At 59.6% G+C, this 57671-nt stretch carries 51 protein-coding genes and 1 pseudogene (1 of these 52 running past the window's edge); 17 read left to right on the top strand and 35 right to left on the bottom strand.

What is annotated here, in order from left to right:
• Window positions 1-153 (bottom strand): annotated as a pseudogene (locus ALP40_RS20680) (pyridoxal-phosphate dependent enzyme); the annotation flags it as partial.
• A 145-nt stretch (window positions 154-298) separates the two neighbouring features.
• On the opposite strand from ALP40_RS20680, the gene rpiA reads away from it, so the two are divergent.
• On the top strand, window positions 299-970 hold the full coding sequence (gene rpiA, locus ALP40_RS20685; RefSeq protein WP_122210046.1) for a ribose-5-phosphate isomerase RpiA: 672 nt from the start codon (window positions 299-301) through the stop codon (window positions 968-970).
• 73 nt (window positions 971-1043) lie between these two features.
• Here rpiA and ALP40_RS20690 read toward each other — a convergent pair whose 3' ends face one another.
• From ALP40_RS20690 to ALP40_RS20705, 4 genes are all read right to left on the bottom strand, one after another.
• Complete coding sequence (locus tag ALP40_RS20690) at window positions 1044-1949, bottom strand: SdiA-regulated domain-containing protein (RefSeq protein ID WP_181115149.1); 906 nt, start codon at window positions 1947-1949, stop codon at window positions 1044-1046.
• Between the two features lie 110 nt (window positions 1950-2059).
• Window positions 2060-2992: an SdiA-regulated domain-containing protein gene (locus ALP40_RS20695; protein ID WP_122210048.1), complete on the bottom strand. Its 933-nt coding sequence runs from the start codon at window positions 2990-2992 to the stop codon at window positions 2060-2062.
• Between the two features lie 183 nt (window positions 2993-3175).
• Entirely contained in the window at window positions 3176-3841 is a 666-nt protein-coding gene (locus ALP40_RS20700; RefSeq protein ID WP_122210049.1) for a fumarylacetoacetate hydrolase family protein, read from the bottom strand.
• 74 nt (window positions 3842-3915) lie between these two features.
• Window positions 3916-5310: an FAD-binding oxidoreductase gene (locus ALP40_RS20705; RefSeq protein ID WP_122210050.1), complete on the bottom strand. Its 1395-nt coding sequence runs from the start codon at window positions 5308-5310 to the stop codon at window positions 3916-3918.
• A 161-nt stretch (window positions 5311-5471) separates the two neighbouring features.
• Here ALP40_RS20705 and serA point away from each other — a divergent pair, with 161 nt between their 5' ends.
• Window positions 5472-6701, top strand: coding sequence for a phosphoglycerate dehydrogenase (serA, locus tag ALP40_RS20710; protein ID WP_122210051.1), 1230 nt, complete (start codon window positions 5472-5474; stop codon window positions 6699-6701).
• A gap of 418 nt (window positions 6702-7119) precedes the next feature.
• On the opposite strand, the gene ALP40_RS20715 is transcribed toward serA, so the two are convergent.
• Both ALP40_RS20715 and ALP40_RS20720 read right to left on the bottom strand, forming a co-directional pair.
• Window positions 7120-7557 (bottom strand): DUF4399 domain-containing protein, encoded by a 438-nt coding sequence (locus ALP40_RS20715; RefSeq protein ID WP_122210052.1) that lies wholly within the window; start codon window positions 7555-7557, stop codon window positions 7120-7122.
• Window positions 7558-7668: 111 nt separating this feature from the next.
• The gene (locus ALP40_RS20720) at window positions 7669-8304 is read right to left on the bottom strand and encodes a 2OG-Fe(II) oxygenase (RefSeq protein ID WP_183136075.1); all 636 of its coding nucleotides are present in this window, start codon (window positions 8302-8304) and stop codon (window positions 7669-7671) included.
• A gap of 141 nt (window positions 8305-8445) precedes the next feature.
• On the opposite strand from ALP40_RS20720, the gene ALP40_RS20725 reads away from it, so the two are divergent.
• Both ALP40_RS20725 and ALP40_RS20730 read left to right on the top strand, forming a co-directional pair.
• On the top strand, window positions 8446-9204 hold the full coding sequence (locus ALP40_RS20725; RefSeq protein WP_122210054.1) for a DUF2059 domain-containing protein: 759 nt from the start codon (window positions 8446-8448) through the stop codon (window positions 9202-9204).
• 29 nt (window positions 9205-9233) lie between these two features.
• Window positions 9234-9425: a hypothetical protein gene (locus tag ALP40_RS20730; RefSeq protein ID WP_122210055.1), complete on the top strand. Its 192-nt coding sequence runs from the start codon at window positions 9234-9236 to the stop codon at window positions 9423-9425.
• On the opposite strand, the gene ALP40_RS20735 is transcribed toward ALP40_RS20730, so the two are convergent.
• Window positions 9422-10363 (bottom strand): alpha/beta hydrolase, encoded by a 942-nt coding sequence (locus tag ALP40_RS20735; protein ID WP_122210056.1) that lies wholly within the window; start codon window positions 10361-10363, stop codon window positions 9422-9424. The genes ALP40_RS20730 and ALP40_RS20735 overlap by 4 nt on opposite strands.
• A 203-nt stretch (window positions 10364-10566) precedes the next feature.
• On the opposite strand from ALP40_RS20735, the gene ALP40_RS20740 reads away from it, so the two are divergent.
• The gene (locus ALP40_RS20740; protein WP_122210057.1) at window positions 10567-12954 is read left to right on the top strand and encodes a penicillin acylase family protein; all 2388 of its coding nucleotides are present in this window, start codon (window positions 10567-10569) and stop codon (window positions 12952-12954) included.
• 419 nt (window positions 12955-13373) lie between these two features.
• On the opposite strand, the gene ALP40_RS20745 is transcribed toward ALP40_RS20740, so the two are convergent.
• The 8 genes from ALP40_RS20745 to ALP40_RS25455 form a co-directional block, all read right to left on the bottom strand.
• A complete protein-coding gene (locus tag ALP40_RS20745) occupies window positions 13374-14255 on the bottom strand; it encodes an ABC transporter permease subunit (protein WP_122210058.1) in 882 nt (293 codons plus the stop codon).
• Window positions 14252-15172, bottom strand: coding sequence for an ABC transporter permease subunit (locus tag ALP40_RS20750; RefSeq protein WP_122210059.1), 921 nt, complete (start codon window positions 15170-15172; stop codon window positions 14252-14254). The genes ALP40_RS20745 and ALP40_RS20750 overlap by 4 nt, the downstream gene beginning before the upstream one ends.
• Window positions 15169-16311, bottom strand: coding sequence for a polyamine ABC transporter ATP-binding protein (gene potA / locus ALP40_RS20755; RefSeq protein WP_122210060.1), 1143 nt, complete (start codon window positions 16309-16311; stop codon window positions 15169-15171). The genes ALP40_RS20750 and potA overlap by 4 nt, the downstream gene beginning before the upstream one ends.
• 56 nt (window positions 16312-16367) lie before the next feature.
• The gene (locus ALP40_RS20760; RefSeq protein WP_122210061.1) at window positions 16368-17462 is read right to left on the bottom strand and encodes a polyamine ABC transporter substrate-binding protein; all 1095 of its coding nucleotides are present in this window, start codon (window positions 17460-17462) and stop codon (window positions 16368-16370) included.
• 172 nt (window positions 17463-17634) lie between these two features.
• Window positions 17635-18732, bottom strand: a complete 1098-nt coding sequence (locus ALP40_RS20765) for a polyamine ABC transporter substrate-binding protein (protein ID WP_122210062.1) — start codon at window positions 18730-18732, stop codon at window positions 17635-17637.
• Between the two features lie 307 nt (window positions 18733-19039).
• Complete coding sequence (locus ALP40_RS20770; RefSeq protein WP_122210063.1) at window positions 19040-20407, bottom strand: aspartate aminotransferase family protein; 1368 nt, start codon at window positions 20405-20407, stop codon at window positions 19040-19042.
• 66 nt (window positions 20408-20473) lie between these two features.
• Window positions 20474-21832, bottom strand: a complete 1359-nt coding sequence (locus ALP40_RS20775) for a glutamine synthetase family protein (protein ID WP_122210064.1) — start codon at window positions 21830-21832, stop codon at window positions 20474-20476.
• 33 nt (window positions 21833-21865) lie between these two features.
• Complete coding sequence (locus ALP40_RS25455) at window positions 21866-22150, bottom strand: hypothetical protein (RefSeq protein ID WP_147478349.1); 285 nt, start codon at window positions 22148-22150, stop codon at window positions 21866-21868.
• A gap of 275 nt (window positions 22151-22425) precedes the next feature.
• Between ALP40_RS25455 and ALP40_RS20780 the strand changes: the two genes are divergently transcribed.
• Window positions 22426-23802, top strand: coding sequence for a glutamine synthetase family protein (locus ALP40_RS20780; RefSeq protein WP_029243588.1), 1377 nt, complete (start codon window positions 22426-22428; stop codon window positions 23800-23802).
• Window positions 23803-23886: 84 nt separating this feature from the next.
• Here ALP40_RS20780 and ALP40_RS20785 read toward each other — a convergent pair whose 3' ends face one another.
• From ALP40_RS20785 to ALP40_RS20835, 11 genes are all read right to left on the bottom strand, one after another.
• The gene (locus ALP40_RS20785) at window positions 23887-25344 is read right to left on the bottom strand and encodes an NAD-dependent succinate-semialdehyde dehydrogenase (protein ID WP_122210065.1); all 1458 of its coding nucleotides are present in this window, start codon (window positions 25342-25344) and stop codon (window positions 23887-23889) included.
• 120 nt (window positions 25345-25464) lie between these two features.
• On the bottom strand, window positions 25465-26622 hold the full coding sequence (gene argE / locus ALP40_RS20790; RefSeq protein WP_122210066.1) for an acetylornithine deacetylase: 1158 nt from the start codon (window positions 26620-26622) through the stop codon (window positions 25465-25467).
• Entirely contained in the window at window positions 26619-27773 is a 1155-nt protein-coding gene (locus tag ALP40_RS20795) for an FAD-binding oxidoreductase (protein WP_122210067.1), read from the bottom strand. The genes argE (ALP40_RS20790) and ALP40_RS20795 overlap by 4 nt, the downstream gene beginning before the upstream one ends.
• Window positions 27770-29179 (bottom strand): NAD(P)/FAD-dependent oxidoreductase, encoded by a 1410-nt coding sequence (locus tag ALP40_RS20800; RefSeq protein ID WP_122210068.1) that lies wholly within the window; start codon window positions 29177-29179, stop codon window positions 27770-27772. Before ALP40_RS20800 ends, ALP40_RS20795 begins: the two co-directional genes overlap by 4 nt.
• The gene (locus tag ALP40_RS20805; protein WP_122210069.1) at window positions 29158-29469 is read right to left on the bottom strand and encodes a (2Fe-2S)-binding protein; all 312 of its coding nucleotides are present in this window, start codon (window positions 29467-29469) and stop codon (window positions 29158-29160) included. The genes ALP40_RS20800 and ALP40_RS20805 overlap by 22 nt, the downstream gene beginning before the upstream one ends.
• Window positions 29466-31307, bottom strand: coding sequence for an ABC transporter ATP-binding protein (locus tag ALP40_RS20810; RefSeq protein ID WP_122210070.1), 1842 nt, complete (start codon window positions 31305-31307; stop codon window positions 29466-29468). The genes ALP40_RS20805 and ALP40_RS20810 overlap by 4 nt, the downstream gene beginning before the upstream one ends.
• Before the next feature lies 1 nt (window position 31308).
• On the bottom strand, window positions 31309-32172 hold the full coding sequence (locus ALP40_RS20815) for an ABC transporter permease (RefSeq protein WP_122210071.1): 864 nt from the start codon (window positions 32170-32172) through the stop codon (window positions 31309-31311).
• Window positions 32169-33125, bottom strand: a complete 957-nt coding sequence (locus ALP40_RS20820) for an ABC transporter permease (RefSeq protein ID WP_122210072.1) — start codon at window positions 33123-33125, stop codon at window positions 32169-32171. Before ALP40_RS20820 ends, ALP40_RS20815 begins: the two co-directional genes overlap by 4 nt.
• Window positions 33126-33156: 31 nt before the next feature.
• On the bottom strand, window positions 33157-34794 hold the full coding sequence (locus ALP40_RS20825; protein WP_122210073.1) for an ABC transporter substrate-binding protein: 1638 nt from the start codon (window positions 34792-34794) through the stop codon (window positions 33157-33159).
• Between the two features lie 94 nt (window positions 34795-34888).
• Window positions 34889-36163 (bottom strand): FAD-binding oxidoreductase, encoded by a 1275-nt coding sequence (locus ALP40_RS20830; protein WP_122210380.1) that lies wholly within the window; start codon window positions 36161-36163, stop codon window positions 34889-34891.
• A gap of 63 nt (window positions 36164-36226) precedes the next feature.
• Window positions 36227-36895, bottom strand: coding sequence for a haloacid dehalogenase type II (locus ALP40_RS20835; protein ID WP_122210074.1), 669 nt, complete (start codon window positions 36893-36895; stop codon window positions 36227-36229).
• 558 nt (window positions 36896-37453) lie between these two features.
• Here ALP40_RS20835 and ALP40_RS20845 point away from each other — a divergent pair.
• The 4 genes from ALP40_RS20845 (at window position 37454) to ALP40_RS20860 (ending at window position 40994) form a co-directional block, all read left to right on the top strand.
• Window positions 37454-38311: a GNAT family N-acetyltransferase gene (locus tag ALP40_RS20845; protein ID WP_122210075.1), complete on the top strand. Its 858-nt coding sequence runs from the start codon at window positions 37454-37456 to the stop codon at window positions 38309-38311.
• Window positions 38312-38622: 311 nt separating this feature from the next.
• Window positions 38623-39336 carry a cupin domain-containing protein gene (locus ALP40_RS20850; RefSeq protein WP_122210076.1) on the top strand — a complete coding sequence of 238 codons (714 nt, stop codon included), beginning with the start codon at window positions 38623-38625 and terminating at the stop codon, window positions 39334-39336.
• Window positions 39337-39700: 364 nt separating this feature from the next.
• Window positions 39701-40150 (top strand): hypothetical protein, encoded by a 450-nt coding sequence (locus ALP40_RS20855; RefSeq protein ID WP_122210077.1) that lies wholly within the window; start codon window positions 39701-39703, stop codon window positions 40148-40150.
• Between the two features lie 124 nt (window positions 40151-40274).
• The gene (locus ALP40_RS20860) at window positions 40275-40994 is read left to right on the top strand and encodes a hypothetical protein (protein ID WP_147478350.1); all 720 of its coding nucleotides are present in this window, start codon (window positions 40275-40277) and stop codon (window positions 40992-40994) included.
• A gap of 377 nt (window positions 40995-41371) precedes the next feature.
• Here ALP40_RS20860 and ALP40_RS20870 read toward each other — a convergent pair whose 3' ends face one another.
• The 4 genes from ALP40_RS20870 to ALP40_RS20885 all read right to left on the bottom strand — a co-directional run bounded on the left by ALP40_RS20870 (window position 41372) and on the right by ALP40_RS20885 (window position 45209).
• Entirely contained in the window at window positions 41372-41872 is a 501-nt protein-coding gene (locus tag ALP40_RS20870; RefSeq protein WP_122210079.1) for a GNAT family N-acetyltransferase, read from the bottom strand.
• 129 nt (window positions 41873-42001) lie between these two features.
• Window positions 42002-43543, bottom strand: a complete 1542-nt coding sequence (locus ALP40_RS20875) for a phosphoenolpyruvate carboxykinase (RefSeq protein WP_122210080.1) — start codon at window positions 43541-43543, stop codon at window positions 42002-42004.
• A gap of 179 nt (window positions 43544-43722) precedes the next feature.
• Window positions 43723-44625 carry an Hsp33 family molecular chaperone HslO gene (hslO, locus tag ALP40_RS20880; protein WP_122210081.1) on the bottom strand — a complete coding sequence of 301 codons (903 nt, stop codon included), beginning with the start codon at window positions 44623-44625 and terminating at the stop codon, window positions 43723-43725.
• Window positions 44626-44801: 176 nt separating this feature from the next.
• Window positions 44802-45209, bottom strand: a complete 408-nt coding sequence (locus ALP40_RS20885; protein ID WP_122210082.1) for an RNA-binding S4 domain-containing protein — start codon at window positions 45207-45209, stop codon at window positions 44802-44804.
• A gap of 179 nt (window positions 45210-45388) precedes the next feature.
• On the opposite strand from ALP40_RS20885, the gene ALP40_RS20890 reads away from it, so the two are divergent.
• Genes ALP40_RS20890 through rimK form a run of 3 tightly spaced genes read left to right on the top strand, consistent with a single transcriptional unit; the run spans window position 45389 to window position 47566 of the window.
• Window positions 45389-46171 carry an EAL domain-containing protein gene (locus tag ALP40_RS20890; protein WP_122210083.1) on the top strand — a complete coding sequence of 261 codons (783 nt, stop codon included), beginning with the start codon at window positions 45389-45391 and terminating at the stop codon, window positions 46169-46171.
• A gap of 49 nt (window positions 46172-46220) precedes the next feature.
• Window positions 46221-46664 carry an ATP-dependent zinc protease gene (locus ALP40_RS20895; protein ID WP_170969019.1) on the top strand — a complete coding sequence of 148 codons (444 nt, stop codon included), beginning with the start codon at window positions 46221-46223 and terminating at the stop codon, window positions 46662-46664.
• A complete protein-coding gene (rimK, locus tag ALP40_RS20900) occupies window positions 46661-47566 on the top strand; it encodes a 30S ribosomal protein S6--L-glutamate ligase (RefSeq protein ID WP_003318100.1) in 906 nt (301 codons plus the stop codon). Before ALP40_RS20895 ends, rimK begins: the two co-directional genes overlap by 4 nt.
• 49 nt (window positions 47567-47615) lie before the next feature.
• Here rimK and ALP40_RS20905 read toward each other — a convergent pair whose 3' ends face one another.
• Both ALP40_RS20905 and ompR read right to left on the bottom strand, forming a co-directional pair.
• Window positions 47616-48926, bottom strand: a complete 1311-nt coding sequence (locus ALP40_RS20905; protein ID WP_122210084.1) for an ATP-binding protein — start codon at window positions 48924-48926, stop codon at window positions 47616-47618.
• 163 nt (window positions 48927-49089) lie between these two features.
• Window positions 49090-49830, bottom strand: coding sequence for a two-component system response regulator OmpR (ompR, locus tag ALP40_RS20910; RefSeq protein WP_122210085.1), 741 nt, complete (start codon window positions 49828-49830; stop codon window positions 49090-49092).
• Between the two features lie 301 nt (window positions 49831-50131).
• Here ompR and ALP40_RS20915 point away from each other — a divergent pair, with 301 nt between their 5' ends.
• The 3 genes from ALP40_RS20915 to gshA all read left to right on the top strand — a co-directional run bounded on the left by ALP40_RS20915 (window position 50132) and on the right by gshA (window position 54671).
• Window positions 50132-52453, top strand: a complete 2322-nt coding sequence (locus tag ALP40_RS20915; RefSeq protein ID WP_122210086.1) for a Tex family protein — start codon at window positions 50132-50134, stop codon at window positions 52451-52453.
• Window positions 52453-52836, top strand: a complete 384-nt coding sequence (locus ALP40_RS20920; protein WP_122210087.1) for a PaaI family thioesterase — start codon at window positions 52453-52455, stop codon at window positions 52834-52836. The genes ALP40_RS20915 and ALP40_RS20920 overlap by 1 nt, the downstream gene beginning before the upstream one ends.
• 245 nt (window positions 52837-53081) lie before the next feature.
• Window positions 53082-54671 (top strand): glutamate--cysteine ligase, encoded by a 1590-nt coding sequence (gene gshA / locus ALP40_RS20925; protein WP_122210088.1) that lies wholly within the window; start codon window positions 53082-53084, stop codon window positions 54669-54671.
• Between the two features lie 175 nt (window positions 54672-54846).
• Here the strand turns inward: gshA and argA are convergent, their stop codons facing one another.
• Both argA and argE (ALP40_RS20940) read right to left on the bottom strand, forming a co-directional pair.
• The gene (argA, locus tag ALP40_RS20935) at window positions 54847-56145 is read right to left on the bottom strand and encodes an amino-acid N-acetyltransferase (RefSeq protein WP_122210090.1); all 1299 of its coding nucleotides are present in this window, start codon (window positions 56143-56145) and stop codon (window positions 54847-54849) included.
• 122 nt (window positions 56146-56267) lie between these two features.
• Window positions 56268-57416, bottom strand: a complete 1149-nt coding sequence (gene argE / locus ALP40_RS20940) for an acetylornithine deacetylase (protein WP_122210091.1) — start codon at window positions 57414-57416, stop codon at window positions 56268-56270.
• Window positions 57417-57578: 162 nt separating this feature from the next.
• Between argE (ALP40_RS20940) and ALP40_RS20945 the strand changes: the two genes are divergently transcribed.
• Window positions 57579-57671, top strand: partial view of an inorganic triphosphatase gene (locus tag ALP40_RS20945; protein ID WP_122210092.1) — the beginning only. 1275 nt of this gene lie beyond the right edge of the window; only the first 93 of its 1368 coding nucleotides appear in the window; the start codon lies at window positions 57579-57581; the stop codon falls past the right edge of the window.

Raw genomic sequence — 57671 nt, forward strand, 5'->3', positions numbered from 1 at the left:
CTTGAACGAGAACACCGGCTGCAAGTCTTCGCGCTTGAGCAAGACCTGATTGCCGAGCCGCTCGGACAGCTGCCGCGCGCCGTGCAGCGGGGTTTCGATGGCGACGTCGTAGACGCGAGAAGTGAGGATTTTCTTGACGTACTGTTCGAGCATCGGGACGACATCACTGGCGGAAAGGGCAAGACCGGCAAGTTTACCCCGCGCTCCGATGCACGACCACACGAATGACGGGGCTTTGCGCCGCAGTCGCCGCTATAATGCGGGCCCTTTTGCATCCCTCTGGCACCGTGGAGCCCGCATGACCCAGGATCAACTCAAACAGGCAGTCGCTCAGGCAGCTGTCGATTTCATCCTTCCAAAGCTCGACGACAAGAGCATTGTGGGCGTTGGCACCGGCTCCACGGCCAACTGCTTCATCGATGCGCTGGCCAAACACAAGGCCGCCTTCGACGGCGCAGTCGCCAGCTCCGAAGCCACCGCTGCACGCCTCAAGGGCCACGGCATTCCGGTGTATCAACTCAATACCGTCAGCGACCTAGAGTTCTACGTCGATGGCGCGGACGAGAGTGACGAGCACCTGAACCTCATCAAGGGCGGCGGCGCAGCCCTGACCCGCGAAAAGATCGTAGCGGCCGTCGCGAAAACCTTCATCTGCATCGCCGATGGCAGCAAGCTGGTGCCGGTGCTCGGCGCTTTCCCGCTGCCGGTTGAAGTCATTCCGATGGCGCGCAGCCATGTGGCTCGCCAACTGGTGAAGCTGGGCGGCGACCCGGTCTACCGCGAAGGCGTGCTGACCGATAACGGCAACATCATTATCGATGTGCATAACATGAGCATCACCAACCCGGCGGAGCTGGAAGTACAGATCAATGCCATCGTCGGCGTGGTCACCAACGGCCTGTTCGCTGCACGTCCGGCAGATCTGCTGTTGCTGGGTACGGCCGACGGCGTAAAAACACTGACCCGCTAAGCGTTATGGCGTGAAAAAATGCCCACTTTGCGTGGGCATTTTCATTTCAGGGAAGCGGCTGTTTTGTAACGCGCTACGGTTTGCGAAACACATAGAACAGATTCGGCTCGCTCACCAGATACAGCACCTCGTCGTCGTCCATCGCGACACCTTCGGCCTGCGGCACGCTCTTGCTCAAGCCCATCTGGCCTTTTTTCAGCGAACTGCTGCCAATCGGGCGGCCGTCGACATCCAGCTCGACGATCTGCTTGGACTCATCGGACAGCGCCAGCAGATGACCGCTGTTCTGATCGAATTGCAGACTAGAAAGATCACGCACGAACAGGCCGGCATCGCGTTTGCTGTCGGCAATCACCTGCAGATTGCTCGGGCCCTCGGCGCTGCTCTTGGGAAAACCCCGGACTTCGATGATCTGCACCGGATCTCGCTCGCGAGCGACGAACAGGCGTTTGTTATGACGGTCGTAGGCCAGGCCTTCATAGCCTTTGTTGCCACCGGCGTTGAGTCCGAGTGTCAGTTGCTCGGCGTTGGCGGCATCCAGCGACTGCGTTGTGTCGTCGATGCGCACCTTGATCAAGCGCTGCTGACGTTCGTCGCTGATCACGTAGACGCCGGGGCTTATGTATTCAACCGCCTCTGCGTCACCGAAGCCGATCAACTTGATGCGCCGCAGGACATGACCGTCCAGACTCAGCTCGACCATTTCGGCGTTCTGGTTGGTGACGGTGAACAGGCTTTTACGATCCGGATCGAAACTCAGTCCAGAAACGTCGTCGGTCAGCCCATCAATGACCATGCCTTCGATAACGGCACGGTATTGGTCAAGGCCGATGGCTTCCTGAGAATCGGTTTGCCAGTACATTTGCCAGTCGAACTGGGCGCGCTCTACAAAACGGTATCGCTGGTTGGCAACCACCAACAGCATAATCAATGGCACAAGGAGCAGAAGCAGAAGCAAAGAGCGGGTAGAGCGACGCATTGGGGTGACTCGGAAAGGTTGAGCGGACGGCATTGATAGCACGCCATTCTGAAAGCAAGCTTAATGGCGTAGTGCTATTTTTTACCGGTTATGTAACCAGCCGTCCTGGCTCAATGTTTGCGAAACGAGTAGAACAGGTTCGGTTCGCTCACCATGTACAACGTTCCTGCTTCATCCAGCGCAACGCCTTCAGCACGCGGAATGGTTTCTTTAAGGCCATTCATCCCGCCCAGCAAGGCCATGAAACTGACCTGCTCACCCTGCTCGTCCACTTCCAGCAACAGGTGCGAGTCCGCCGACAGCGCCAGCATGTGGCCGGTACGCGGATCGATGCTCAATGACGACAGGTTGCGCATGTCCAGCGAACGGCTGGGCAGCTTCTGCTTTTCGCCCTTGAGTACATCACTGCCATCGCTGCCCCAGGTAAACAGCGCTGCAGGCCGTTCTTCGCCAAGAATCAGCTGCTGACGACGCGGGTCCCAGGCGATGCCTTCGAACCCCTTGTTCTGGTTTTCGGATTTGCCCAGGTCGTATTTCGGGAAATCGGCGAGGTTGAGTGTGGTCGTTTCAGGCGTCACTTTGACGATGGTCAGTTGGTGCTGACGCTCGTCGGTGATCGCGATCAGCCCATCATTCATCACCGCCACGCCCTCGGGATTGCTCCAGCCGACCAGCGGGATCTTGCGCAGTACATCGCCGGTGAGCGTCAGCTCGACCAGAAACGCGTTCTTGCCCATGACGGCGAACAGGGTCTTGGTCACCGGGTTATAAGAAAGGTCCGACGCCTCGTCTTTTTCCATGCCTGGCAACGCTTTGGCATCGATATCCACATGGTAGTCCGGCAACCAGATGCTTGCGCTGCGGCCCGCCTTGTTTTCGAAGCTTTCCTGCAACCAGAGCACGGCACGGTCATCCCAGTGCATGGCAAACGCCAGACCGTACCCCATGACCGCCACCAGCAACAGCCACGAGTACCAGCGCAGACTTCGGATGAAAGCAAAGCGTTTCTTGGAGGCAGGCAGCGTTTGGGCAGGAAGGGGCATTCAAGGTGTTCCCGAGCAGAAATAACGTCGATGTGGCGTATTGCCCCAAACGGGGCGGGCAGGATTATCCAGAACAGGTGTGAAAAAAACGCAAATCCGTCGGAACTATTACCCACCGGACAGACAAAAGCCACCCGGGCGTTGATCCGGGTGGCTTTGGGAGGTGAAACGTAGTCAATCCAATTAGCGAACGACGCTCTCGAAAGGCGTCTGGCCACCCAGCTCGAGGACGATCTGGTCACCGGCTTCGAACGGACCGACGCCCGCTGGCGTACCCGTCATAATGATGTCGCCAGCCTGTAACGAGAAGTTGGCGGCCATGTGCTGGATCATCGGCACGATCGGGTTGAGCATCAGGCTGCTGTTACCATCCTGGACGACCTTGCCGTTGATGGTCAGGCGAATGCCGATGTCGGTCAGGTCGGGGAACGTTTCAGCCGGTACAAAGGGGGCGATCACCGCTGCGCCATCGAAGCACTTGGCCAACTCCCAAGGCAGACCTTTTTCACGCAGACGCGACTGCACGTCACGTAGCGTCAAATCCAGACCCGGAGCGAAACCGCTGATGGCATCCAGCACTTCTTCGCGGGACGGGTTCTTGGTCAGCGGCTTGCCGATCAGTACCACGATCTCAGCTTCGTAATGCACCGAGCCACGGTCGGACGGAATGGTAAAACCGCCTTCCAGCGCAACCACCGCGCTGCCCGGCTTCATGAAGATCAGCGGCTCGGTAGGAACAGGGTTGCCCAGCTCCTTGGCGTGCTCAGCGTAATTGCGACCGATACACACCACTTTGCCAAGAGGGAAGTGAATATTCGTTCCATCGACATATTTGTGCTGGTAGCTCATGACGTCTCCTGAGTCTGAAAAGATGCGGCTTTTATGAGGTTTTTATAAGGCTTTGGGTATCGCTACGGCAGTGATCAAACAGCGAATATTTTACCGGGGTTCATGATCCCGTTCGGGTCGAAGATCGCCTTCAGGGCTTTCATGTACTCGATTTCCACCGGCGAGCGGCTGTAGGTCAAGTAATCGCGCTTGGTCATCCCGACGCCGTGCTCGGCGGAAATCGAGCCGTTGTATTTCTCGACCGTCTCGAACACCCATTTGTTGACACGGGCACATTTGACGAAGAACTCATCCTTGTCGAGGCTTTCCGGCTTGAGAATGTTCAGGTGCAGGTTGCCGTCGCCGATGTGGCCGTACCAGAGCACATCGAAATCGGGATAGTGCTCACCGACGATGGCGTCAATTTCTGCCAAAAATTCAGGCACTTTCGAGACAGTCACCGAGATGTCGTTCTTGTAGGGCGTGAAGTGCGAGATGGTTTCAGAGATGTACTCGCGCAGCTTCCACAGATTGCGCAGCTGCTGCTCACTCTGGCTCATCACGCCGTCCAGCACCCAGCCCTGCTCCACACAATGCTCGAAGGTCGCCAGCGCCTGATCGGCCAGGTCCTCGGTGGTGGCTTCAAATTCCAGCAGCACATAGAACGGACAAGGCGTATCGAACGGCGACGGCACGTCACCCCGCGCCATGACCCGGGCGAAGGACTTGTCGGAGAAAAATTCGAAAGCGGTGAGGTCGAGCTTGCCGTGAAACGCATGCAGTACCGGCATGATCGAATTGAAGTCGGTGGTGCCCAGCACCATCGCGGTCAGGTTGCGCGGGGCACGGTCCAGGCGCATGGTCGCTTCGACCACGAACCCCAGCGTGCCCTCGGCGCCGATGAACAGCTGGCGCAGATCGTAACCGGTGGCGTTCTTGATCAGGTCTTTATTCAGTTCCAGCAGATCGCCCTTGCCAGTCACGACCTTAAGGCCCGCGACCCAGTTGCGGGTCATGCCGTAGCGAATCACCTTGATCCCGCCCGCATTGGTGCCGATGTTGCCGCCAATCTGGCTGGATCCGGATGAAGCGAAATCGACCGGGTAATACAGGCCGTTTTCTTCCGCCATCGCCTGCAACTGGCGGGTGATGACACCCGGCTGGCAGACGGCAGTGCGGTCGGTCAGATTGAGGTCCAGAATCTGGTTCATGTAGTCGAACGAAACCACCACCTCCCCATTGGCTGCAACCGCGGCTGCGGAGAGGCCCGTTCTGCCACCCGATGGCACCAGCGCGACCAGGCGCTCGTTGGCCCAACGCACGATGGCCTGAACCTGCTCGGTGGTTTTGGGGAATACGATGGCCAGCGGAGCCGGGGTGAATTGTTTGGTCCAGTCCTTGCCGTAAGTCTGCAGGGAATCCTCGTCGATCAGCACTTTGCCGGGGTCGACCAGGGTCTTGAGCTCATCAATCAAAGCGGGATGGGTCATGGACTCAACTCTCGAACAATTCATGGGCATCCTGAGAACGGTTCACGTTCAAGAATGGGGTTTCGCGGGGGGCTTATGCTAGCATACGCCCCCCGTGAACAGCGCCTGACGCCGTTTCGGCCACCCCCTGCCAATTTTCTTCGGGACACAGGTTTACGCAGATGAGCAAGACTTCCCTCGACAAGAGCAAGATCAAGTTCCTTCTTCTCGAAGGCGTCCACCAATCCGCCGTCGACGTCCTCAAGGCAGCTGGCTATACCAGCATCGAGTACCACACCAAGTCTCTGCCGGAAGCCGAACTGAAGGAAAAGATCGCCGACGCTCATTTCATCGGTATCCGCTCCCGCACCCAACTGACCGAAGAGATGTTCGATTGCGCCAAGAAACTGGTCGCGGTCGGCTGCTTCTGCATCGGCACCAACCAGGTCGATCTGGGCGCTGCACGTGAACGCGGTATCGCGGTGTTCAACGCGCCGTACTCCAACACACGCTCCGTTGCCGAACTGGTGCTGGCCGAGGCCATCCTGCTGCTGCGCGGCATCCCTGAGAAGAACGCATCCTGCCACCGTGGCGGCTGGATCAAGAGCGCAGCCAACTCGTTCGAAATCCGGGGCAAGAAGCTGGGCATCATCGGCTACGGCTCGATCGGCACACAGCTGTCGGTTCTGGCTGAAGGTCTGGGCATGCAGGTCTTCTTCTTCGACCCGCTGACCAAGCTGCCACTGGGTAACGCGACCCAGGTCACCAGCCTGAACGAGCTGCTGGGGATGGCCGACATCGTTTCGCTGCACGTGCCTGAGCTGCCGTCCACCCAGTGGATGATCGGCGAGAAGGAAATCCGTGCCATGAAGAAAGGCGCGATCCTGATCAACGCAGCGCGCGGCACCGTGGTCGAGCTGGAAGCCCTGGCGGCAGCGATCAAGGACAAGCACCTGATCGGCGCGGCCATCGACGTGTTTCCGGTCGAGCCTCGCTCCAACGACGACATTTTCGAAAGCCCGCTGCGTGGCCTGGACAATGTGATCCTGACCCCGCACATTGGCGGTTCCACTGCCGAAGCGCAGGCCAACATCGGTCTGGAAGTGGCAGAGAAGCTGGTCAAGTACAGCGACAACGGTACGTCGGTGTCCTCGGTCAACTTCCCGGAAGTGGCCTTGCCCGCTCACCCTGGCAAGCACCGCCTGCTGCACATCCACGAAAACATCCCGGGCGTACTCAGCGAGATCAACAAGGTCTTCGCCGAGAACGGCATCAACATCTCCGGTCAGTTCCTGCAGACCAACGAGAAAGTCGGTTACGTGGTGATCGACGTCGACGCCGAATACTCGGACCTGGCGCAAGAGAAACTGCAGCACATCAAAGGCACCATCCGCAGCCGCGTTCTGTTCTGATCGCCGCACTGCCATAAAAAAGGAGACCTTCGGGTCTCCTTTTTTGTGGTTCGCGGGTCAGCCTCTTATCGAATACCTTGCTGCTGAAGAAGCACTGAAATCTGCTTCTGCCCAGAGGGAGTGGGCGCTCTCGGAGATTACGACGGCAGCGATGAGCTGCGCAGCGGCCCCGGATTGCAGCTGATACACCGCATGCGCAGGCTTTGCTGCCGGTGCGGACAAACGGAACGCCGCCCGATCCGCTCCCACGGTCGGGTGTTTGCTGCGCGACAGCGCTACATCGAAACGTGGCGGGACCTCCCACAGTCCGCTGGCCGCGTGCATGACGATTAGCGCTTCGCATGGGAATGCGTTTGTAGACGCTCCACTTCCCGACAGTGACGCCGGACTGTGTGTCCGCCCTAAAGGAGGCTGACGGTCACTTCACATTAATCGTGATCTTCTTCGACTCGACGCTCGGGTTCAGCGGGATGTGGCTCTTGTCGCCCACCAGCAGTTGCAGGGTGTGCTGACCTGGCGGCAGATTCACTTCGGTTTCAGTCTGGCCTTTGCCGAAATGCCGGATATTGTCAGTCATGGGCAGCGGTGCATCCATCGCAGGCTGGTCCTTCACGTCGATCAGCAAATGGTGGTGACCGGTTTCCGGAACATCCACACCGGCCGGTGCAACGCCCATGCCCTTGAGCCCGAACTGCACCTTGAAGGGCGAGGTGACGGTTTCACCGTCCTTGGGCGAAATGATGTAAACCTCGGCACCCGCCGCCGAGGCGGTGCGCGGGATATCGGCAGCGCTGACCAGCATGGAAGCACTCAACAGAACGCTCGCAACGACAGCTCCAGAAAATAACGACTTCATGATCTCTCCAGACACGGTTGACGGAATGACGAAGGCTGCCACGATAGCCCGGCCGGCGCTTCAAGGTCCGGACGTGTTCATGAAACAGTTTTCATGAAGCGCAGGTATCGATCAGGGGAACAGCTCGTTGCCACGACGCCGGAACCAGCCCGTCAACGAGAGCCGGTCGCGGGTCGCGGGCAGCACCTCATGGGGGATCTCGCCGGAAAGAAACACCACCAGGCAGCCGCCGGTAGGCTGCACGTCGTACGCCACCTCACCCTTGAGGTACATGCGCAACTGACCGCCGTGTTCCGGCAGCCAGGCATTGTTGAGGTACAGCACCGCCGACACCATGCGCTTGTCGTCGTCGCGAAAGCGGTCCACATGACGCAAGTAGAACGCGCCGGGTGGATACTGGGCAAAATGGCTTTCGTAATCCTCAAGCCCTAAAAACAGACCGCGATTCAACGCCTGACGCAGGCTGTCCATAAGCGCCAGATAACTGTCGCAGCAACTCGCCTGCCCAGTCTCCAGCCACTGGATTCGGTCACCGCGAATACCCTCTCGCACCTCCTGCGCAGGACCTCGACCCACACCGGCAGGCTCAAGCTCACCTTCGGCAGCACGCTTGCGGCACTCTTGTTCCAGTTCCAGGGTCAAACTTTCGGGCAGGAAAATATTCTGCTGCGACCAGCCGTTTGCGGCCAGGTCGTCGACGATTCGTAGCAGCAGTGGGTGATCGGAGGGTATGCGCATGCGGCGCATCATATCCATAAGCCCTGAAATCCGACAGAGGCGCGTTTACGTAGTGTCATATGCCGCAGATTTCGCTTCGCAAGGGCAGTGATAACTCGACAAGCCCCCGGTAACACCCGGAGAATAGCGACCTGCCGACAGGAGTCCCTAATGCGCCGTTTGTTTGTTGTGTTGTTGATGTTATGTACTGCGCCTGCCTGGGCAGACAGCTATGACCAGTTGTACAAGGCCGCCGGCTGGCCGGAACAGCGCGCGCACTTCAACGATGCCTTGAAAGCCGCGCAACAGCGCTATCAGAACAACCTGCCGCCTGCGGTTTTCCAGGCGCTGGTCAATAACAGCAATCAGCGTTTCGCACCGCAGGCTATGGATCAGCGCGCCGCGCGCCGCCTGCGCGAAAGCCTCAAAGACCCTGCGCCCTCCCTGCAGTTCTTCCAGTCGCCATTGGGCCGCAAGATCGTCAACGCCGAACTCACCGCCACACGCGCAGATCAGTTGGCCAAACATGCCGACGGACTGCCGCACATCGAAGCCGACGCGACCCGCCAGTTGCTGATCGGCCACCTGGCTCAAGCGCTGCCAGCCAAACAGGCGGGTGCCGAAGTCAGCCTGGCCATTGCCGGGGTTGCAGCAGACAGCTTGAGCCAGATGATTCCCGGCCTGCTGGGCGGTGGCCAGGCGCAGGGCATGCTCGAAGGCCAGCGCGAGCGGTTGATGGCGCAGATCAGCGCAGACCTGAACAACACACTGCTGTACGTGTACCGCGACCTGTCGGATCCTGAACTGGAAGAATTCTCGACCTTCGCCGAATCCCCTGAAGGCAAGGCGTATTATCAGGCCGCACTGGCCGCGATTCGCGCAGGACTGGCCGTCGGCCAAAGCACTTCAAGCCTCACCCCTGCGCAGTAGAACCGTCAGCCAAGTCCAGGAAGGACCCTATGAAAGACTCAATCGCGCTCATTGCCACCGCAATCGTGATGGCAATTCTGGCTTGGCTGTTCTGGTCGAAACTGGGTCAGGACGCCTTTGGCGTACTGGGTCTGGTCATGACCGCTGCAATGGCTGCCGACAACTTCCGCCTGCGCCGTCAGGTCAAGGCGTTGTCCGCCGGTACAACCCGCAGGCCTTAACGCAATCGCGCTGCCAGAAAGTCAAAGTACCGCGTCCGCAGTTCGGGCAGCTCGTTGGCCAAATGGTGACGGGCGGGGCCGAGCATCAGGATCTGCGGCTCGCTGAACTTGGCCTTCAGGACGTTCAGGTTGTGCGCCCAATCGACGGTCATGTCCGCCTCGCCTTGAATGATCAGCGGGCTGCGCGTACTGCGTGGCGCACTCTCGATCCGCACGATCCACTTCGCCAAGGCTCCTACCCAGGCGGTGGGCAGCCGATTGGGCTGTAGCGGGTCCGCGAGCAGAAACGGCAGAAAGGCCGGGGCGTTCGAGTTTTCGGTGAAGCGCCGGGCGATTCCGGTCACGAAGGGCTTGATCAGGTGATAGCTGAGCCGCGACCAACCCCACGCGCGGGGTCGCACCAGCGGCGCCAGCAGGATGACCTGCCCCTGCGCCGGGCTGTCGGCCCCCTGATTAAGCAGATGATCGATCACGATGGCACCGCCAGTGCTCTGCCCGCACAGATGCCAGGGTTGCGGCAGCCCGAGGGTTTGCGCTTCCAGCAACAGTTGCTGGAGCACGGTCTGATACTCCGCAAAATCGTTGATGCTCGCACGACTGCCGCTGGAAAGCCCATGCCCCGGCAGGTCACAGGAGATCACCGCAAAGCCCTGCCCCAATGCCCATTCGATGACGTGCCGGTAAAGCCCCATGTGGTCGTAGAAGCCGTGGAACAGAAACAGGGTCGCCACGGCGTTTTCGGGTATCCAGACCTGGCCGACGATTTCGTATCCCGCAACATCCAGACGCCCCAGCCAACTGCGAATGACGTTCTCACCGCCCAATCCGCAAAGCCCGTAGAAACGCTGATACGCCAACCCATCCAGGGAGAGCGGATCGATGACACTCAATGGCAACAGGCTGGCGCGCAGATTATCGGGGTCGAACGTGACGGACATGGGCTTTCCAGTTTCGGGCGAGCGTCGCAAGAAATGATGCTGGGATATTCATCTGTCTGCCCCGTCATGGCAAGCCGGACGGGCACAGTCAGCGCGTTTTCAAAGAACTCGGCCAGTGTATCTGCCTGGTATCTTCACTACCCAGCACCGAGTCAAAACGGTAGCCTTCATCCCCGCAATACGCCACACATTCGAGGAAACGGATGAAACGCAGCCTGATCGTTCTTGCCATCGTCATCGCCGCCGTTGCCAGCGGTGCAGGCTGGTACGTCTACAGCAAGCAGCCGGTGCGTGATGGCGAGGTTGCCATGAATCACCTGCAGGCACCGGTCAGCGTGAGTTATGACGAGCGCGGCGTGCCTCACATCCGCGCCAAGAACGAGGCAGACCTGTATCGCACCCTGGGTTATGTGCAGGCCCAGGACCGACTGTTCCAGATGGAAATGATACGGCGCCTGTCGCGTGGCGAGCTGGCCGAAATCCTGGGGCCAAAGCTGATCGAGACCGACAAACTGTTCCGCAGCCTGCGCATCCGAGATCACGCAGCGGCCTATGTGGCGCGTCAGGACAAGAACACGCCGATGTGGAAGGCCCTTGAAGCGTATCTCGATGGCATCAACCAGTATCAGGACACCCACGCAAGTCCGATGGAGTTCGACGCACTGGGCATCCCCAAGCGGCCTTTCAGCGCTGAAGACACGCTCAGCATCGGCGGCTATCTGGCCTACAGCTTTGCGTCGGCATTGCGTACCGAGCCATTGCTAACCTATGTGCGCGACCGGTTGGGGCCGCAGTACCTCAAGGTATTCGATCTGGACTGGCACCCTACCGGCATGCTGGACCAGAAACCCGCGCTGGCCAATCTGGACTGGAAAGGCCTGGGTGCGCTCGCTAAATTGAGCAATGAAGCGTTCGAACAGGCAGGCCTTCCGCAATTCGAAGGCAGCAATGCCTGGGCGGTTTCCGGCAGTCGCACGCAAAGCGGCAAACCCATTCTGGCGGGCGACCCGCACATTCGCTTCTCGGTACCGGCGGCCTGGTACGAAGCGCAGCTGTCAGCGCCGGGCTTCGAACTGTATGGGCACTTTCAGCCGCTGAACCCGTTCGCGTTTCTGGGCCACAACATGGACTTCGGCTGGAGCCTGACCATGTTCCAGAACGACGACATGGACCTGATCGCCGAGAAGACCAATCCCGAAAACCCGAACCAAGTCTGGTATCACGGCCAATGGGTCGAGATGACCCGTACCGAACAGCAGATTGCGGTCAAGGGCGAAGCGCCAGTTAGCCTGAGCCTGCTGGAGTCGCCGCACGGGCCTATCGTCAATGATGCGATGGGCAAGAACGCGGGTCAGACGCCCGTCGCCCTGTGGTGGTCGTTTCTGGTGTCGGAGAACCCTGTGCTGGACGGTTTCTATGAGGCCAACCGCGCCGACACGCGAGAGAAGATGCGCAGCGCGGCCGAGAAGATCCAAGCGCCCGGCCTGAACATCGTATGGGCCAACGCCAAGGGTGACATTGGCTGGTGGGCTACAGCGCAATTGCCGATCCGGCCGGAAGGCGTCAACCCGGCTTATATCCTCGATGGCAGTACGGCGCAGGCCGATAAGCTGGGTTTCTATCCCTTCAGCGCCAACCCGCAGGAAGAAAACCCGGCACGCGGCTACATCGTATCTGCCAACTTCCAGCCGCTCTCGCCCACCGGCATGGAGATTCCGGGCTACTACAACCCACCGGAACGCGGCCAACAGCTTGATCGCCAACTGAGCGATGCGTCAGTGAAATGGGACCTGGAGGCCAGCAAGAAGCTGCAACTGGGCACCCGCACCGATTACGCCCCGAGCATCCTGAGGCCTTTGATTCCGGTCTTGCGCAGTGTCGTCACCGACCCTGAAGAACTGGCGCTGGTCGAGCGGCTGGCGAGCTGGAACGGTGAGTACTCGGTGGGTTCGGTCGGCGCGACGCTGTTCAATCAGTTCCTGTTCGACCTCACCGAAGAAACTTTCCATGACGAACTGGGCGATGACCTGTTCCACACGCTGCTCACGACGCGCTCGCTCGACATGGCCCTGCCGCGTCTGGCCGCCGATGCCGATTCGCCCTGGTGGAACAACCGCAACTCACCTCACGAGGAAAGCCGCGCCAATACCGTCAAGGTTGCGTGGCGCGCCAGCGTTTCTCACCTGAAATCCCTGTACGGCAACAACCCGGACGAATGGGTCTGGGGCAAAGCCCACACGCTGACTCAGGGGCATCCGCTAGGCTCGCAAAAGCCACTGGATAAAATCCTGAATGTTGGCCCTTACCCCGCACCGGGCACCCATGAGGTGCCGAACAACTTGTCTTCCAGCATTCGTCCTGCGCCGTGGCCCGTGAACTATGGTCCCTCGACGCGCCGCATCATCGACTTCGCCGACCCGGCCAACAGCTTGGGCATCAACCCCGTCGGCCAAAGCGGCGTGCCGTTCGACAAGCATTACTCGGATCAGGCCAAGGCCTACATCAACGGCGAGTACATGAAGCAGCACTTCAGCGAGCAGGACGTCGCCGAGCATACCGAAGGCGTGCTTAGGTTCGTGCCGGGGCAATGACAGAAGACCCTGACCGCGGGCATGACGCCGAGCGTCTCAAGAGGCGTTTTCAGGCTGAAGCGTGGAGCAGATCGTGGCCAACAACATGTACTGACTGACTAGATGCCATTCGTGGGAGGCCCCACCACGTCTTCGACGTAGCGCTGTCGCGCGGCAAACTCAGTGGGAGAGGACCTGTCCGCGAATGCAGATTTTCAGCCGCTGCATCTGCGTCAGTTGTACCGGCCTTTTCGCGGACAAGCCCGCTCTCACCCAATCGCGTTTCTTCAGTGGCTTATAGGTTGTTTGATAAGAGGCGGCTCGCCGGCGATTCGGTCCCCCAGGCACAGCACCTGTGACTGAACGGACCCCATCGCCGGCAAGCCTCCCCCCACGAGGCCCTTATTGCCGCGAGACAGGCCAGACAGCAGCCTTGACCATCACGCAGCCGGAGCGCGGCGTGGGTCGGGTTGCTTCCAGGATTCGGCAGCGCTTTCCTCAATGGCTTGCTGGATCGCGCGCTTGCGGTTGTTTTCCGCACGGCGGGTGAAGAACCAGACCAGGAAAGTGGCCAGCGACACGGCCAGCAAAATCAGACTCGCCACGGCGTTGATCTCAGGCTTCACGCCCAGGCGCACCGCCGAGAACACTTCCATCGGCAAGGTGGTCGAGCCAGGCCCGGACACGAAGCTGGCCAGCACCAGGTCATCCAGCGACAGCGCGAACGACATCATGCCGCCCGCCGCCAGAGAGGGCGCGATCATCGGGATGGTGATCAGGAAGAACACTTTCCACGGACGCGCCCCCAGGTCCATCGCCGCCTCTTCAATCGACAGGTCCAGCTCACGCAAGCGCGCCGACACCACGACCGCCACGTAAGCCGAACAGAACGTGGTGTGCGCGATCCAGATGGTCACGATGCCGCGTTCCTGTGGCCAGCCAATCAGCTGCGCCATCGCCACGAACAGCAGCAACAGCGACAAGCCAGTGATCACTTCCGGCATCACCAGCGGTGCCGTGACCAGCCCGCCGAAGAACGTCCTGCCCTTGAAACGCGTGATACGGGTCAGCACGAACGCCGCCATTGTCCCCAGCGCCACGGCCGCAATGGCCGTGTAGCAGGCGATTTCCAGCGAGCGCATCACCGAGCCCATCAATTGCGAGTTGTCCAGCAGGCCCGCGTACCACTTCACCGACCAGCCGCCCCAGACCGTCACCAGTTGCGAGGCGTTGAACGAGTAAATGACCAGAATGACCATCGGCGCATAGATGAACAGCAGGCCGAGGATCAGCATCAGGTTCGAGAATCGAAAGCTCTTCATGCCTTGCCCTCCAGTTCTTTGGCCTGACTGCGGTTGAACAGGATGATCGGCACGATGAGCACCAGCAGCATGATGACCGCCAGCGCCGAAGCCACGGGCCAGTCACGGTTATTGAAGAATTCCTGCCACAGCACGCGGCCGATCATCAGGGTTTCCGGGCCGCCCAGCAGCTCGGGAATCACGAACTCGCCCACCACCGGGATGAACACCAGCATGCAACCCGCGATCACGCCGTTCTTGGACAGCGGCACGGTGATTTTCCAGAAGCTGTTGAAGGTGCTTGAGCCCAGATCGGATGCGGCCTCCAGCAGGCTGGTGTCGTGCTTCACGAGGTTGGCATACAGTGGCAGGATCATGAACGGCAGGTAGGAATAGACCACGCCGATGTACACCGCCAGGTTCGTATTGAGGATCTGCAACGGTTCGTCGATCAGGCCCAGCCACATCAGGAAGGCATTGAGCAGGCCGTTGTTGCTGAGAATGCCCATCCAGGCGTAGACCCGGATCAGGATCGCGGTCCAGGTCGGCATCATGATCAGCAGCAACAGAACGGTCTGGATATCCTTGCGTGCATTGGCGATGGCGTAGGCCATCGGGTAGCCGATCAGCAGGCACAGCAGCGTACTGATGAACGCCATTTTCAGCGAGCCCAGGTACGCCGAGACGTACAGATCATCGCCGGTCAGCAAGGTGTAGTTGGCGAAGTTGAACACCACCTGCAGCTTTTCTTCGGCGTAGCTGAAGATTTCCGTGTACGGCGGGATCGCGACGTCAGCCTCGGCGAAGCTGATCTTGATAACGATCAGGAACGGCAGCGCAAAGAACAGGAACAGCCAGAGGAACGGCACGCCGATGACGATCTGCCGCCCGTTGGGCTTGATGCGCTCGAAGGCGCGCTTGATCTTGCGGATTTTCATGAGCGCAGTACCACGCCGCTGTCGTCTTCCCACCACACATACACTTCATCGCCCCAGGTCGGCCGGGCACCCTGGCGCTCGGCGTTGGCGACGAAGGACTGCACCAGCTTGCCGCCCGGCAGTTCGACGTAGAACACCGAATGGCCGCCCAGATACGCGATGTCGTGGACCTTGCCGCGTGACCAGTTGTATTCGAAGCCCGGCTGCTCGGTGGTGATCAACAGTTTTTCCGGCCGCAGCGCGTAGGTGATGCTCTTGTCTTCTACGGAGGTACTCACGCCGTGGCCGACATAGATGTTGCGTTCAAGCTCAAGGCTGCGGATCAGCGCATGGGCTTCCATGTCCTCGATCACTTCGCCTTCGAACAGGTTGACGCTGCCAATGAATTCACACACCAGGCGGCTGGTCGGGGTTTCGTAGATGTCGATCGGGCTGCCGATCTGGGCGATCCAGCCCAGGTGCATGATCGCGATGCGTTCGGCCATCGTCATGGCCTCTTCCTGATCGTGGGTCACCATCACGCAGGTCACGCCCACGCGCTCGATGATTTCCACCAGCTCCAGTTGCATCTGCGAACGCAGCTTCTTGTCCAGCGCCCCCATCGGCTCGTCGAGCAGCAGCAGCTTGGGTTTTTTGGCCAGCGAGCGGGCCAGGGCCACGCGCTGACGCTGACCGCCAGAGAGCTGATGCGGCTTGCGCTTGGCGTACTGGGTCATCTGCACCAGTTTGAGCATTTCGGCCACGCGGGCGTCGATTTCCGACTTGGCCAGCTTGTCTTGCTTGAGGCCGAAGGCAATGTTGTCGGCCACGGTCATGTGCGGGAACAGCGCATACGACTGGAACATCATGTTGATCGGGCGTTCGTACGGCGGCATGTCGGTGATGTCGACGCCATCGAGGTAAATGCGACCCTCGGTCGGGCGCTCAAAGCCTGCCAGCATGCGCAGCAGTGTGGACTTGCCGGAGCCCGATCCGCCGAGCAGGGCGAAAATCTCACCCTTGTTGATTTGCAGGGACACGTCGTCCACAGCAATCGTCTCGTCGAATTTTTTCGTGACGCGATCGATCTTGACCAGCACCTGTTTGGGTTGCTGACCGCCTTCGAGGGCTTTCTTGTAGGCGCCGGAGGCAACTGCCATGGGTGAAACTCCCAACATGATAGGCAGCCCGGCCAAAACGGCCGGGCGCTGGATTGTTATTTGCCCGACTTGACCTTGGTCCAGCTGCGGGTCATCAGACGTTGCACCTTGGGTGGCAACTCGCTGTTCACGAACAACCGGTCCAGCACTTCCTGCGGCGGATAGACCGCTGCGTCGGTGCGGATCGTCTGGTCCATGAACTCACCCGAGGCCGGGTTGGGGTTGGCATAACCGACTTCATCGCTGACCTTGGCGATCACTTTGGGATCGAGCAGGTAGTTGATGAATGCGCTGGCGGCTTTGACGTTTTTCGAATCAGCCGGAATCGCCAGCATGTCGAACCACAGGTTGGCGCCCTCTTTCGGAATGCTGTACGCAAGCTTCACACCCTTACCGGCTTCTTCGGCGCGGGCCTTGGCCTGGAACACATCGCCCGAGAAACCGGCTGCCACACAGATGTCGCCGTTGGCCAGGTCAGTGATGTATTTGGAGGAGTGGAAGTAGGTCACGTAAGGACGAATCGCCATGAGCTTGGCTTCGGCCTTCTTGTAGTCGGCTTCCTTGGTGCTGTTGGGGTCGAGCCCAAGGTAGTTGAGCATGGCTGGCAGCATTTCGTCAGCGGAGTCGAGGAACGCCACGCCGCAGCTGGACAGCTTTTTGATGTTCTCAGGCTCGAACAGCACAGACCAGGAGTCGATCTTGTCGACACCCAGCGCCGCCTTGACCTTCTCGACGTTGTAACCGATGCCGTTGGTGCCCCATAGGTAAGGCACGGCGTACTGGTTGCCGGGGTCGTTCTTCTCCAGACGCTTGAGCAGCGCCGGGTCGAGGTTTTTGTAATTGGGCAGCAGCGACTTGTCGAGCTTCTGGAACGCGCCCGCCTTGATCTGCTTGCCCAGGAAATGATTGGACGGCACCACCACGTCATAACCGGTGCGGCCAGCCAACAGTTTGGCTTCCAGGGTTTCGTTGGAGTCGAACACGTCGTACATCGGCTTGACGCCGGTCGCGGCTTCGAAGTCCGCCAGCGTGGTCTTGCCGATGTAATCGGACCAGTTATAAATATGCACGGTGGATTCGGCCTGAACACTGGCTGCCAGTGTCAGCCCGGCCGTCACCAGCAAGGCTTTGGAAAAATTAGAAATAGACACCACATGAATCCTTTTAACAGAGAGGCCTGAACGCCGGATGGCATCCGGACGACAAAACCGGCGCGCAACTTACCGTCTATGAGTCCAACCAGCAAAGTTTTCGGCAATTTTCCTGTCTGTTGGAAGCTGCGCGCCCTCAGGCCACGCAGCTTCCACAGGTTTCATGACAGGCTTATTTACCTGATTTGATCTTGGTCCAGCTGCGGGTCATGATCCGCTGAGTCGCGGCAGGCAGATCTGCAATGGCATACAGTTTGGCCTGAACGTCAGCAGGCGGGTAGACGCCCGGATCGCTGGTGATTGCCTTGTCGACCAGAGGCGTAGCCGCCGCGTTGCCGTTCGGGAAGCGCACCGCGTTGGTGATCTCGGCCATGATTTCCGGCTTCATCAGGAAGGTCATGAACTTGTAAGCGCCTTCGACGTTTTCGGCATCCTTGGGAATGGCGACCATGTCGTAGAAGCTGCCAGCACCTTCTTTCGGAATGTTGTAGCTGACCTTGACCTTGCCGCCCGCTTCTTCAGCACGGGATTTGGCCTGGTAGATATCACCCGAGTAACCGACGGCTACGCAGATGTTGCCATTGGCCAGGTCCGAGATGTACTTGGACGAGTGGAAGTAGCCGATCGAAGGACGGATCTTCATGAACAGCGCTTCGGCTTCGGCCAGTTGCTTCTTGTCCTGCGAGTCGGTCGGGTAGCCCAGGTAATGCAGGGCGATCGGCAGCATCTCGGTCGGCGAATCGAGGAAGCTGATGCCGCACGACTTCAGCTTGGCAGCGTTCTCAGGCTTGAACAGCAGGTCCCAGGAGTTGACGGGCGCATCGGCACCCAAGGCAGCCTTGACCTTTTCCGGGTTGATGCCGATACCGATCGAGCCCCACATGTACGGGAAGGCGTGCTTGTTGTCCGGGTCGCTGACCGACACGGCCTTGAGCAGCGATGGGTTCAGGTTTTTCCAGTCAGGCAGCTTGGACTTGTCCAGCTCCTGATAGACGCCCGCCTTGATCTGTTTGGCGAGGAAGTTGTTGGACGGCACCACGATGTCATAGCCGGACTTGCCGGCCAGCAATTTGGCTTCGAGCGTCTCGTTGCTGTCGAAAACGTCGTAGACCACCTTGATGCCCGATTCTTTCTCGAATTTGGCAACGGTATCCGGCGCGATGTAATCGGACCAGTTATAGACGTGCAGCACTTTGTCATCGGCCTGCGCAGCGGTCGCCACGACACCCATCATGGACAGGGCGAGAAGGGTCTTGCCAAATTTTTTCATGCGTAGCTCCAATGTTTTTTTATCACTGACCGATTAGATTAGCGGCTTGTAGCCATTAGTCTGGCAAGTTCAAGGGCAGGCTTTCAAGCCGACACCTGTCGAACAGCCCTTATCCCGCTGAAGAAACGCTTTTTTCTGTGGATAACTGCCTTTCATCAAACAAAACGCAAGCCACTGAGACGCAGCAAATCTGGTGGGAGCGGACTTGTCCGCGAATGCTGCGTTTCAGTCGCTGAACATTTATCGGCTGTACCAACCCTTCGCGGACAAGTCCGCTCCCACAATCAGGTGTGCTTTACACCTGTTCCTACCCTTCCAACGCAGCCAGGGTCAGATCCAGACACGTGCGGGCCTTCTCGACCAACTCATCAATCTGCTCGAACGTGATCACCAGCGGCGGCGCGATGATCATGGTGTCACCTACCGCCCGCATGATCAGGCCATTATCAAAGCAGAAGGTTCGACAGATCATGCCTGCGCCTCTGTCGGTGTAACGCTCCCGCGTCGCCTTGTTCCTGACCAACTCGATGGCGCCCAGCAGGCCGACGCCACGGACTTCGCCCACCAGCGGATGATCGTTCAGCTCACGCAAACGCTTTTGCAAATATGGTGCCGTTTCAGACTTGACCCGTTCGACGATCTTTTCTTCGCGCAGGATACGAATGTTCTCCAGCGCAACGGCGGCGGCCACCGGATGGCCCGAGTAAGTGAAACCGTGGTTGAAATCGCCGCCCTCGTTAAGCACCGCGACGATTTCGTTGCGCACCACCAGCCCGCCCATCGGCACGTAGCCGGAAGTCAGGCCTTTGGCGATGGTCATCATGTCCGGTTTCAGGCCGTAAAAATCGCTACCGAACCACTCACTGGTGCGTCCGAAACCACAAATCACTTCATCGGCCACGAACAGGATGTCGTAACGCGACAGGATCTCTTTGATCTTCGGCCAATAGCTATCTGGCGGCACGATCACGCCACCCGCTCCCTGAATCGGCTCGGCGATGAACGCCCCGACGTTGTCAACGCCCAGCTCAAGAATCTTCTTCTCCAACTGCTCCGCCGCCCAGACACCGAACTCATCCGGCGTCATGTCACCGCCCTCGCCAAACCAGTACGGCTGCGGGATGTGAGCGATACCCGGAATCGGCAGGTCGCCCTGCTCATGCATGTACGTCATGCCGCCCAGACTAGCGCCCGCGACCGTGGAGCCGTGGTAGCCGTTGACGCGGCTGATAATGGTCTTCTTGTTCGGCTGCCCTTTGAGCGCCCAGTAATGGCGAACCATGCGCAGCATGGTGTCATTGCCTTCGGAGCCGGAACCGGTGAAGAACACGTGGTTCATGCCTTCCGGCGCGATGTCGGAAATCGCCTTGGCCAGTTCAAGCACAGGTGGATGCGCGGTCTGGAAGAACAGGTTGTAGTAAGGCAGCTCACGCATCTGCTTGCTGGCGGCATCGGCCAGCTCTTCGCGACCGTAGCCGATGGCCACGCACCACAGGCCGGACATGCCGTCGAGAATGCGATTGCCTTCGCTGTCCCACAGATAAACGCCGTCGGCGCGGATAATGATGCGCGGGCCTTTCTCTTTCAGTTGTTTGTAGTCGCTGAACGGTGCCAAGTGATGCTCGCTGCTCAGGGCTTGCCATTCGAGGGTTTGCGGGTTGTGGTTGGCACTCATGCAGCACGTCCTTTTCAATCTAGTCAGTGAATCGAGCGCCGCATTGAGCAGCGGCGCTCTGCCGGGTCAGACGGCGAACAGCAGGAACTCGCGCTCCCAAGAGCTGATCACCCGCTTGAAATTCTCATGCTCGGCGCGCTTGACCGCGACGTAACCGATGATGAATTTCTTGCCCAGGTACTTCTCGATGGTTTTGCTGTTTTCCATACGCTCCAGCGCATCCTCGATGGTCAGCGGCAGGCGCAGGTTGCGGCGCTCGTAACCGCGACCCACCACCGGCGCGCTCGGGTTGATCCCTTCGACCATGCCGATGAAGCCGCACAACAGGCTGGCGGCAATGGCCAGGTACGGGTTGGCGTCAGCGCCCGGCAGGCGGTTTTCCACCCGGCGATTCTGTGGCCCGGCATCCGGCACACGCAGACCGACAGTGCGATTCTCCTCGCCCCACTCCACGTTCACCGGCGCAGAGGTGTCCGGCAGAAAGCGACGGAACGAGTTCACGTTGGGCGCGAACAGCGGCAGCAGCTCGGGGATGAATTTCTGCAGGCCGCCGACGTGGTTGAGGAACAGCTCGCTCATCGTCCCGTCTTCGTTGGAGAAGATGTTCTGGCCGGTTTCGATGTCGATGATGCTCTGGTGCAGGTGCATGGCGCTGCCGGGCTCGCCGGTCATGGGCTTGGCCATGAAAGTGGCCGCCACGTTGTGCTTGAGCGCGGCTTCACGCATGGTCCGCTTGAATACCAGAATCTGGTCGGCCAGCGACAGGGCGTCGCCATGACGGAAATTGATTTCCATCTGCGCGGTGCCGTCTTCGTGAATCAGCGTATCCAGGTCCAGGTTCTGCAGCTCGCACCAATCGTAGACGTCCTCGAACAGCGGATCGAACTCGTTGGCCGCTTCGATGGAGAACGACTGACGACCGGTTTCCGGACGGCCCGAGCGGCCGACCGGAGGCTGCAGCGGGTAGTCCGGGTCGTCGCTACGCTTGGTCAGGTAAAACTCCATCTCCGGCGCCACGATAGGCTGCCAGCCTTGGTCGGCATAGAGTTTGAGGACCTTCTTGAGTACGTTGCGCGGCGACAGCTCGATGGGGTTGCCTTGCTTGTCGTAGGTATCATGAATGACCTGCGCGGTTGGCTCGATGGCCCAAGGCACCAGGTACACCGCGTTCTGGTCGGGGCGGCAGATCATGTCGATGTCGGCAGGGTCCAGCAGCTCGTAGTAGATCTCGTCTTCTACGTAGTCGCCGGTCACCGTCTGCAACAACACGCTTTCAGGCAGACGCATGCCTTTTTCAGCGATGAATTTGTTGGTCGGGGAGATTTTGCCGCGGGTGATCCCGGTGAGGTCGGACATCATGCATTCGACTTCGGTGATCTTGTGTTCTTTCAACCAATCGGTGAGCTGGTCGAGGTTGGTACTCATAAATACCTCAGGGTTTTGGTGTCCTGATCGCGATCAGGCGTTTTTTAGACGCGTCGGCGTCATGGTGTACAACTCGTTTAAGAAGGCAATAAGGGGTAAGGTGACACTTGCAGTGACACAATTCCAGGCAGCCGCCGTCACACTGGCGAGGTCGCTATAGTGATAGTGTCCAGTATTGAGAATGTAACGGGTAAGGCGCAATGGCAGTTCGAAAGCCTTGGCGATCAGCGATAGCGCATCCTGAGCACGGGTATCACAGGCATGATGGCTGCTCTGCGGATTGGGCATGCGTGTGCCGGTCAAGGGAAGGCGCAGCATTGAACCCCCGGTTTTATTGCTTTATGGGTTGCAATCGAGCTTAGCCGTGTTCATTTTTTTATACAACAACCCGTTAAAAATAAAAGACAGGCTGCTTTTACTGCTATTTAGAAGTGATTTCAGCCCGATTAAAACGCCCCAAAGTGCAGCAAAAAAGACTGTTTTGCGCAGTTTGAGGGCACATTAAAGCGCTATTGACTTCATCATGGCTTTCGGATTGACTGAGACCCGTAATCATTGATGATTGATATTTTTAACAACAAAGGTGTTGCATCATGTCGGTACCCCCGCGTGCCGTTCAGCTTAATGAAGCGAACGCGTTCCTTAAGGAACATCCTGAGGTTCTGTACGTTGACCTTCTGATTGCAGATATGAATGGTGTGGTGCGTGGCAAACGCATCGAACGCACCAGCCTCCATAAGGTTTACGAGAAGGGCATCAACCTGCCTGCCTCTTTATTTGCTCTGGATATCAATGGCTCCACGGTGGAAAGCACCGGCCTGGGCCTGGACATCGGTGATGCTGACCGAATCTGCTATCCAATCCCCGACACCCTGTGCAATGAGCCTTGGCAAAAGCGCCCTACTGCGCAATTGCTGATGACCATGCACGAACTCGAAGGCGACCCGTTTTTCGCCGACCCGCGCGAAGTGCTGCGCCAGGTCGTCGCCAAGTTCGATGAAATGGGCCTGACCATCTGCGCCGCGTTCGAACTGGAGTTCTACCTGATCGATCAGGAGAACGTGAACGGCCGTCCACAACCTCCGCGTTCGCCGATCTCCGGCAAACGCCCGCATTCGACTCAGGTCTACCTGATCGACGACCTCGACGAATACGTCGACTGCCTCCAGGACATTCTGGAAGGTGCGAAAGAGCAAGGCATTCCGGCTGACGCCATCGTCAAGGAAAGCGCCCCGGCACAATTCGAAGTGAACCTGCACCACGTGGCCGACGCCATCAAGGCATGCGACTACGCCGTACTGCTCAAGCGTCTGATCAAGAACATCGCCTACGACCACGAAATGGACACGACCTTCATGGCCAAGCCCTATCCGGGTCAGGCAGGTAATGGTCTGCACGTCCACATCTCGATCCTGGATCGCGATGGCAAGAATATCTTCACCAGCGAGGATCCCGAGCAGAACGCCGCATTACGTCATGCGATCGGCGGTGTGCTCGAGACCCTGCCGGCGCAGATGGCGTTCCTGTGCCCGAACGTCAACTCGTACCGCCGGTTCGGTGCCCAGTTCTACGTGCCCAACTCGCCGACCTGGGGCCTGGACAACCGTACGGTTGCCATCCGGGTTCCAACAGGCACGGCAGACGCCGTACGTATCGAACACCGCGTCGCCGGTGCCGATGCCAACCCGTACCTGCTCATGGCCTCCGTGCTGGCAGGCGTACACCACGGCCTCGTCAACAAGATCGAGCCAGGCGCGCCGGTGGAAGGCAACTCCTACGAGCAGCATGAACAAAGCCTGCCGAACAACCTGCGCGATGCCTTGCGCGAGCTGGACGACAGCGCGGTCATGGCCAAGTACATCGACCCGAAATACATCGATATCTTCGTGGCCTGTAAAGAGAGCGAGCTGGAGGAGTTCGAACACTCCATCTCCGACCTCGAGTACAACTGGTACTTGCACACCGTCTGATTCAGGCTGAGCAACGAAAAACGCCGCAAGCTCTTTGAGCGCTGCGGCGTTTTTCGTGGTGCCCGAAGGTTTTTCAGATACGCCTTACAGCCCGCCGACGTGAAACGCCTTCACTTCCAGGTACTCGTCCAGACCGTAGCTGGAGCCTTCACGGCCAAGACCCGACTGTTTGACGCCGCCGAACGGCGCAACTTCCATCGAGATGATGCCGGTGTTGAGCCCGACCATGCCGAACTCCAACGCCTCGCCAAAACGCCATGAACGACGCAGGTCCTGGGTGAAGTAATACGCACCCAAACCATAGGGCGTGGCGTTGGCCAGCGCCAGCGCCTGGGCTTCGTCGGTAAAGCGCATCAGCGGTGCGACCGGGCCGAAGGTCTCTTCGTTGGCCAGCAGCATGCCTGCGTGGGTATCACCGAGCACGGTTGGCTGGACGAACTGGTTGTCGCCTTCAGGCATACCGCCATACAACAGCTTAGCGCCCTGACTCAGGGCATCGTCGATGTGCCGGGAAACCTTGCTGACCGCTGCCGGGTTGATCAGCGGGCCAATCGTAACGCCCTCTTCCAGGCCGTTGCCGACCTTGAGCTTGGCGACTTCTTCCACCAGCCGTGCAGCGAAGCGGTCGTAGATGCCGTCCTGCACCAGAATGCGGTTGGCGCACACGCAGGTCTGTCCAGCATTACGAAACTTGCTGAGCATGATGCCTGTAACGGCCTGCTCAAGGTCAGCGTCGTCGAACACGATGAAGGGGGCATTACCGCCCAGCTCAAGGCTCAGGCGCTTGATGTGTTCGGCGCTCTGGCGCATCAGTAAACGGCCCACAGCGGTCGAGCCGGTGAAGGAAATCTTGCGCACCACCGGGTTGCCGGTCAGTTCTTCGCCGATCCCGACTGGCATGCCGGTGATGACGTTGAACACGCCTGCCGGAATGCCCACACGCTCGGCCAGCACTGCCAACGCCAGTGCCGAAAGGGGCGTGAGGTCCGAAGGCTTGACGATGATCGGGCAGCCCGCTGCCAGCGCGGGTGCGCATTTGCGGGTGATCATCGCATTCGGGAAGTTCCAGGGCGTGATGGCCGCGCAGACGCCGACCGGCTGCTTGAGCGTCATCAGGCGACGGTCCACGCTCGGCGCAGGAATGGTTTCGCCGTAAGAGCGACGCGCTTCTTCCGCGAACCATTTGACGAAACTGGCGCCGTAGCGGATTTCACCCCGCGACTCGTTCAGCGGCTTGCCTTGCTCGAGGGTCATGATCAGCGCCAGGTCTTCGACGTTTTCCAGCATCGCCTGGTGCCAGCGCTCCAGCAAACCTGCCCGCTCGGCAGCGGGGCGAGCGCGCCAGGCAGGCCAGGCGCGATCGGCGGCTTCGATGGCGCGACGGGTTTCAGCGCCTTGCAGGGCCGGAACCTGAGCGATGACCTCGCCGGTTGCCGGGTCGGTAATGTCCAGTGTCGCGCCGTCGTCGGCAACGATCCACTGCCCATCCACATAAGCACGGTCTACCAGCAGGCTGGGGTCTTTCAAATGGTTCTTGAGCATGGTCGGTCGAGTCCTGTTCCGGGATGACTGCCAGTCTAAGCAGCCATCACAGTCCAGGATGCTGAAAGCAAAGTGTACGAGCTGCGTACGCTGCTGAATTTCGCGCCCGCACGGCAGCCTCTACTGCTTCAGCGAGCCCAGCAAACTTTGCAGAAAGCGCTCGCCAGCATTCATCTGGCTTTCTTCGATGAACTCGTCAGGCTTGTGCGCCTGCTCGATGGACCCAGGCCCGCACACCACCACCGGCACGTTGAGACGCCCGGCGAACAGACCGCCTTCGGTGCCATACGACACCTTGATGTGCTGCGTGCCGGGCTCGGCAAACGCGTGCAGCATGCGCACCGCTTCGACGCTGGGATGCGTTTCAAGCGCGGGGTATTCGTTCATGATTTCGATGTCGATGGCTGCCACGCCGGACAGCTGTCGGGCTTCACGCACCAGCACTTCGGCGCGCTCGCGCAATTGCGCCAGCAACAGGTCCGGATCATCGCCCGGCAGGTTGCGGTATTCGAACTCCAGCGTGCAAAGGTTCGGCACGATGTTCAGCGCCTTGCCGCCATCGATACGACCGATGTGTACGGTGCTGTAAGGGATGTCGTAGCCTTCGTCACGCACGCCCTGCTGCTCGACCTGCTTCTGACTCTTGCGCAGTTCGGCAATGAAGTCGCTGGCCAGATGAATCGCGTTGACCGCACGCGGCGCCAGTGAGGAATGCGCTTCCTGACCCCGGCAATAGGTGCGGTACGAACTCTTGCCTTTGTGACCGACCGCGAACTGCATCAGCGTCGGCTCTCCCACCACGCACAGAAACGGACGCACCGGTGCCAGGTGCAACACGTCCAACAAACGCCGCACGCCCACGCAGCCGATTTCTTCGTCGTGGGACAAGGCCAGTTGCAGCGGTCGCGTCAGGGTCATGTCTGCGGCGTCGAGCATGGCGTCGATGGCCAGCGCGATGAAGCCTTTCATGTCGCAGGTGCCGCGCCCGTAGATACGCCCGTCACGCACCGTCGCCTGAAACGGCGGCACGGTCCACGCCTGTCCTGCAGCAGGCACCACGTCGGTATGCCCGGAGAGCAGAACACCGGGTTGCCCTTGCGGACCGGTACTGGCGAACAGGTTGGCCTTTTTGCCCGTCTCGTCCTTGACGATCAGCGACTCGATGCCCTTGGTCGCCAGCAAGTCGCGAACGTAGTCGATCAGCGCCATGTTCGGCTCCGACGATACGGTTTCGAAAGCAATCAGGCGTTTGAAGATGTCCAGCGCACGCGGTGTCATGAGGCTTTACTCGCAAGTTCTGAGAAGGCGGCAAAACGGCGGATATCGAACGGACTGATCAGCGTTTGGGTACTGCCAGTGCTGATCAGCTCGGCCATGACATCGCCCACACCAGGGCCGAGCTGGAAGCCGTGACCGCAGAAGCCGAACGCGTAATACAGGCCGTCGACCTTGCCGCTGGGGCCCATGATCGGCAATGAGTCCGGCGTGTAGCTTTCGATGCCGCTCCACACGCGAATGATGTTCAGGTTGCCGACGCCCGGCAGCAGACGGCGCATCTGCTGCATGTGATTGATGAGGCTGTTGGGGTCGAAATACGCACGACGGTTGACCATGTCCGGCTTGGTACGCACGCCACCGCCAATGACGATGTTGCCGCGTGCGATCTGGCGGAAATACACCACTTCGTGCGGGATTTTGGTAAACACGCCGATCACCGTCGGCAGTGCATAAGGCACCGGCTCAGTGACAGACATCTGCGGGCCGAAGGTATCCAGTGGCACCGGCTCGCCGAACTGCGCCGAAAGCTTTTCGCCCCAGGCGCCGGCGGTGACCAATAATTGATCAGCGGTGAAGATTCGGCCATCGGTGGTCGTGACCTGAAATTCCCCACCGACCTTTTCGACGTGCAGGACTTCGGTGCGCTCTTCGATTCGAGCGCCAGCGCGAATCGCAGCGCGGGCCCAGGCAGGCGCGGCCAGACGCGGGTTGGCATGGCCGTCGTGGGGCGCATAGGAACCGCCCTTCACGTCCGGCCCGAGAAACGGAAAGCGCTCGTGCAGCTCTTTGCCCCGGAAGACCTTCAGGTCCAGTTCACGCGCTTGGGGCGCAGCCGCGTAGGCGTCGAACTCTTCGATTTCGTCTTCGCGGTAGCACACACGCATGTGGCCGCTGGGCAGAAACTCCAGGTCTTCGCCGATCAGTTGCGGTAGACGCTTCCACAGCGCAAAGGAGCGGTTGGCCAGATCCAGTTGGTCCAGGTGACGCCCTTGCCGGCGCACGTTGCCGAAGTTCACGCCACTGGCGTACTGGCCGACCACGTCGCGCTCCAAAAGTGTTACCGACTTGCCGCGCTGACGCAGGAAAAACGAAGACGCTGCGCCCATCACACCGCCACCGACAATCAGGACATCGACCTTGGGCTGCTTCATGACACCACCTCGTCTGTCATCATCGACAACGGTTTGACCGGGGCCTGCCCACGCTGGCGGCCGACCTGTTCGACCGGTACGCCGGATTCGGCAGCGATCACTTCGGCTCCGGCCTGGGAACAGTAGCGCCCCTGGCAGCGCCCCATGCCAACCCGGCTGAAGGCCTTGGCGCGGTTGACTTCGCAGGCGCCCTTCTCGCGCACGACACCTCGCAGTTCGCCTGCACTGATCATTTCGCAACGGCAGACGATGGCGTCATCGGGCAGCGCCTTGGCCTGCGCGGACGGCCACGGAAACGCCTCCATCAGGCCGACGCGGAAGCGATCCATGACCTCCAGATTCTGCCGCAGGTTATCCACACGCTGGTTATCCACAGGCTTGCCGAGGTCGGCCAGCAACGTCAGCGCGGCCAAGCGCCCCGCCTGCTCGGCCGCATCGGCACCGCGAATTTTCGCGCCATCGCCAGCGGCATAGACGCCCGCGACCGACGTGCGTCCATCGTCATCGACGGCCAGCACCCATTGCCCGGAGGCGTCGTCAAACCTCAGGCCGCAACCGGCCAGATCAGCCAGTTGGGTTTCCGGCCGCAGGTGGTAACCCAGCGCCAGCGCATCGCAATCGACCGTCAGCGCGTTGCCGTTGGCGAGTCGCACCCGCACGCCGCTGACGCCGTTTTTCTCATCACCGAGAATTTCTTCAGGCTTGATCCCCAGATGCACCGGGACTTTGGCGCTGTACAACTGAGCCAGCAGCTTCATGCCATTGAACAGCAGGCCCGGACGTGACAACAGCTTGGGCATCGCGCCAATGCGCTTGCTGAAGGGCGAGGTGTCGAGCACCGCTGCCACATCGGCACCGGCTTTGACGTACTGACTGGCGACCAGATACAGCAATGGGCCGCTGCCCATGAACACCACGCGGCTGCCAATCGACACGGACTGCGACTTGAGCGCAATCTGCGAGCCGCCCAGGCTGTAAGTGCCTGCCAGTTGCCAGCCCTTTATCGGCATCAAACGGTCGGTCGCGCCCGCGCACAGGATCAGCGCGTCGTATTCCACGACGGTGTGCAGGCCCTTGCTGACGCAGCACAACTGACCCGGTGTAAGGTTCCAGGCCAGGGTATCGGGGCGGTAATCGATCTGGCTGCGCAGGCGGTCGAAGCTTTCGTGCAGGTCGCGGGCTTTGGCCGCTTCGGTGCCGTACAGCGCCGAGTAATCGCGCTTGAAGCCTTCCGGCTGGCGACGGTAGATCTGTCCGCCGTCGCGACGGTTCTCGTCAATCAGGATCGGTTTGATCCCCGCCGCCAAAAGGGTTTCGGCGCAGCGAGTGCCTGCGGGGCCAGCGCCGACGATGACCACGCGAGGGCTGCCGGTGTGGCTGACGTTCAGCCGTGGAGAAGTGGCCATTTCGCCTCCGGTTGGGTGGTGACGATATCGAGTCCTTCACGGACTTCGTTGGAGCAGGCGCGCAGCCGCTCGCCGCTGCGGGTCCAGACCCAGCAGTCCTGGCAGGCCCCCATCAGACAAAAACCCGCTCGACGCCCCGAATCGAATTCGGACTGGCGCAAGGCCGTGCCGCCGGTCAGCAGCGCGACCATCAGGGTGTCGCCCTGCAAGGCTTCGACAGGCGCACCGTCGACGATCAGGCTGACGACGGGACGATCACGCTCCCCCAGTCTTACGAAACGGCCGCTCATGCGTAGGCTCCTGCGTGTTCCGGGTTAAGCGTGTTCCGACCGTCCTGCAGCTCGCCGCTGTCACGGTGGCAGAGAATTTCGCTGCCGCCCTCAATGTAGCGACGACTGGGTGCGGTCTTGTTGCACAGCCCCTCGATACGGACCGGGCAGCGGTTGAGAAAGGTGCACAGTTCGGGGGTGTTTGACGGCGCGCTGATCGGCGGCAGCTTGCCGTGGGTCACGCCACAGCTTTCCAGCCAGCCCTGTCGCAGCTCCGGCACCGAGCTGACCAGCAGGTCGGTGTAAGGATGGAACGGCGCCTGATTGAACGACTCCCGGCTGCCTTCCTCCACCTTGTGGCCGCTGTACATCACCACGATGTCATCGCACAGCGCGCGTACCGTGGAGATGTCGTGGCTGATGAACAGGTAGGAAACACCCAGCTTGCGGCGCAGATCGCCAAGCAGTTCGAGAATGCAGGCACCGACCACGGTATCCAGCGCCGAGGTGACTTCGTCGCACAGGATCAGGTCCGGCTTGGCTGCCAGGGCGCGGGCCAGATTGACGCGTTGCTTCTGGCCACCCGACAGTTCGTTGGGACGACGGTCGGCCAGTTCGCGCGGCAGACGCACCAAGTCCATCAATTCGTGAATGCGATCACGCAGTGCCTTGCCCTTGAGGTTGAAATACATCTTCAGCGGACGGGCCAGAATCGCGCTGACGTTGTGCATCGGGTTGAGTGCGGTGTCGGCATTCTGGAACACCATCTGGATGCGCCGGAACTGGTCTTCGGTACGCCCGGCCAGATCGCCGGACAACGGCGCGCCATCAAACGTCAGGCTGCCCTGTGCAGGGTCAAGCAGACCGGCGACCACACGGGCCAGCGTGGATTTCCCCGACCCGGACTCGCCAATCACGCCGATGGCCTGGCCACGGCGGATCGTCAGGTCGATGTTTTCCAGCACCCGGATCATCGGCATGCCTTGCAGATCTTTTTTGCCATAGCCTGCGGTCAGGCCCTTGATGGTCAGCAGCGTGCTGTCCTTGACCATGTCGCTGGCTGGCGACAGTTTTGCGTCGGGTCGGGCGGCGGCGAGCAGGCTGCGGGTGTATTCGTCTTCCGGCCCCTTGAGCAACGCCTCCGTGCTGCCCTGCTCGATGACCTTGCCGCCGTTGAGCACGACGATCTGGTCGGCCATCTGCGCCACGACCGCCAGATCGTGGGAAACATAGACCGCCGTCGCACCACGGTCCCGCACCACGTGCTTGAACGCACGCAACACGTCGATCTGGGTGGTCACGTCCAGCGCAGTGGTTGGCTCATCGAGGATCACCAGCAACGGGTCACTGATCAGTGCCATCGCCGCCATGACCCGCTGCAACTGCCCGCCCGACACCTGGTGCGGATACCGCTGACCGATGGTTTCGGGATTGGGCAACGCCAGGTCGCGGAACAGGTCGACGGCTTTTCGCTGCAGTTCCGAGCGACTGCCCAGGCCATGAATCAGCGCGCCTTCGATCACTTGGTCGATCAGCTTTTTCGCCGGATTGAACGCCGCCGCCGCGCTTTGCGCAATGTACGAAACCCGATTGCCGCGCAGGCCTTGCAGCTGGCTCTCCGGCAGACTGAGCATGTCGTGCTCGCCGACCTGCACCACGCCACCGGCAAGCTTGCAGCCACGCCGGGCATAACCCAGCAACGCCAGAGCGATCGTGGTCTTTCCGGAACCGGACTCGCCAATCAGCGCCAGCACTTCGCCTTTCTCCAGTGCGAAGCTGACGCCTTTGACGATTTCCAGCTCACCCTTGTCGGTGTCAGCCACGACGCGCAGGTCTTGCACCCGAATCAATTGACTCATATCAGTGCCCTCCCGAGCGTCGGCTGCGCCGTGATGACAGGCGGTCGATGAACAGATTCACGCCAATGGTCAGCGAGCCGATCGCCAGCGCAGGAATCACGATGGCTGGCGCGCCCTGATTGAGGCCGCCGATGTTTTCACGCACCAGCGAGCCGAGGTCGGCATCGGGCGGTTGCACGCCCAGCCCCAGAAAGCTCATGCCGCTGAGCAGCAGTACGATGAAGCCGAAGCGCAGGCCAAGATCGGTCAATACCGGGTTGAGCATGTTCGGCAGGATTTCGCGGCAAGCGATGTACAGGCGGCCTTCGCCACGGGTGCGCGCCACCTGCACGTACTCCAGCGCCTCGATGTTCACCGCCATGCTGCGAGCGATACGGAACGCGCCCGGCGTGTAGCTCAGCACCGCCGTACACACCAGCAGCACTTCGGAGGAGCCGAACGCCGACACCATGATCAGCGCGAGCATCTTGCTGGGAATCGAAATGAATGCGTCCATCAGGCGGCTGATGATTTCATCCAGCCACTTGGGCGCGACCACCGAGAGCAGTGCGCACATCGTGCCGATGCCGCTGGCCAGTACGGCGGAGATCAACGCCAGACCGACCGTGAAGCGCGCGCCGATCAGCACACGGCTGAGCATGTCGCGGCCCAGGTAGTCCGTACCGAACGGAAAGGCCGCACTCATGTTCTCGAACACGTTATCGGACACCACCTCACCCACCGGATGCGGTGCGAGCCACGGACCGAACAGCGCGATCATCAGCCAGAAAAAGCAGACCGCCGCGCCCACCAGGCCCAGCCAGGCGATCTTGCGAGGTGCGCGCACCGGAGTCGCGGGCGTAGACGTCTCAATGATTGGGTTCATTGGTTTCTCAGCCTCGGGTTGGAAAGAATGGCACACAGGTCGGCCAGCAGCACCAACCCAAGGTAAGCAGCACAGAACAGCATGGTGCACGCCTGAACCAGCGCCATGTCGCGATTGGTCACGGCATCGACCATCAGGCTGGCAATGCCTGGGTAGTTGAAGATGGTTTCAACGATCACCACCCCGCCCAGCAGGTACGACAGGCTCAAGGCAACCGCGTTGACAATAGGACCGATGGCGTTGGGCAGGGCGTGTTGCAACACGATACGCACGGGGCTCACACCCTTGAGTCGGGCCATCTCGACGTAGGGGCTGTCGAGTTGATCGATGACAGCGGCACGGGTCATGCGTGCCATCTGGGCGACGATCACGCAGCACAGGGTCATGACCGGCAACGCATAGGTGCGCATGAATTGCAGCGGCGTACTGGCGTCACCACCATAGGACAGCGCTGACAGCCAGCCCAGTTTGACGGCGAAGATCAGCACCGCCAGCGTAGCGACCAGAAATTCGGGCACCGCCACCAGTGACAGGGTGACGAAGTTCAGCGCACTGTCGATACGCCCGCCCCGGCCCATTGCCGCCCCGATGCCCAGCATCAAGGCGACTGGAACCGACACCAGCGCGGTGGTCGCCGCCAGCATCAGGGTGTTGGGAAAGCGCCCGGCAATCAGATCGGAAACCGGCATCGCGTTGGATACCGACTCGCCGAAGTTGCCGCCCAGCAGGTTCATCAACCACGTGAGATAACGCACCACACCCGGTTGATCCAGGCCCAGCTTCGTACGCAAGGCCGCAACCTGTTCAGGTGTCGCGAACTGTCCAAGTGCCTGCTGCGCCGCATCTCCCGGCAGTACCGCCGTAATGGCGAAGACCACCATTGAAACGATCAGCAGGGTCACGATCGCAGCACCGAAGCGCTGCAGGATCAACCCGAGTGTGTTGCTGTTCATCTGTACCCTCCCGCTCGGATTACAGCCGTTTTCACGCGTCCAGCCAGACTTGCTCGCTGAACATGTAGCCCATGAAACCGCCCAGCGGATTGCTGGAGTAGCCTTGAACACGCTTGTCCACACCGTCGATGTTGCTGATGAACACCGGGATGCCGATGCCGCAGTTCTGGCTGACCAGGGTCTGCATGTCGCCATACATCTTGGCGCGCTTGTCATCGTCGGTTTCGCCACGTGCCAGCATCAGCAACTGGTCGAACTGATCGTTTTTCCAGCCTGATTCATTCCACGGCGCAGAGGACTGGAAGAACTGCGAAAAAATCACGTCGGCGTTAGGGCGCGGGTTGATGTTGCCGAAGCTCAGCGGGTGCTTCATCCAGTGATTTGACCAGTAGCCATCGCTCGGCAGGCGGTTGACGTTGAGCGTCAGCCCGGCCTGTTTGGCCGATTGCTGCAACAGTACGGCAATATCGACCGAACCTGTGGCCGCAGGCGACGCTGCAACGGCCATCGTGATCTTTTCCATACCGGCTTTCTTGAGCAGAAATTTTGCCTTCTCGGGATCGTAAGGACGCTGCGGCAGGTCGGCATTGAAGTAACGCGAACCCGGCGCGATCGGGTGGTCATTGCCGACGCGGGCGTAGCCACGGAACACCGCCGACTTGACCTGCTCACGGTCCAGCAGGTACTTCATGGCCTCGGTGAAGTCCGGGCTTTTGCCGGGCATCTGGTCCTGACGAATGATCAGATCGGTGTAGTTGCCCGATGGCGCATCGACCACGCGGTGCTTGTCACTGGCCGCGATACGGCTGGTGGAGCGCGGATTGACCTCGTTGATCATGTGTACGTCGCCCGACAACAACGCGTTGACCCGCGAAGGCTCGTCGGCAATGGCGATGAATTCGATCTCGTCCAGGTACGGCAGGCCCGGTTTCCAGTAGTTGGGGTTACGCACACCGACCGAACGCACGCCAGGGTTGAACTCCTTGACCTTGAACGGACCGGTGCCGTTGCCCTTGCTGAAATCGGTGGTGCCCTCGGGCACGATCAGCAGGTGCGAGACGGCGAGGATCGATGGCAGCTCGGCGTTCGGCGAGCTGAGGGTGATCTGCACTTCCAATGGGCCGGTGGCCTTGATCTCGGAAAACTGCGCCATCAGCGGCATCACTTTCGAGCCGGTGGCCGGGTCTTTATGGCGCGACAGGGAGAACACGACGTCGCCTGCGGTCAGCGACTTGCCGTCGTGGAACGTCACGTCCTTGCGCAGGGTAATCGTCCAGACAGTGGCGTCCTTGTTCTCGATCTTCTCGGCCAGCTCCATGTGCGGGACCAGGTGGCTGTCGAAGCGAGTCAGGCCGTTGTAGAACATGTAGTGACGCACGTAGTCGGTGGACAGTGCGCCTTTCGCAGGGTCGAGTGTGTCGGCTGTAGAGCTGGACATGCCCGCCACACGAATGCGACCGCCGGGCTTGCCTTTCACAGGCGCCGCGTCGTCATCGGCGAACACTTTGCCGGCAGCGCCGAACAGGCTGGTGGAGCCTGCCGCAACCACACCGGCGACGCCCAGCATACGAAGTGCATCACGACGCGAAAGGCCGCGGTTGAGACCCTCGAAAACACGCAGGCTGTCTTCGCCTGTGATCAGCGGGGAATCGTTTTTCTTATCAGCCATATCAGTTCTACCTGTCGAAAAAGGGAAATTCCGAGTTGCTCACGGTTGACCGGAGCGTCCTTCAAACACACACGACGACGGTGAAACACAGCACTCAGTGACGACTGTCCTGATAGCGGTAGTAAGCGCCCACCAGCGGCAGGAACCAAGGTTTGCCGAAGTGCCCGGGAATGGCCGGCCAGTTCAGGTCCTTCCAGGGATTGGCCTGCGCCTTGCCTTCCATGACGTCTGCCATGACCTGCCCCATGTGCACCGACATCTGCACGCCGTGACCGCTGTAGCCCATCGAGTAGAAGACGCCGTCGTGCTCGCCTGCACGCGGCAAACGATCGGACGTCATGTCCACCAGACCGCCCCAGCAGTAATCGACCTTTACCTGCGCCAGTTGCGGAAACATCTGGATCATGGCCGCCTGCAGCACCTTGCCGCTTTTGGCGTCGGAGCTGCTGTTGGACATGGCGAAACGTGCGCGCCCGCCGAACAGCAAACGGTTATCGGGGGTGAGGCGGAAATAGTTGCCGATCAACCGACTGGTCACGTACGCACGCTGGTTGGGAAACAACTGGTCGATCAGGCTTTGTGGCAGCACTTCGGTGACGATCACAAAACTGCCGACAGGCACGATACGGCGGCGATACCAGCCCAGCCCACCGTGCTGACAAGCACCTGTTGCGAGAAACACCTGCCTGGCCTGAATGGAACCTTTCGAGGTGTTGACCACAAAGCCGTTGCGGTTGGCTTTCCAGTCCTTGACCGTCGTGTCCTGGTAAACGCGCGCGCCGTGACGCACAGCCGCATCGGCCAGCCCCAGGCCGAAGCGGCCCACATGAATCTGTACGCCATTACGCTGCAGAAGTCCGCCGTGGAACTCGTCCGAGCCGATTTCGGAACGGACGTCCTGCGCCGACAGCAGCTCGACATCGGCATCAACCTCACGACGGATCAGCTCGCAGGTGCGCGCCAGTCCTTCGTAATGACCCGGTTTGGCGGCCAGCTTCAACTTGCCGTTGCGCTTGATGTCGCAGGCAATGCTTTCCTGCTCGATCACGCTGACAACGCTTTGCACCGCACTTTCATACGCTTTGTAAAACTCGCGGGCCTGAGCGGGACCCAATGTGGCGCTCAACGACGCGTAATCCTGCGCCACTCCGGTATTGCACTGTCCACCGTTGCGGCCGGACGCTTCGCCGATTACTCGGCCGGCATCCACCACCACCACGCTGGCACCTTTCAAGGCCAATGCACGCGCTGCCGACAGTCCGGTGAAACCGCCACCGACCACCACCACGTCAGCCTGCCCCTCCACCGCGCCTGCCTGCGCGCCGGTGAAATCTGGAGCCGTATCGAGCCAGTAGGACTCACTGCGCATCTTGTTCCCCTTGTCACTCATGGAAGAGCACCTTGAAAAATGCCGTGTTGCCTGTGGCTCTACTTACAGACCGACCAGACCGGCAAGACCGCCAATGTCTGGAATCTGGTGATACTCGAAAGAACTGTGCGCTGGCTGTTCGTGACCACGGGCAACAAAGGCTTTGTTCTTGATCTTCATGTCGTGGGCCGAGAACAGGTCGTAGCGGAAGCTGGAAGATACGTGCAGCACGTCTTCAGGACCGCAACCGAGGTTATCGAGCATAAACTCGAACGCAGCCAGGCGCGGCTTGTAGACTTTAGCCTGATCCGCCGTGAACACTTTGTAGAACGGTGCGCCGAGCTTTTCGACGTTGGACATGATCTGGCTGTCGCTGGCGTTGGAGAAGATCACCAACGGAATCTTGTCTGCGATTTTCGAAAGGCCGGCTGGCACGTCTGCGTGCGGACCCCAGGTCGGAACGGCGTCGTAGTACAGCTGGCCTTCGCCACGGTATTCGACATTCCAGCGCTTGCAGACCCGCGACAGGGAGACTTTCAGAATCTCGTCGTAAGGCATCCAGTCACCCATGACTTGATCAAGACGATACGCCGAGAAATCCTTCACGAATTGATCCATCTGCTCAGCCGGAACACGGTCGGCGAAAAGCTCGCGCGTCATGGTGCCCATGTGAAAGTTGGTCAACGTGCCGTAGCAGTCGAACGTAATGAATTTTGGTCGAAGAAAGCTCATTGTGTGCGGTCCTGAAAGTTCGTTGGGGTCATGGCATGACGCGCAGTTTCGGCACCCTTGCAAGGGCCTTGATGCACGTTGCAGCACACCCTCATTACAACACCGTGAAATCAGCAGATGGCGTTAAAAGTGATGGCTGCTTGATAGAAAGCACCGTTTTGAGGTGCGCGCTCAGCAGACTTTGCGGGGCGCTCCAGCCTTGGGCAAACCCCGGTTTTCGGTGCCTTTTTGACCCTTTTCAGGGCGCTCAGGCTCAAACACGCGGCTTTGCACCGCAGATACTGCGCCTTTGCATCCCTTGTGGCTCAGCACAATGTACTGCGCCCGGAACCGGCTCATAAGCGCAGCTATATAAGGCAGACCCTGGACCTGAAAAGCTCAAGCATTTGCTGCCGGTCCCTTGGCCGATTTAAGCAGTAACTGTGGTCTGTCGAGTGGCCAATCGCGAAATCTGCCGAATGTTCGCAGCCCTCTTGTCACCCCGTCGCGCAGGTGGGATACAGCAAGCCTGCCGCATCCTTTTCTGTCCCTGTGCATCCTTCTGGAGGGAGACACATCATGCTTGCCCAGCAACGTCTCGACTTTGAATACCGCCCGATGACTGCCGCCGATGTGGTCAACGCCCATGAGCTGTCCATTGCCCTGAAATGGCCGCACCGACTCGAAGACTGGGCCATGCTGCAACGCGTTGCCGAGGGCTTTGTTGCGCTGCACAACGGTCGCCTGATCGGCAGCGCCTTCGCCTGTCATCAGGGCGAGTTTTCCACCATCGGTCTGGTGATTGTCAGCAATGACTATCAAGGCAAGGGGATCGGTCGCAAGCTGATGGAAATGGCAGTGGGCAGCGTTGCGCCCCGGACTGCGGTGCTCAACGCCACCCTTGAGGGCGCGCCGCTATACGCCAAGATGGGCTTCGTCAATTTCGGTGAAGTGCAGCAGCGTCAGGGCCAGGCCCAACTGCCCGCGCCGACCGATCTGAAGGCTGGCGAACGCTGCCGCGCGCTGAACGAGGCTGACCATGCTCGCGCCCTTGAACTGTCCAATGCGGGCACAGGCATGGACCGTACGAAGGTTATGAACGATGTGCTCGACCACCTTGAACACGCGGTGGGCATCGAGCGCGATGGTCAATTGAAAGCGTTCGCACTGATGCGCCCATTCGGTCGTGGCTTGTGCATCGGCCCGGTGGTTGCCGAGGACGTGGAACAGGCCAAACACATGATCGAGCAGTTGCTGGCCAAGGTGCCTTACGCCTTCGTACGCATCGACATCCCCACCGATGGCGGGCTGGTGGATTGGCTAGAGGAGGCCGGTCTCAAACGCGTCGACGCTGTGGCTTGCATGAGCATGGGCGACGTCCCACAGCCCAGCCAGGGCGTGCGCCAGTTTGCGTTGATTACCCAGGCGATTGGTTGAGCGCAGCAGCGCTCATGCCAGCAGCTATCTAACAACGCCAATTGACTGAACACACGCAGTTTGAGGGAGCCCCCACCACATCGTCGCCTAGCACTACTTCGAGTTTTTCAGCGGGTTACAGGTTGTTTGATAAGGCGGCTTACCGGCGATGAGGTTGACGCGGTGTATCAGAAAAACCGCGCCAGACTTCATCGCCGGCAAGCCGCCTCCCACAGCCCGGGGTTTACTGCGCGACAGCGCTACGTCGAAGACGTGGTGGTGCGTCCCACCGCTCTGCGAACAGTCCACATACCATTCTCGAGGACAGAACCATGACCCAACCCACCGTACTCCTGCTGGCTCGCGCCGATCACAGCCCTGTCGATACCGACTTCACACCGGGACCTCTCGACGCCAGCGACCCCTTCGCCAACGAACGCCGCACAGCCTTCATAGACGAGGCAGGCATCGCCGCCGGTGTCGTTCATTCCAGCACTTCAGTCTCGGTCGAGGCTTATCCCTACACCGAAATGCTGGTCGTGCATCGTGGTGCAGTCACCCTGAAGTCAGGTGCTGACAGCACCACGATCAGCACTGGCGAGAGCGCCGTTATCGGCCGAGGCACGCACGTACAGATCAACGCGCAACCCGACAGCCTCTGGGCCTTCTGCGCGGCCACTCAGGCCAGCGGACCGGACAAGCCCGGCGTCACGCCTCTGGACCGCCTCGCGATGCTCACACCATCCTCCCCGCCGGACCCGACCATCATGATCAGCGCACTGCCGCAGTGCCGCAGCAACAACATTTTCGAAGACACCGCCAGCACCCTGCGCATCGGCGTCTGGGATTCGACCCCCTACGAACGCATCTCGCGTCCGCACAGAATCCACGAACTGATGAACCTCATCGAAGGCAGCGTGACGCTGGGCATTGAGGGCGGTGAGGCGGTGGTGGTGAAAACCGGCGATACCGTCTTCGTTGCCCAAGGCGCGCCGTGCAAGTGGACCAGCACAGGGTACGTACGCAAGTTCTATGTAGTGACGTGATTTCCGGGTCGTGCCCTTCAACAATGAAGGGCACGGCTATAACGTTTAAGCCCTCAAGAAAGTTCAACACAGCAACTTCCACCCGCGCAGTTAATAGCCAACCTATACGCAGTACAATAACTATCGTATAAAGTCGATTTTTATTTTAGAACCCCCTCACAATCTGTTGCTTTCGTTGTCGGCGTCTGATTAAAAATCTGGCAGTGGACAACAGCGACTCTGTACATCGCCTGAATCCCAACGCTCAACATTCATTATTAATCGGACGATCCCACTCGGCCTCGGGCAACTGTTGCCGCCGATTGTCTGCCACTGAAACACCGCAAATAACATGACGTTAATCGTTTAACTTAAGGACATACCCATGAAACGCAACTACATCGCGCTCAGCTTTCTTGCCCTGACTACACTGGGCGCAACCGTTACAGCACAGGCCGGGCCGGCCGTGACAATAACGTTTAAAAATCTCGGGACGGAACATGCCGAGTACAAGCCTGTGACTCGTAATGAAAAGTCAACGCAGCTGAATGCCAGGAGTCAGATCAGTTTAATCGTACAACCCGGAGCGTCAGATTCCTACAACGTGCAAAGTACTATCTCACCAGACACCAACTACGCAAGTGTTCGTTACGTGATGGGCTCTAAAGCCTGTACATTCTCTACCACCTTTATAAAAGCACAAGGTGCAGGTGGGGCTAAAGTGCCTAAATGGAACCGAACAGCCAGCCCTGAGGGCGGAGCAGTCTGCACAGCCACTTCTCGGGTCACCAACTTCTCCACCCACGCATGGGCAGCGGAGTTTACAATGAAGTAAAACTGAGGCACGCGCGCCGGTTTCGGCGCGCATGCCTTTACGGAAATTAAAGATGACTCAGTGCAGGCCGATACAGATAACGCACACAGCGCCATGGATTGGCTATTACCGCGAGGACGCGAGCATGATAGAAATCCTTCCTGTCTCAGGCACCGCAGCACATAATACGACCAAGTCAGTCACCAAAGTGGAAACCGTGACGCTTGGGACAACGGCCTTGAAAGAGCCTGTTACGGCTATAAGCGGTTCGGACAAGAGCACACTCTCCACGCTGGCCAGACAACTCAGTGAAAGCGCAGCACGTGCGCAGTCACGCGATCAGACTCTCAGCTTTAAAGAGTTGGGCGCATTGGCTGCAGGGATTATCGACAAGGTGGTCGGTACCGGCTATTACGCTCATCGCGAGCTGCATGATTCAGAGGTGCCAGATACCACAGACAGTGAATTACTTGAGAGAGCCAGACAGGCCACTGAATTCAGCTACGGACGTGCCAAAAACCCTTTCCAGGGGCTGTCGCAAGATCAGTTGAGCTTGATCATCTATGACGAACAAGGTGACTACACGATAAACGAAAGAAATTCAGCATTTTCCGAGGACTACGCTCAGGATCAGGCGTGGAACAGTATCGTTATCAAACGTCTTGAAGATGAAGACAACGAAACTGGCAAGAGTACCAAAACCCTTTTCATGATCCTCGCTCATTACAATGATCTACCGCCTATAAAACAAGCTCGACAAGCTGAAGGCTATAAAGCCATTCATCTAGCGGTCGGGAGCCCAGCCCTGTCCTCATTCAACAGTCCGTCACAGAAGACTCCACCGCTTGGCGATGGTCGCTCGTAACAAAGAAGACAAAACGTCTCCAGACAAGGATCGGCTACCACCGCGAGGACGCTAGCTTGACGAATATCTCACCACTCTTAACTACCACAGTGCACCATGCGGCCAAGTCATCGGCCTCGGCTAACGATGTTATAGCCGTAGAGAGATCCCGCCCAAAATTGGCCTATCCGAATGATGTTGTCTTCTCTGCATTGGCAAGGCAACTGAATGAAAGCGAAGTGCGTGCTAAGACCCGCGACACGGCCCTCAGTTTTAAAGACTTAGGCACGCTGGCTAAAAACATTATCGACAAGATCGCAGGCAGTGGTTTTTACGCCAATCGTGAACTGCACGACGCTGAAGTACCTGATACAGACGACCCTGCGCTGCTCGAAAGGTCAGCCGTTCAGCACCAGTACGTAAAACTTGCTGTCCACCGCCATCACCGGGAAGCTGGCGGGGAGGTTCTCCTTGGCCACTTCGCTGAAACCGTGCTTCTCATAAAAGCGGTGTGCGGCGAGAAATTTGTCGGTGGTGCCGAGAAAGATCTCGTTCAAGCCCTTAACGCTGGCGTCTTCGATTAAACGGGCCAGCAGTTTAGCGGCCACTCCAAACTCGCGTCCGCGAAACGGCGCTGCGACAAACATCTTGCGCAGCGCCGCCTGGCCTCCACCGATGTCCTTGAGCCCGAGGGTGCCGATGACCTGCTCACCGTGCGTAGCGACCCAGAAGTCTCCGGTGCCGCTCTGATAGAAATCGGGAATGGCCTTGAGGTCAGGCTGGTCTTCGGCGGTGATGGCGATGCCGAACTCTTCACGCTGGATAGGCAGGATCATATCGACCACGCCCTGCTGGTGATGCGGCTCGAAACGTTGAATCAGGATATCGGTCGGGGTCAAAACACAGCTCCTTGTCATGATGTGCAACACCAGAGCAGTATCCCGGACAAGCAAACGCCCCGACAAGTCGAGGCGTTTGCTTGAACATTTCCGAACGCCGCGCTGAGGCGCGGCGTCGAGAATGTTTAATTACAACTTCGGACCGGCAGCCTTGATGGCGTCGCTCACGTCGAACTTCTTGAAGTTCTCCACGAACAGGCCGGCCAGGCCTTTGGCCGCTTCGTCGTAGGCAGCCTTGTCAGCCCAGGTGTTGCGTGGGTTGAGCAGGTTAGTGTCTACGCCCGGTACCGATTTCGGCACGTCCAGGTTGATGGTTTCAAGATGCTCGGTTTCAGCACCGATCAACGCGCCGCTCTGGATCGCTGCAATCACGCCACGGGTGGTCGGGATGTTGAAACGCTTGCCGACGCCGTAGCCGCCGCCGGTCCAGCCGGTGTTGACCAGGTAAACCTTGGAGCCAAAGCTGCGGATGCGCTTGATCAGCAGGTCGGCATATACGCCAGCAGGGCGCGGGAAGAACGGTGCGCCGAAGCAGGTCGAGAACGTGGACTTGATGCCCGAACCCGAACCCATTTCAGTCGAACCGACCAGTGCGGTGTAGCCGGACAGGAAGTGGTAGGCAGCCTGTTCTTCGCTAAGGATCGAGACGGGCGGCAGAACGCCGGTCAGGTCGCAGGTCAGGAAGATGACAGCATTTGGCTCGCCACCCAGGTTTTGCGGGGCACGCTTTTCGATCAGCTCACGCGGGTAGGCCGCACGGCTGTTCTGGGTCAGGCTGCTGTCGGCATAGTCGGCTTTCTTGTTGGCGTCGAGGACGACGTTTTCAAGAACAGCGCCGTGCTGGATAGCTTTCCAGATGACAGGCTCGTTCTTCTCGGACAGGTCGATGCACTTGGCATAGCAACCGCCTTCGATGTTGAAAACAACGCCTTCGCCCCAGCCGTGCTCGTCGTCACCGATCAAGTAACGGCTTTCGTCAGCAGACAGCGTGGTCTTACCGGTGCCGGACAGACCGAAGAACAGGGTCACGTCGCCGTCTTCGCCCATGTTCGCTGCGCAGTGCATTGGCAGCACATCGGAAGCTGGCAGCAGGAAGTTCTGCACCGAGAACATGGCTTTCTTCATTTCGCCGGCATAGCGCATGCCTGCGATCAGCACCTTGCGGGCCGCGAAGTTAATGATGACAGTGCCGTCGGAGTTGGTGCCGTCGCGCTCAGGGTCGCAGACGAACCAAGGGGCGTTCTGGATTTCCCACTGGTCCTTGCCAGCCGGGTTGTACTGTTCAGGGTTGATGAACAGACAACGGCCGAACAGGTTGTGCCAGGCCGTCTCGGTGGTCATCTTGACGGGCAGGTAGTGCGCAGGATCGGAACCTACATGAACGTGGGAAACGAAACGCTCGCGCTCGGCCAGGTAAGCACCGACACGGTTCCACAGCGCGTCGAATTTCTCGGCTGGAAACTTGCGGTTGATCGGGCCCCAGGCGATAGCGTCCTGGGTGCTCGGCTCTTCAACGATGAAACGATCGACCGGCGAACGGCCAGTACGATGGCCTGTCTGCACAACCAGTGCGCCAGTGTCGGAAAGTTCGCCTTCGTTACGGGCAAGGGCTTCCTTGACCAGTTCGTCGGTGCTCAGATCGGTGTACACAGCGTTGTTGGTTTGCGTCATGAGGTTCCCCGTCGGCCAGTGGCCGAGTGCTCCAAACGGTTTTGTAGTAAAAAAACAACCACTACTACAGCGTAAAAGTGGGCCGGATTATGCCAGAAAAGCCGAAGAATGGTAGAACCCTCCTGTCAGAACAGCTTTACAGGGGGCCACACCGTTTTCTGAGGCTTTTTCCGGTCCGGTCAATGACGTGTGTCAGATGGCGAATCGACACCGCCGCCAGCAAACAGCTGGACCACGTCAGTGGCGTCGAACAGATAGCGCTCGTTGCAGAACTGGCAGTCGATCTCGATGGTGCCGTTGTGTTCCTGAACCAATTGCTGCGCGTCTTCCAGCCCAAGGCTGATCAGCGCATTGGCCGAACGCTCGCGTGAGCAGCTGCAACGGAAGCAGATAGGCTGCACATCGAACAGACGCACCGGGTCTTCGTGGTACAGGCGATGCAGGATGGTCTGGTTGTCCAGGCCCAGCATTTCTTCGGCGGTGAGGGTGCTGGCCAGCGTGGTGACGTGCTCCCAGCTGGCATCACGCTCTTCAGGGTCCGGGATCTGTGAGATGGGCAATTGTTGCAGCAGCAGTCCACGTGCGCGATGACCGTCCGCTTTCAGCCAGAAACGCGTGCCCAACTGCTCGGACATCACGAAATAGCTGGAGAGGCTTTCAGAAAGGTCCACACCGTCCAGCGCGACGATGCCTTGGTAACGCTTGCCCTGGCGCGGATCGATGGTGAGGGCCAGCGATCCATCCGGCATCAGGTCCTGAAGGCCTGCGCCGGGTGTGATCAGCGCTTCGTCGTAACGGGCGATGCCACGCAGTTCACGCTCGCTGGAGCATTCAACCATCAGCAAAGGAACGGCGCCGCTGGAACGGGCCTGAAGAATGAGCAAGCCATCGAATTTGAGGGTGCCAACCAGCAACGCCGCAGCAGCCATCAACTCGCCCAGCAACTGCGCGACCGGTTCAGGGTACGGGTGCTTGGCGAGGACTTCGGCGTAACTGCGCTCCAGGGCGACCAGCTCACCGCGAACGTCGCTTTCGTCGAAGATGAAGCGCTGGGTGAAATCGGTGTCTGGGGTATCGTTCATAAAAAGAAGGTATCTACTGTGATGACTATTGATGGCAGCCGACGAATGTTGCATCGGTGAGGTTCGGCCAAGCGCTCTGTGCCATGCCGTTTGGCTGACATTTTAGGAGCTATCCGGCGAGGTTCCAAGCCGCACGGTCGTTCAGGTCGACGACGAGGCGGTTTCCCGGACGGCGATCACCCGTCTCGCTGGTTGCCACGAAAATCGAACAACTGCCGCCGCTGCTTCTTGGTAGGCCGCCCGTCTGTGGTCACTCCCAGATTTCCGGCTTTGCGCTGGGCGGCAGCCTGTTCACGCCGGGTGATGCTTTCCGGCGTTTCGCGGTACAGCGTCTGCGCCTCGGGTGCGCCGCGACGTACGATGGACAATGCCTCTACGACTACCGTACGCTCATCGAAACCGATGCGAATCTGAAATTCGTCGCCTACGCGGGGCTCCTTCCCGGGCTTGCAGCGTTCGCCACGGCAATGCACCTTGCCACTTTCGATTGCCGCCTTGGCCAGCGCCCGCGTTTTGAAAAAGCGTGCTGCCCACAGCCATTTGTCCAAACGAACCTTGTCGTCTTCCTCTGGCTTTTGAGCCATATGAATTCCTCATCCTTATAACAGTCAGAACGTGATCAGGCGCACACCGAAAGTAACGGCTTCTTCAGCCGCCCGCCTTTTGCGTTCGTCTTTCCTGAACAAACATGAAGTAACCGATCCTTGCTTGTCAAAAACAGCCCGACCAATTTCATGGCCTATCACCCCACATGGAGTGCGACGTGACAGAATTTCCAGCTTCTTTGACTGCACCCAAGAAAGGGTGTGAGGGTTGCACAAACAGTCCGGAACTGAGCTTCTCGTTCGACTATGCCTACCAGCCGATCGTGGACCTGCGCGACCAATCGACCTTCGCCCACGAGGCGCTCGTGCGCGGCCCCAACGGCGAAGGCGCCCTGTCGGTACTCAGCCAGGTGACGGATCAGAACCGCTACCGATTCGACCAGAAGTGCCGGACAACGGCCATCGCCGGAGCTGCCAGGCTGGGCATGACCGAGCGTCTGTCGATCAACTTTCTGCCCAATGCGGTGTATCGTCCCGAATTGTGCATTCGTAGCACACTGGAAGCGGCCAAAGCGCATAATTTCCCCATCGACCGGCTCATTTTCGAGACAATCGAAACCGAGCATGTGGATGATCAGGGTCACTTGAGCAACATTTTGCGCGAGTACCGTGAATTCGGCTTCATGACGGCCATCGACGACTTCGGCGCGGGCCATTCCGGCCTGTCCCTGTTGGCTGACTTTCAACCCGACCTGATAAAACTCGACATGAATCTGATCCGCGATATCCACCGTGATCGCGCGCGTCAGGCTATTGTTCGTGGGGTTGTCACAATGTGTTCCGAGTTAGGGATTAAAGTCATCGCCGAAGGGATAGAAAGCGTGGAGGAACGGGATTTCCTCGCCGATTGCGGCATTTTCCTGATGCAAGGCTACTGGTTCGCCAAGCCTGCATTCAAAGCCTTGGCTCAGATCAGTCCTGACGCCTGGCAGAAGTCTTGAGAAGTACGGAATCGCATTGAAAACATTCGATCATCTGACAGTCATCGGCCTGCGCGAGTGGGTGGCGCTCCCTGATTTGGGGGTCGCAGGCCTTCGGGCGAAAATCGATACCGGTGCCAGTACATCGAGCCTGCATGCTACTGAAATCGAGCCGTTCGAGCGGGATGGCCAGAAATGGGTCCGTTTCAACGCGCATCTGGGCACAGTGGTTCAACTACGACATCGCCGCTGCGAGGCATTACTGGTCGCCATGAAGACCATAAAAAGCTCCAACGGTCAGGCACAGGTGCGTTATGTCATTCGCACCACCCTGGCCTTGGGTGATCGCATCTGGCCTGTGGAATTTACCCTGGCCTGCCGCAAGTCGATGCGTTATCGGCTGCTGCTGGGTTCAAACGCTTTGATCGACGGCCAACTGGTGGTCAATCCGGGCATAACTTATGTACAAGACAAGCCGGTGTTCCCGGCCTCTACTTCCTCAGGTGCTGCATGAAGATCGCTGTGCTCTCGCGTAACCCGCGTTTGTATTCCACCCGTCGTCTGGTCGAAGCTGGTATTGAGCGTGGCCACGAGATGGTGGTGATCGATACCCTGCGCGCCTATATGAACATCGCCAGTCATAAGCCGCAGATCCACTACCGCGGCAAGCCGCTCGAAGGCTTCGATGCGGTGATTCCGCGCATCGGCGCGTCAGTGACATTCTATGGCTGCGCGGTGTTGCGCCAGTTTGAAATGATGGGTGTGTTTCCGCTCAACGAATCGGTGGCCATTGCGCGCTCACGGGACAAGCTGCGCTCGCTGCAACTGCTCTCGCGCCGCGGTATCGGCCTGCCGGTCACCGGTTTTGCGCACTCGCCGGACGATATTCCCGACTTGATTCAGATGGTCAACGGCGCACCGCTGGTCATCAAGGTGCTGGAAGGGACTCAGGGAATCGGGGTCGTGCTGTGTGAAACGGCGACGGCAGCGGAATCGGTGATCGAAGCGTTCATGGGCCTCAAGCAGGACATCATGGTTCAGGAATACATCAAGGAAGCAGGCGGTGCGGACATTCGTTGCTTCGTGGTGGGTGACAAAGTCATTGCCTCGATGAAGCGTCAGGCCAAGCCGGGAGAGTTTCGCTCCAACCTGCACCGAGGCGGCAGCGCCAGCCTGATCAAGATCACCCCGGAAGAACGCATGACGGCCTTGCGGGCGGCAAAGGTCATGGGGTTGAGCGTCGCCGGCGTGGACATCCTGCGCTCCAACCACGGTCCACTGGTGATGGAAGTGAACTCCTCGCCGGGCCTTGAAGGCATTGAGGTGACCACCAGCAAGGATGTCGCCGGGATGATCATCGAGTACCTGGAAAAGAACAGCGGCCCGCACATGACGCGGACCAAAGGGAAGGGATAAGTCAGTTGAGCGTGCCAATGCCCGGCGTCGGCACGCTCAACATAGCGCTTTAGACAGCATCCCTCGGCAACATCAGCCCCAGCGGCAAGCGCACTCGCGCCTCCAAACCGCCTCCCGACCGATTCCTCAATTCCACATTGCCGCCATGCATGGCAGCGATGCGCTTGACGATGGCCAATCCGAGGCCGGTGCCTTTGCCGCTGCGGGCACGGTCGCCACGAATGAACGGGTTGAAGATGGTATCCAGCTCTGACGGATCAATGCCGGCGCCACGATCCAGCACGCTCAGCACCACATAGGGCGCGTTTCTGTCGCCTGATACGTATGCGGCCACTTCAATGCCATTGCCTGCATGATGCTTGGCGTTGCCGATCAGGTTGGTCAGCAGACGCTTCATGGAAACCCGACGCAACGGAAACGGCGGAATCGGCTCCAGACACAAGCGGATGTCATCTTCGGCGCTGTTGAACGGCTCGACCACGTCGCGCACCAGATCCCCCAGATCGACTTCTTCGATTTCTTCGTCACGACCGTCACGAATGAACGCCAGGAACTGGTCGAGAATCGCGTCCATGTCCTCGATATCGCGCACCATGCCTTCGGTGAACTCGTTGTCACTCATCAGCTCCAGCGACAGCCGTAGACGCGTCAATGGCGTGCGCAGATCATGGGACACCCCCGCCAGCATCAGTTCACGTTCCTGACCGGCCTGCTCCACGTCCTCGGCCATCTGGTTGAAAGCCCGATACACCTCGGCCATCTCACTGGGGGTTTCACTGATGGGCAAGCGCACGCTGCGCCCCTGTCCCAACTGACGCGCCGCGAATACCAGCCGTTTGAGCGGCTGATTCAACTGACGCACGAAGATCCAGGCGGAAGCGGTCGACAGCAGGCCAATGGCCAGGAACCAGCCCAACACGCTCCAGATTTTCTGACCGCGCAGCGGATGAGGATAGAGCGGCACCTTCAGCCAACCGTCACCCAGGCTCGGCGCACGCACCCACAGCGCAGGTGGCGCATGCACACGCAGGCGCACTTCGGTATCAGCCCCCAGTTCGGCCTGCATCTGCCGTTGATAGATCTCGCTGTAGGGCCAGTGCTGCTCGCCTTCCGGTACGCCGCCGCCCACGACCCGAATCAGACCTGCGGCCTCGGCAATCGCTTCCCGATCATTTTCATCGGCCGCCCAGTAGGCACGCAGCGTCAGGGCCACGCCGTGGCTGTACTGCCTGTCGACCAGAACGTCTTCGTTCATCAGCAGATAGACCAGCGTGAGTGCCTTGGAAAACAGCACGACGATGAGCACCAGCCATAGCGTGCGGGAGAAAAAGCTTTGCGGGAACCAGAGCGGTGTCTTCATAACTGCAGCTACACACTTTGCGGGGCGAGGCGAGGCTCGCAAGTTTGCCGAACGCGGGCCGGACCCGAGGTACGAACGCAAAAAACCAGAACGTCGATAACCTTGAAAAGGTTATCGACGTGGCTGGCAGGAACTTCGGTGTTCTGTTCTGACAAACGATCTGTCAGCGACTTCCGGCACCATCGGGAACGAATACATAACCTACGCCCCAGACGGTCTGAATGTAACGCGGTTTGGAAGGATCCGGCTCAATCAGGCGACGCAGACGCGAAATCTGTACGTCGATGGAGCGCTCCAGTGCATCCCATTCCCGGCCACGGGCCAGGTTCATCAGCTTGTCGCGGGTCAACGGTTCACGGGCATGCATGACCAGCGCCTTGAGTACCGCAAACTCGCCGGTCGTCAGCATGTGCACTTCGTCACCGCGTTTCAGCTCGCGGGTCGCCAGCGACAACACGTAATCACCGAAACTGACCGATTCGTCTTCGCTGCCGGGCGCGCCAGGCACCGGAGCAGCCTGACGACGCAGGACAGCCTTGACCCGGGCCATCAGTTCGTCCGGGTTGAACGGCTTGGCGAGATAATCGTCGGCGCCCAGTTCAAGCCCTTTGATACGGCTCAACTCATCGCCCTTGGCGGTGAGCATGACAATTGGCACCTGATTGTTCGCTGCGCGCAAACGACGGCAAGCGGAAAGGCCATCTTCCCCAGGCAGCATCAAGTCCAGCACCACAAGGTTGAACACCTCACGGGACAACAGTCGGTCCATTTGCTCCACGTTCGCCACGGCGCGGGCACGGTAGCCCTTGCTGGTGAAGAACCGTTCCAGGAGGCTGCTCAGCCCCGGATCGTCATCGACGATCAGGATTTTTTCGCCTTCAGCATTTTGTGCAGTGCTGCTCATCGGATGCTCCTTTGATCTCGGGGCGCATTATGGCGTAGCTGCGGTGATGCGCACCTTGTGCATTGTTAGCAGATTTTACTGTGCGCCACACTCACGCCCGTTCTGCGGAGGGCAAAAAGGTCGCGCTCGTCGGCCAATCCCCTAATCCGGCTTCGCTGGGTATAATGCGCCGCCCTCAAGGTCAGGCGACGCCAGACTTGTGGGAGTTCGCCGGTCATGAAAACAAACCGCACGCGAATCGGAATCTGGCAAGCCGGACCTTACACAGCCCAGTTTTTTGCTCACAACTCCAGGTGGTCTTATGGACAGCATCAACAGCCGCATCGCCGAAGAACTCGGCGTACGCCCACAACAGGTCGCAGCGGCCGTAGCACTACTGGATGAAGGCTCGACAGTGCCCTTCATTTCCCGCTATCGCAAGGAAGTGACCGGCAGCCTCGATGACACGCAACTGCGTCATCTGGAAGAGCGCCTGCGCTACCTGCGCGAGCTGGACGATCGGCGTGTCAGCATCCTTGCCAGCATCGAAGAGCAAGGCAAGCTGACCCCGGAGCTGGCCCGTGACATCAAACTGGCCGATACCAAGACCCGTCTCGAAGACTTGTACCTGCCGTACAAACAGAAGCGCCGCACCAAGGGCCAGATTGCACTCGAAGCCGGTCTGGGCGAACTGGCGGACGGCCTGTTCAACGACCCGGGCCTGACGCCTGAAGCCGAAGCCGCTCGCTTCGTCGATGCCGACAAAGGTGTGGCCGATGTGAAGGCAGCGCTGGAAGGTGCCAAATACATCCTCATGGAGCGCTTCGCCGAAGACGCTTCCCTGCTCGACAAACTGCGCAGCTTCCTCAAGCAGGAGGCCGTGATCAGCGCGCGCCTCGTGCCAGGCAAGGAAGAGGAAGGCGCCAAGTTCCGCGATTACTTCGAACACGACGAACCGCTCAAGAGCATGCCGTCACACCGTGCGCTGGCCATCTTCCGTGGTCGCAACGAAGGTTTTCTCAGCTCGGCCTTGAAAGTCGGCGAAGAACTGCCGGGCACGATGCACCCGTGCGAGCTGATGATCGGCGAGCGCTTCGGCATTCAGAACCAGAGCCGCCCTGCGGACAAGTGGCTGGCCGAAGTGGTGCGCTGGACGTGGAAGGTCAAGCTCTACAGCCACTTGGAAACCGACCTGCTGGGCGAACTGCGTGATGGCGCGGAGACCGAAGCGATCAACGTCTTCGCCCACAACCTGCACGACCTGCTGCTGGCCGCGCCTGCCGGTCAGCGCGCCACACTGGGCCTGGACCCTGGCCTGCGGACCGGCTGCAAGGTTGCCGTGGTTGACGCCACCGGCAAACTGCTGGACTACGCCACTGTTTACCCGCACGTCCCCAAGAACCAGTGGGACCAGACCATCGCTGTCCTGGCCGCCCTGTGCGCCAAGCATTCTGTGGACCTGATCGCCATCGGCAACGGCACCGCCAGCCGCGAAACCGACAAGCTGGCCGCCGACCTGATCAAAAAATACCCAGGCCTGAAAATGACCAAGGTCATGGTTTCCGAAGCGGGCGCATCCGTTTATTCGGCGTCGGAGCTGGCCGCCAAGGAATTCCCGGACCTGGACGTCTCGATTCGTGGCGCGGTGTCCATTGCCCGCCGCTTGCAGGATCCACTGGCAGAACTGGTGAAGATCGACCCGAAATCCATCGGCGTCGGCCAGTACCAGCATGACGTTTCGCAGTTGAAACTGGCGCGTGGCCTGGATGCTGTGGTCGAAGACTGCGTAAACGCCGTGGGCGTGGACGTGAACACCGCCTCCGTTGCCCTGCTGGCGCGCATTTCCGGCCTGAACACCACGCTGGCGCAGAACATCGTGGCTCACCGCGATGAGAACGGTGCATTTAAAACCCGTGCAGCGCTCAAGAAAGTGGCGCGCCTGGGCGAGAAAACGTTCGAACAGGCCGCAGGCTTCTTGCGCGTCATGAATGGCGACAACCCGCTGGACTCTTCGGCCGTTCACCCGGAAGCCTATCCATTGGTGCAGCGCATCGCGGCGCAAACCGATCGTGACATCCGCTCGCTGATCGGCGATGCCAGCTTTCTCAAGCGTCTGGACCCGAAGAAATTCACCGACGAAACCTTCGGTTTGCCAACCGTGACCGACATCCTTCAAGAGCTCGAAAAGCCAGGTCGCGACCCGCGTCCCGAGTTCAAGACCGCTGAATTCCAGGACGGTGTGGAAGACCTCAAGGACCTGCAACTGGGCATGATCCTCGAAGGGGTCGTCACCAACGTCACCAACTTCGGTGCGTTCGTCGATATCGGCGTGCATCAGGACGGTCTGGTGCATATTTCCGCGCTGTCGGAAAAATTCATCAAGGATCCGCGTGAAGCGGTCAAGGCCGGTGACGTGGTGAAAGTGAAGGTCATGGAAGTCGACATCCCGCGCAAACGTGTCGGTCTGTCGATGCGCATGAGCGATACGCCGGGCGAGAAAATCGACGGTGCCCGCGGCGCACGTCCAGGTTCCTCGCCGCGTCAGCAGAACAGCGCGCCACGTAAGGAAACCTCCGCCCCTGCGCCCGCCAACAACGCAATGGCCTCGCTGTTCGCCAATGCCAAACAGTTGAAAAAGCGCTGATGGAGATTCCTGAGGACCTGACTCACAGTGCTTTTTTCAAGATGCTGGGCTGTGAGTTGCGGCGTCTGGACGAAGGCTTCGCCGAGGTTGCATTGCCACTGGAGGCGCACCTGCGCAACCGCGGCAATGTGATGCACGGCGGAGCGATCTTCAGCCTGGTCGACATCAGCATGGGGCTGGCGTGTTCCAGCTCCCACGGTTTCGACCAGCGCAGCGTGACCATCGAATGCAAGATCAACTACGTGCGCGGTGTGTCCGAAGGCGAAGTGCTGTGCATTGCCAAGGTTCTGCATGCCGGTCGCCGCACGCTGGTCGTCGAAGCTGAAGTCGTTCAGGGCGACAAGCTGATCGCCAAGGCCCAGGGCACTTTCGCGGTGATCTAGACTTCAACGAACATGGAACGAACGTTATCGCTATGAACGGAATCTAGCTGTAGGCAACCGATTTGGGTTAATTTCGGCACCATTAGCGTGGTGCCGAGTCCATTTGGTGGTACGACGAAGAGCCGTGATTGCGAACAGGCGTCAAAAGACCCCTACCAGGCGACAACGCCAGTTCCTTTCTTCACCCTTGTAGACCGTCATGTCCACCCCCATATCGGGGCGACCGATGCGTGAAGGATTCCACCTTGAGCGAACTTTTAAACCGTCGTCTGGCCTTGCTTGGCGAACGCAACAACCTCTCTCTGCTGGAGCAGTGCCTGCACGGTATCGAGCGCGAATGCCTGCGTGTAACGGATAAGGGAGAGCTGTCTCAGACGCCTCATCCCAGAAATCTGGGCGCGGCGTTGACCAACAGCCTGATCACCACCGACTATTCCGAGTCGCTGCTGGAGTTCATCACCCCGGCGTTGAAAGACCCGGTGCAGACACTCGACAGCCTCGACAAGATCCATCGCTTCGCCTACAGCAAGCTGGACCGTGAGCTCCTGTGGAGTCCGTCCATGCCTTGCCCGCTGCCGGACGAAGAACATATACCGATTGCCTATTACGGCACCTCGAACATCGGCAAGCTCAAGTATGTGTACCGCAAGGGTCTGGCCCTGCGCTATGGCAAGACCATGCAGTGCATCGCTGGCATTCATTACAACTTCTCGCTGCCAGAGGCCGCATGGCCGCTGTTAATGCAGACGGAAAATTTCGCCGGTGACGCGCGCGATTATCAGTCACAGGCCTACATCGCCCTGATCCGTAACTTCCGCCGCTACAGCTGGCTGCTGATGTACCTCTTCGGAGCCTCGCCTGCGCTGGACGCAGGCTTCCTGCGCGGCCAACCGCACATGCTCGAACAATTCGATGGCGACACGCTGTACTTGCCTTATGCAACGAGCCTGCGCATGAGCGATCTGGGGTATCAAAGCAACGCTCAGGCCGACCTGACCCCGTGCTACAACAATCTGGTCAGCTACACCGACAGCCTGCGCAAGGCCGTCGCTACACCGTACCCGCCTTATGTCGAGACGGGCACTCACGATGCCAGCGGTGAATGGGTGCAGCTCAACACCAACGTGTTGCAGATCGAAAACGAGTACTACTCCAACATCCGTCCCAAGCGTGTGACCTACTCGGGCGAACGTCCGATTCAGGCGCTGATGTCCCGTGGCGTGCAGTACGTCGAGGTTCGCTGCCTGGACATCAACCCGTTCCTGCCCACCGGCATCAGCCTGGAGCAGTCGCGCTTCATCGATGCGTTCGTGCTGTATTGCGCCCTTGAAGAAAGCCCGCAACTCGCGAACCACGAGTGCTCGAACGCAGGCTCGAACTTCCTGACCGTGGTCAAGGAGGGGCGTCGTCCTGACCTGGAATTGCTGCGCAATGACACGCCGATCAAGTTCAAGGACTGGGCGAACGAGCTGTTGCAGAAAATCACGCCAATCGCGCAACTGCTCGACGAGGCGCAAGGCACTGACGAGCACCTGAAGTCGATGGCCGTACAGCATGCGAAAGTCGCCGATGCATCGTTGACGCCTTCTGCACAGGTCCTGGAAAGCATGAAAGCGCATAACGAAGGCTTCACCGCGTTCTCGTTGCGCCAGAGCCAGCTGCATGCGGAGTATTTCCGCACGCACCCCCTGACCACGCAAGAACAGGCGCACTTCGAAGAGCTGGCCAGAACCTCGATTGCCGAACAGGCAGAGCTGGAAGCGACCGAAGAAGTGGTGGACTTCGACACCTTCGTCGGGTCGTATCAGGCAAGCATTTTGAAGATCAGTAACTAAAGAGTGGAATACGAAACGCCTTCCACGTTGATCGTTCCCATGCTCCGCGTGGGAACGCCCCTCAGAACGCTCCGCGTCCTACTGCAACCCGGTTCGGCCGCAGATTGGGACGCAGAGCGTCCCGGGCTGCATGCCAACGCAGAGCGTTGGCACGATCCCTCGTCTTAGCGGCGACTCAAATCGCCTTCTCGAATATCTTCGAATTGCGCTGGTAGTTATATAACGACGCACGGGCGCTGGGCAGGCGGTCGACACTGCTAGGCTCGAAACCACGCTCGCGGAACCAGTGTGCCGTGCGGGTGGTGAGGACGAACAAGGTGTTGATCCCCAACGCACGGGCACGGTTTTCGATGCGTTCCAGCAACTCGTCGCCACGGCCGCCATGCCGGTATTCCGGATTGACCGCCAGACACGCCAGTTCACCCGCCTGGGAGTCGACAATCGGATAAAGCGCCGCGCAGGCGATGATCAAACCTTCACGCTCAACCACACTGAACTGGGTAATCTCGCGTTCCAGTACCTCGCGTGAACGCCGCACCAGAATGCCCTGCTCTTCCAGCGGCGTAATCAGGTCCATCAACCCGCCCACGTCTTCAATGGCCGCCTCACGCACCTGCTCGAACTGCTCCTGAGCGACCAGCGTACCGCCACCGTCGCGGGTGAAAAGCTCGGTCAGCAGCGAGCCGTTTTCGGCGTAGCTGACGATATGACTACGGCCTACACCACCACGACAAGCCTCGGCCGCCGCATCCAGCAGCTCCGCCTGATAATTGCTGCCTAGGCGCTGCAAGTGCGCAGGCACTTGCTGAGGGCGCAGTTCGCGCACCAGACGGCCCTGCTCGTCCAGCAATCCGGTTTCCGCGCCGAACAGCAGCAGCTTGTCGGCCGCAAGGTCGATGGCCGCGCGTGTGGCCACGTCTTCACAGGCCAGGTTGAAGATCTCGCCGGTCGGCGAATAGCCCAGCGGCGACAGCAGTACGATATGGCGCTCATCCAGCAAGCGGTTGATGCCTTTGCGGTCAACGCGGCGCACTTCGCCAGTATGTTGATAATCGACGCCTTCCAGCACACCGATAGGCCGCGCGGTGACCACGTTGCCGCTGGTGACCCGCAGACGCGAACCCTGCATCGGCGAGGCGGCCATGTCCATCGACAAGCGCGCCTCGATAGCGATGCGCAGCTGGCCGACGGCGTCGATCACGCATTCCAGAGTTTCGGTGTCGGTGATGCGCATGTCGCGATGAAAGCGCGGGGTGATGCCGCGCTGCGCCAGACGGCTTTCAATTTGCGGGCGCGAACCGTGAACCAGCACCAGCCGCACACCCAGGCTGTGCAGCAGCACCAGGTCGTGGACGATGTTGCCAAAGTTGGGGTGCGCCACGCCGTCGCCGGGGAGCATGACGACGAACGTGCAATCGCGGTGGGCATTGATATAGGGAGACGCGTGGCGAAGCCAGTTAACGTATTCGGGCATGACAACGAGAGCCTGTAGAAAAAATGGACGAAGGGCAAAAAACACGCACAACGGCTGGGCGGTTATCGTCGGAACAGGCTTGGCAACACGCTCACTCTCCTTTCAAGGTTTTCTGACTCGCGTCACTGCGGGGTCAGGCAATAATGTTCGATCAACTGACGTAACAGAAGCACTGTAGGTTGCAAGCGTGACATTTCGAGGTACTCCCCCGGCTGATGCGCGCAGGCGATGTCGCCCGGGCCCAGGACCAGTGTTTCGCAGCCAAGGCGCTGAAGATAAGGCGCTTCGGTGCCAAATGCTACCGCTGCCGCCGTATGACCGGTCAGTCGTTCAGCTACGCGCACCAGTTCCGCGTCTGCGACCTGCTCGAAGGGCGCGCATTCCGGAAACAGCGGCGCGTAGTCAATCTTCACCTGATGCAGCTCAGCCAGCGGTTGCAGCTTTTGACGGATCGCCGAGCGCAGCACGTCCGGGTCCATGCCCGGCAGTGGGCGCAGATCGAACTCCAGCGAGCACTGCCCGCAGATCCGGTTGGGATTATCGCCGCCGTGAATACAGCCCAGGTTCAGCGTCGGTTGGGGCACTGTGAACTGGGGATTGCGGTACTCCAGCTGCCATTGCTTGCGCAGCCCCTTGAGTTCGCTGATCGCATCATGCATGGCTTCCAGCGCGCTGTGGCCCAGACTTGGATCGGAAGAGTGGCCGCTGCGCCCAAGAATATCGATGCGCTCCATCATCACGCCCTTGTGCATACGGATCGGCTTAAGCCCTGTCGGCTCGCCAATCACCGCCGCACGCCCCAGCGGACGTCCCGCATCGGCCAACGCACGCGCACCGGCCATTGAGCTTTCTTCGTCGCAGGTGGCAAGGATCAGCAGCGGCTGCTTGAACGGCTGATCCAACAGGCCGCGCACGGCTTCGATGACCAGCGCAAAAAAACCTTTCATGTCACAACTGCCCAGCCCGACCCAGCGTCCGTCCACTTCCGTCAGTTTCAACGGATCGGTCTTCCACAAGGCTTCGTCGAACGGCACCGTATCGCTGTGACCAGCCAGCACCAAGCCGCCCGGACCGGTGCCGAAGGTCGCCAACAGGTTGAACTTGCCAGGCGACACTTGTTGAATGTCACAGGCAAAACCCAGATCGCCGAGCCACCCGGCCAACAGGTCGATGACAGGGCGATTGGACTGGTCCAGAGAAGGCTGGGTGCAGCTCACCGACGGCGCAGCGATAAGGGCTGCAAACTGGTCTTTCATAGACGGCAAGGGCATGGGCGCTTCCTGTATTCGGGTCGAAACACGCCCCATCATAGGGTCATAACGACCCAGGAATAAACCGTTACGGGCCATGTCCTGTACACTGCCGACCTCAGCAGCCGTTCAATCACGGGCTGCGCTCCCGATATCAGCTTAAGCGTTTGGATTCCCCCGGCCATGCAAAAAGAAACAGAAATCAAACTCCGCGTCAGCCGCGAGACCCTCGCTGCACTGCGTGAACACCCGTTGCTCAAGAAGCGCAACAAGAGT

Source organism: Pseudomonas viridiflava (assembly GCF_003702045.1).
In the GTDB taxonomy this organism is placed as follows: Bacteria; Pseudomonadota; Gammaproteobacteria; order Pseudomonadales; family Pseudomonadaceae; genus Aquipseudomonas; species Aquipseudomonas viridiflava_C.

Excerpts from the sequence above, each read along its gene's own strand:
- ALP40_RS20705 (WP_122210050.1), bottom strand. The coding sequence starts at position 5,310 with ATGACCCATCCCGCTTTGATTGATGAGCTCAAGACCCTGGTCGACCCC.
- ALP40_RS20740 (WP_122210057.1), top strand. The coding sequence starts at position 10,567 with ATGAAACGCAGCCTGATCGTTCTTGCCATCGTCATCGCCGCCGTTGCC.
- ALP40_RS20905 (WP_122210084.1), bottom strand. The coding sequence starts at position 48,926 with ATGAAGACACCGCTCTGGTTCCCGCAAAGCTTTTTCTCCCGCACGCTA.
- serA (WP_122210051.1), top strand. The coding sequence starts at position 5,472 with ATGAGCAAGACTTCCCTCGACAAGAGCAAGATCAAGTTCCTTCTTCTC.
- ALP40_RS20805 (WP_122210069.1), bottom strand. The coding sequence starts at position 29,469 with ATGAGCGGCCGTTTCGTAAGACTGGGGGAGCGTGATCGTCCCGTCGTC.
- ALP40_RS20765 (WP_122210062.1), bottom strand. The coding sequence starts at position 18,732 with ATGAAAAAATTTGGCAAGACCCTTCTCGCCCTGTCCATGATGGGTGTC.
- ALP40_RS20715 (WP_122210052.1), bottom strand. The coding sequence starts at position 7,557 with ATGAAGTCGTTATTTTCTGGAGCTGTCGTTGCGAGCGTTCTGTTGAGT.
- ALP40_RS20835 (WP_122210074.1), bottom strand. The coding sequence starts at position 36,895 with ATGAGCTTTCTTCGACCAAAATTCATTACGTTCGACTGCTACGGCACG.
- ALP40_RS20875 (WP_122210080.1), bottom strand. The coding sequence starts at position 43,543 with ATGACGCAAACCAACAACGCTGTGTACACCGATCTGAGCACCGACGAA.
- ALP40_RS20815 (WP_122210071.1), bottom strand. The coding sequence starts at position 32,172 with ATGAACCCAATCATTGAGACGTCTACGCCCGCGACTCCGGTGCGCGCA.
- ALP40_RS20850 (WP_122210076.1), top strand. The coding sequence starts at position 38,623 with ATGACCCAACCCACCGTACTCCTGCTGGCTCGCGCCGATCACAGCCCT.
- ALP40_RS20785 (WP_122210065.1), bottom strand. The coding sequence starts at position 25,344 with ATGCTCAAGAACCATTTGAAAGACCCCAGCCTGCTGGTAGACCGTGCT.
- ALP40_RS20695 (WP_122210048.1), bottom strand. The coding sequence starts at position 2,992 with ATGCCCCTTCCTGCCCAAACGCTGCCTGCCTCCAAGAAACGCTTTGCT.
- ALP40_RS20830 (WP_122210380.1), bottom strand. The coding sequence starts at position 36,163 with ATGCGCAGTGAGTCCTACTGGCTCGATACGGCTCCAGATTTCACCGGC.
- ALP40_RS20920 (WP_122210087.1), top strand. The coding sequence starts at position 52,453 with ATGGAGATTCCTGAGGACCTGACTCACAGTGCTTTTTTCAAGATGCTG.
- ompR (WP_122210085.1), bottom strand. The coding sequence starts at position 49,830 with ATGAGCAGCACTGCACAAAATGCTGAAGGCGAAAAAATCCTGATCGTC.
- ALP40_RS20725 (WP_122210054.1), top strand. The coding sequence starts at position 8,446 with ATGCGCCGTTTGTTTGTTGTGTTGTTGATGTTATGTACTGCGCCTGCC.
- ALP40_RS20915 (WP_122210086.1), top strand. The coding sequence starts at position 50,132 with ATGGACAGCATCAACAGCCGCATCGCCGAAGAACTCGGCGTACGCCCA.
- ALP40_RS20775 (WP_122210064.1), bottom strand. The coding sequence starts at position 21,832 with ATGAGTACCAACCTCGACCAGCTCACCGATTGGTTGAAAGAACACAAG.
- ALP40_RS20800 (WP_122210068.1), bottom strand. The coding sequence starts at position 29,179 with ATGGCCACTTCTCCACGGCTGAACGTCAGCCACACCGGCAGCCCTCGC.
- argE (WP_122210091.1), bottom strand. The coding sequence starts at position 57,416 with ATGCCCTTGCCGTCTATGAAAGACCAGTTTGCAGCCCTTATCGCTGCG.
- ALP40_RS20720 (WP_183136075.1), bottom strand. The coding sequence starts at position 8,304 with ATGCGCCGCATGCGCATACCCTCCGATCACCCACTGCTGCTACGAATC.
- ALP40_RS20825 (WP_122210073.1), bottom strand. The coding sequence starts at position 34,794 with ATGGCTGATAAGAAAAACGATTCCCCGCTGATCACAGGCGAAGACAGC.
- ALP40_RS20730 (WP_122210055.1), top strand. The coding sequence starts at position 9,234 with ATGAAAGACTCAATCGCGCTCATTGCCACCGCAATCGTGATGGCAATT.
- hslO (WP_122210081.1), bottom strand. The coding sequence starts at position 44,625 with ATGAACGATACCCCAGACACCGATTTCACCCAGCGCTTCATCTTCGAC.
- ALP40_RS20770 (WP_122210063.1), bottom strand. The coding sequence starts at position 20,407 with ATGAGTGCCAACCACAACCCGCAAACCCTCGAATGGCAAGCCCTGAGC.
- ALP40_RS20735 (WP_122210056.1), bottom strand. The coding sequence starts at position 10,363 with ATGTCCGTCACGTTCGACCCCGATAATCTGCGCGCCAGCCTGTTGCCA.
- ALP40_RS20795 (WP_122210067.1), bottom strand. The coding sequence starts at position 27,773 with ATGAAGCAGCCCAAGGTCGATGTCCTGATTGTCGGTGGCGGTGTGATG.
- ALP40_RS20700 (WP_122210049.1), bottom strand. The coding sequence starts at position 3,841 with ATGAGCTACCAGCACAAATATGTCGATGGAACGAATATTCACTTCCCT.
- ALP40_RS20855 (WP_122210077.1), top strand. The coding sequence starts at position 39,701 with ATGAAACGCAACTACATCGCGCTCAGCTTTCTTGCCCTGACTACACTG.
- ALP40_RS20860 (WP_147478350.1), top strand. The coding sequence starts at position 40,275 with ATGATAGAAATCCTTCCTGTCTCAGGCACCGCAGCACATAATACGACC.
- rimK (WP_003318100.1), top strand. The coding sequence starts at position 46,661 with ATGAAGATCGCTGTGCTCTCGCGTAACCCGCGTTTGTATTCCACCCGT.
- ALP40_RS20690 (WP_181115149.1), bottom strand. The coding sequence starts at position 1,949 with ATGCGTCGCTCTACCCGCTCTTTGCTTCTGCTTCTGCTCCTTGTGCCA.
- ALP40_RS20820 (WP_122210072.1), bottom strand. The coding sequence starts at position 33,125 with ATGAACAGCAACACACTCGGGTTGATCCTGCAGCGCTTCGGTGCTGCG.
- ALP40_RS20845 (WP_122210075.1), top strand. The coding sequence starts at position 37,454 with ATGCTTGCCCAGCAACGTCTCGACTTTGAATACCGCCCGATGACTGCC.
- ALP40_RS20745 (WP_122210058.1), bottom strand. The coding sequence starts at position 14,255 with ATGAAGAGCTTTCGATTCTCGAACCTGATGCTGATCCTCGGCCTGCTG.
- argE (WP_122210066.1), bottom strand. The coding sequence starts at position 26,622 with ATGACACCGCGTGCGCTGGACATCTTCAAACGCCTGATTGCTTTCGAA.
- ALP40_RS20885 (WP_122210082.1), bottom strand. The coding sequence starts at position 45,209 with ATGGCTCAAAAGCCAGAGGAAGACGACAAGGTTCGTTTGGACAAATGG.
- ALP40_RS20750 (WP_122210059.1), bottom strand. The coding sequence starts at position 15,172 with ATGAAAATCCGCAAGATCAAGCGCGCCTTCGAGCGCATCAAGCCCAAC.
- ALP40_RS20780 (WP_029243588.1), top strand. The coding sequence starts at position 22,426 with ATGTCGGTACCCCCGCGTGCCGTTCAGCTTAATGAAGCGAACGCGTTC.
- ALP40_RS20810 (WP_122210070.1), bottom strand. The coding sequence starts at position 31,307 with ATGAGTCAATTGATTCGGGTGCAAGACCTGCGCGTCGTGGCTGACACC.
- potA (WP_122210060.1), bottom strand. The coding sequence starts at position 16,311 with ATGGCAGTTGCCTCCGGCGCCTACAAGAAAGCCCTCGAAGGCGGTCAG.
- rpiA (WP_122210046.1), top strand. The coding sequence starts at position 299 with ATGACCCAGGATCAACTCAAACAGGCAGTCGCTCAGGCAGCTGTCGAT.
- ALP40_RS25455 (WP_147478349.1), bottom strand. The coding sequence starts at position 22,150 with ATGCTGCGCCTTCCCTTGACCGGCACACGCATGCCCAATCCGCAGAGC.
- argA (WP_122210090.1), bottom strand. The coding sequence starts at position 56,145 with ATGCCCGAATACGTTAACTGGCTTCGCCACGCGTCTCCCTATATCAAT.